Annotated in this window: 47 protein-coding genes and 1 CRISPR repeat array; of the genes, 19 read left to right on the top strand and 28 right to left on the bottom strand. The window is 69.4% G+C overall.

The features are described from left to right. Positions 1-45: 45 nt before the first annotated feature. Complete coding sequence (locus C556_RS0117700) at positions 46-960, bottom strand: LysR family transcriptional regulator (RefSeq protein ID WP_018749586.1); 915 nt, start codon at positions 958-960, stop codon at positions 46-48. 107 nt (positions 961-1067) lie between these two features. Here C556_RS0117700 and C556_RS0117695 point away from each other — a divergent pair, with 107 nt between their 5' ends. Further along, complete coding sequence (locus tag C556_RS0117695; protein WP_018749585.1) at positions 1068-1757, top strand: carbonic anhydrase family protein; 690 nt, start codon at positions 1068-1070, stop codon at positions 1755-1757. Between the two features lie 233 nt (positions 1758-1990). Here C556_RS0117695 and C556_RS24215 read toward each other — a convergent pair whose 3' ends face one another. Beyond that, on the bottom strand, positions 1991-3322 hold the full coding sequence (locus tag C556_RS24215; RefSeq protein ID WP_018749584.1) for a carbohydrate-binding protein: 1332 nt from the start codon (positions 3320-3322) through the stop codon (positions 1991-1993). A 490-nt stretch (positions 3323-3812) separates the two neighbouring features. Here C556_RS24215 and C556_RS0117685 point away from each other — a divergent pair, with 490 nt between their 5' ends. Beyond that, a complete protein-coding gene (locus C556_RS0117685) occupies positions 3813-4628 on the top strand; it encodes a hypothetical protein (RefSeq protein ID WP_018749583.1) in 816 nt (271 codons plus the stop codon). Positions 4629-4668: 40 nt separating this feature from the next. On the opposite strand, the gene C556_RS0117680 is transcribed toward C556_RS0117685, so the two are convergent. Next, complete coding sequence (locus tag C556_RS0117680; protein WP_018749582.1) at positions 4669-5007, bottom strand: hypothetical protein; 339 nt, start codon at positions 5005-5007, stop codon at positions 4669-4671. A 402-nt stretch (positions 5008-5409) separates the two neighbouring features. On the opposite strand from C556_RS0117680, the gene C556_RS0117675 reads away from it, so the two are divergent. From C556_RS0117675 to C556_RS0117660, 4 genes are all read left to right on the top strand, one after another. Continuing rightward, a complete protein-coding gene (locus C556_RS0117675) occupies positions 5410-5985 on the top strand; it encodes a hypothetical protein (RefSeq protein ID WP_026263189.1) in 576 nt (191 codons plus the stop codon). Positions 5986-6053: 68 nt separating this feature from the next. Beyond that, entirely contained in the window at positions 6054-8681 is a 2628-nt protein-coding gene (locus tag C556_RS0117670) for a PD-(D/E)XK nuclease family protein (RefSeq protein ID WP_018749580.1), read from the top strand. Continuing rightward, on the top strand, positions 8678-11977 hold the full coding sequence (locus C556_RS0117665; protein ID WP_018749579.1) for a UvrD-helicase domain-containing protein: 3300 nt from the start codon (positions 8678-8680) through the stop codon (positions 11975-11977). The genes C556_RS0117670 and C556_RS0117665 overlap by 4 nt, the downstream gene beginning before the upstream one ends. Positions 11978-12015: 38 nt before the next feature. Then, positions 12016-12264, top strand: coding sequence for a hypothetical protein (locus C556_RS0117660; protein ID WP_018749578.1), 249 nt, complete (start codon positions 12016-12018; stop codon positions 12262-12264). Positions 12265-12381: 117 nt separating this feature from the next. On the opposite strand, the gene C556_RS0117655 is transcribed toward C556_RS0117660, so the two are convergent. The 3 genes from C556_RS0117655 to C556_RS0117645 form a co-directional block, all read right to left on the bottom strand. Then, positions 12382-12966: a DUF1415 domain-containing protein gene (locus tag C556_RS0117655; RefSeq protein WP_018749577.1), complete on the bottom strand. Its 585-nt coding sequence runs from the start codon at positions 12964-12966 to the stop codon at positions 12382-12384. Between the two features lie 63 nt (positions 12967-13029). After that, positions 13030-13992, bottom strand: coding sequence for a hypothetical protein (locus C556_RS0117650; protein ID WP_018749576.1), 963 nt, complete (start codon positions 13990-13992; stop codon positions 13030-13032). Between the two features lie 16 nt (positions 13993-14008). Then, complete coding sequence (locus C556_RS0117645; RefSeq protein WP_018749575.1) at positions 14009-14605, bottom strand: IMPACT family protein; 597 nt, start codon at positions 14603-14605, stop codon at positions 14009-14011. Between the two features lie 131 nt (positions 14606-14736). On the opposite strand from C556_RS0117645, the gene C556_RS0117640 reads away from it, so the two are divergent. Further along, on the top strand, positions 14737-15225 hold the full coding sequence (locus C556_RS0117640) for a GyrI-like domain-containing protein (protein WP_018749574.1): 489 nt from the start codon (positions 14737-14739) through the stop codon (positions 15223-15225). Between the two features lie 131 nt (positions 15226-15356). Continuing rightward, entirely contained in the window at positions 15357-15569 is a 213-nt protein-coding gene (locus tag C556_RS0117635) for a YMGG-like glycine zipper-containing protein (protein ID WP_018749573.1), read from the top strand. A 107-nt stretch (positions 15570-15676) separates the two neighbouring features. On the opposite strand, the gene dbpA is transcribed toward C556_RS0117635, so the two are convergent. From dbpA to ettA, 4 genes are all read right to left on the bottom strand, one after another. Then, on the bottom strand, positions 15677-17053 hold the full coding sequence (dbpA, locus tag C556_RS0117630; protein ID WP_018749572.1) for an ATP-dependent RNA helicase DbpA: 1377 nt from the start codon (positions 17051-17053) through the stop codon (positions 15677-15679). A 248-nt stretch (positions 17054-17301) separates the two neighbouring features. After that, on the bottom strand, positions 17302-18267 hold the full coding sequence (locus C556_RS21930) for a Gfo/Idh/MocA family protein (RefSeq protein ID WP_018749571.1): 966 nt from the start codon (positions 18265-18267) through the stop codon (positions 17302-17304). A 2-nt stretch (positions 18268-18269) separates the two neighbouring features. Then, entirely contained in the window at positions 18270-19196 is a 927-nt protein-coding gene (locus tag C556_RS21040; protein WP_018749570.1) for a Gfo/Idh/MocA family oxidoreductase, read from the bottom strand. Positions 19197-19566: 370 nt separating this feature from the next. Then, positions 19567-21234, bottom strand: coding sequence for an energy-dependent translational throttle protein EttA (gene ettA, locus C556_RS0117615; RefSeq protein WP_018749569.1), 1668 nt, complete (start codon positions 21232-21234; stop codon positions 19567-19569). Positions 21235-21509: 275 nt separating this feature from the next. Between ettA and C556_RS0117610 the strand changes: the two genes are divergently transcribed. Continuing rightward, positions 21510-22223, top strand: a complete 714-nt coding sequence (locus C556_RS0117610; protein ID WP_018749568.1) for an autoinducer binding domain-containing protein — start codon at positions 21510-21512, stop codon at positions 22221-22223. 141 nt (positions 22224-22364) lie between these two features. Here the strand turns inward: C556_RS0117610 and thrS are convergent, their stop codons facing one another. The 14 genes from thrS to C556_RS0117550 all read right to left on the bottom strand — a co-directional run bounded on the left by thrS (position 22365) and on the right by C556_RS0117550 (position 41923). Continuing rightward, complete coding sequence (gene thrS, locus C556_RS0117605; RefSeq protein WP_026263187.1) at positions 22365-24275, bottom strand: threonine--tRNA ligase; 1911 nt, start codon at positions 24273-24275, stop codon at positions 22365-22367. Positions 24276-24371: 96 nt separating this feature from the next. After that, entirely contained in the window at positions 24372-24497 is a 126-nt protein-coding gene (locus tag C556_RS24135) for a hypothetical protein (protein WP_281166418.1), read from the bottom strand. Continuing rightward, a complete protein-coding gene (locus tag C556_RS21925) occupies positions 24488-25930 on the bottom strand; it encodes a chorismate-binding protein (RefSeq protein WP_051083264.1) in 1443 nt (480 codons plus the stop codon). Before C556_RS21925 ends, C556_RS24135 begins: the two co-directional genes overlap by 10 nt. After that, positions 25927-27036, bottom strand: coding sequence for a 3-deoxy-7-phosphoheptulonate synthase (locus C556_RS21920; RefSeq protein ID WP_018749566.1), 1110 nt, complete (start codon positions 27034-27036; stop codon positions 25927-25929). The genes C556_RS21925 and C556_RS21920 overlap by 4 nt, the downstream gene beginning before the upstream one ends. Before the next feature lie 19 nt (positions 27037-27055). After that, a complete protein-coding gene (locus C556_RS0117590) occupies positions 27056-27835 on the bottom strand; it encodes a 2,3-dihydro-2,3-dihydroxybenzoate dehydrogenase (protein WP_018749565.1) in 780 nt (259 codons plus the stop codon). Between the two features lie 11 nt (positions 27836-27846). Beyond that, positions 27847-28086 (bottom strand): phosphopantetheine-binding protein, encoded by a 240-nt coding sequence (locus C556_RS23645; protein WP_018749564.1) that lies wholly within the window; start codon positions 28084-28086, stop codon positions 27847-27849. Next, positions 28083-28727, bottom strand: a complete 645-nt coding sequence (locus tag C556_RS0117580) for an isochorismatase family protein (RefSeq protein ID WP_018749563.1) — start codon at positions 28725-28727, stop codon at positions 28083-28085. Before C556_RS0117580 ends, C556_RS23645 begins: the two co-directional genes overlap by 4 nt. 160 nt (positions 28728-28887) lie before the next feature. Further along, positions 28888-34623 carry a non-ribosomal peptide synthetase gene (locus C556_RS21915; protein WP_020608490.1) on the bottom strand — a complete coding sequence of 1912 codons (5736 nt, stop codon included), beginning with the start codon at positions 34621-34623 and terminating at the stop codon, positions 28888-28890. A gap of 22 nt (positions 34624-34645) precedes the next feature. Next, positions 34646-36337, bottom strand: coding sequence for a thiamine pyrophosphate-dependent enzyme (locus C556_RS0117570; protein WP_018749562.1), 1692 nt, complete (start codon positions 36335-36337; stop codon positions 34646-34648). After that, a complete protein-coding gene (locus tag C556_RS0117565; protein WP_018749561.1) occupies positions 36334-37656 on the bottom strand; it encodes a PLP-dependent aminotransferase family protein in 1323 nt (440 codons plus the stop codon). The genes C556_RS0117570 and C556_RS0117565 overlap by 4 nt, the downstream gene beginning before the upstream one ends. Further along, positions 37653-38879, bottom strand: a complete 1227-nt coding sequence (locus C556_RS21910; protein WP_018749560.1) for a chorismate mutase — start codon at positions 38877-38879, stop codon at positions 37653-37655. Before C556_RS21910 ends, C556_RS0117565 begins: the two co-directional genes overlap by 4 nt. Beyond that, the gene (pabB, locus tag C556_RS21015) at positions 38876-40336 is read right to left on the bottom strand and encodes an aminodeoxychorismate synthase component I (RefSeq protein ID WP_051083263.1); all 1461 of its coding nucleotides are present in this window, start codon (positions 40334-40336) and stop codon (positions 38876-38878) included. The genes C556_RS21910 and pabB overlap by 4 nt, the downstream gene beginning before the upstream one ends. A 35-nt stretch (positions 40337-40371) precedes the next feature. Then, the gene (locus C556_RS23640) at positions 40372-40968 is read right to left on the bottom strand and encodes an anthranilate synthase component II (protein ID WP_051083262.1); all 597 of its coding nucleotides are present in this window, start codon (positions 40966-40968) and stop codon (positions 40372-40374) included. Positions 40969-40981: 13 nt separating this feature from the next. Beyond that, positions 40982-41923, bottom strand: a complete 942-nt coding sequence (locus tag C556_RS0117550) for a diiron oxygenase (protein ID WP_026263186.1) — start codon at positions 41921-41923, stop codon at positions 40982-40984. Positions 41924-42775: 852 nt separating this feature from the next. On the opposite strand from C556_RS0117550, the gene C556_RS0117545 reads away from it, so the two are divergent. Then, positions 42776-43651 carry a hypothetical protein gene (locus C556_RS0117545; RefSeq protein WP_018749558.1) on the top strand — a complete coding sequence of 292 codons (876 nt, stop codon included), beginning with the start codon at positions 42776-42778 and terminating at the stop codon, positions 43649-43651. A gap of 2 nt (positions 43652-43653) precedes the next feature. Next, positions 43654-43953, top strand: coding sequence for a hypothetical protein (locus C556_RS0117540; RefSeq protein WP_040431531.1), 300 nt, complete (start codon positions 43654-43656; stop codon positions 43951-43953). Positions 43954-44058: 105 nt separating this feature from the next. Here C556_RS0117540 and C556_RS0117535 read toward each other — a convergent pair whose 3' ends face one another. Next, complete coding sequence (locus C556_RS0117535) at positions 44059-44331, bottom strand: metal/formaldehyde-sensitive transcriptional repressor (protein ID WP_018749556.1); 273 nt, start codon at positions 44329-44331, stop codon at positions 44059-44061. Between the two features lie 101 nt (positions 44332-44432). Between C556_RS0117535 and C556_RS0117530 the strand changes: the two genes are divergently transcribed. After that, positions 44433-45506, top strand: a complete 1074-nt coding sequence (locus tag C556_RS0117530; RefSeq protein WP_018749555.1) for a nickel/cobalt efflux transporter — start codon at positions 44433-44435, stop codon at positions 45504-45506. Positions 45507-45662: 156 nt separating this feature from the next. Here C556_RS0117530 and C556_RS0117525 read toward each other — a convergent pair whose 3' ends face one another. Further along, positions 45663-46040, bottom strand: a complete 378-nt coding sequence (locus tag C556_RS0117525) for a T6SS amidase immunity protein Tai4 family protein (RefSeq protein WP_157236255.1) — start codon at positions 46038-46040, stop codon at positions 45663-45665. A 237-nt stretch (positions 46041-46277) separates the two neighbouring features. Here C556_RS0117525 and C556_RS0117520 point away from each other — a divergent pair, with 237 nt between their 5' ends. The 7 genes from C556_RS0117520 (at position 46278) to C556_RS0117490 (ending at position 56400) form a co-directional block, all read left to right on the top strand. Next, entirely contained in the window at positions 46278-47303 is a 1026-nt protein-coding gene (locus C556_RS0117520; protein WP_083930663.1) for a LacI family DNA-binding transcriptional regulator, read from the top strand. Between the two features lies 1 nt (position 47304). After that, positions 47305-48780, top strand: a complete 1476-nt coding sequence (locus C556_RS0117515; protein WP_026263185.1) for a sugar ABC transporter ATP-binding protein — start codon at positions 47305-47307, stop codon at positions 48778-48780. Beyond that, the gene (locus tag C556_RS0117510) at positions 48761-49756 is read left to right on the top strand and encodes an ABC transporter permease (RefSeq protein ID WP_018749551.1); all 996 of its coding nucleotides are present in this window, start codon (positions 48761-48763) and stop codon (positions 49754-49756) included. Before C556_RS0117515 ends, C556_RS0117510 begins: the two co-directional genes overlap by 20 nt. Positions 49757-49935: 179 nt before the next feature. After that, positions 49936-50889 carry a substrate-binding domain-containing protein gene (locus C556_RS0117505; protein WP_018749550.1) on the top strand — a complete coding sequence of 318 codons (954 nt, stop codon included), beginning with the start codon at positions 49936-49938 and terminating at the stop codon, positions 50887-50889. A 171-nt stretch (positions 50890-51060) separates the two neighbouring features. Further along, entirely contained in the window at positions 51061-52125 is a 1065-nt protein-coding gene (locus C556_RS0117500) for a sugar phosphate isomerase/epimerase family protein (protein WP_018749549.1), read from the top strand. A gap of 97 nt (positions 52126-52222) precedes the next feature. Next, on the top strand, positions 52223-53365 hold the full coding sequence (locus tag C556_RS0117495; RefSeq protein WP_018749548.1) for a Gfo/Idh/MocA family protein: 1143 nt from the start codon (positions 52223-52225) through the stop codon (positions 53363-53365). A gap of 102 nt (positions 53366-53467) precedes the next feature. After that, a CRISPR array of direct repeats spans positions 53468-55695; the repeat unit is 29 nt; unit sequence CTGTTCCCCGCGTGAGCGGGGATGAACCG. A gap of 285 nt (positions 55696-55980) precedes the next feature. Further along, the gene (locus C556_RS0117490) at positions 55981-56400 is read left to right on the top strand and encodes a VOC family protein (protein ID WP_018749547.1); all 420 of its coding nucleotides are present in this window, start codon (positions 55981-55983) and stop codon (positions 56398-56400) included. A 7-nt stretch (positions 56401-56407) separates the two neighbouring features. Here C556_RS0117490 and C556_RS0117485 read toward each other — a convergent pair whose 3' ends face one another. Both C556_RS0117485 and C556_RS21010 read right to left on the bottom strand, forming a co-directional pair. Next, entirely contained in the window at positions 56408-57034 is a 627-nt protein-coding gene (locus tag C556_RS0117485) for an NUDIX hydrolase (RefSeq protein ID WP_018749546.1), read from the bottom strand. A 4-nt stretch (positions 57035-57038) separates the two neighbouring features. Next, on the bottom strand, positions 57039-57671 hold a 633-nt coding region (locus C556_RS21010), incomplete at its 5' end, for a DNA translocase FtsK (protein ID WP_018749545.1).

Here is a 57671-nt window from a genome sequence, read left to right as displayed (position 1 = left end):
TGGTCCGCAATTCGGCCAAAGCGGCTTTCCGGCTGGCCTCGCCGCCTATAACGCCGACTCGCGCCGCTCGCTCCATTCCAACGCGGTCCGTTCGAGATGTTCGAGAAAAACCGCCGCCACCGGAGAAAGCCTTTTGCCGCGCGGATAAAGCGTGAACCACCGCGATTGGAGTGGAAAGCCGTCCACATCGAGAATGGTCAGTTGATCGTCCGCCGGGCGCGCGGGCAGCGCATGACGCGATACCACGGCAAGACCGAGGCCCCCGGCGACAGCCTGCTTGATCGCCTCGTTGCTGCCCAATTCCAGCCTGACCTGCGGAACGAAGCCAGCGCCCGAGAAAAACGCGTCGCATGCCAGGCGTGTGCCGGAACCGCGCTCCCGCAGGATGAAGCGTTCGGCCGAGAGGTCGGCGATTTGCAGGCGGCGCCCCTTCAGCGGGTGTCCGTCGGAGGCGATCAGGACCAGTGGATTGGGCAGGAACGCGTGCTGTTCCAGGTCCAGGTTCGGCGGCGGCATCGACATGATGTACAGGTCGTCACGGTTTTCGCGCAGGCGCGCGACCACCCCGTCGCGATTCAGGATTTCGAGTGAAATCTCGATGTTGGGGTGTTCCGTACAAAAACTGCCCAGCAGGCGCGGGACGAAGTACTTCGCCGTGCTCACCAGCGCGACGCGCAAACGCCCCTGTTCCAGCCCCTTCATGGCATTCAGGGTCTGCTCGAATGCGAGCCACTCGTCGAGCATCGCCCGTGCCGTTCCGGCCAGCGCCTCGCCGGCCGCGGTCAGGAAAAGCCGTTTGCCGATCTGCTCGTAAAGCGGCAGACCGGCGGCCTCGGTCAGCTCGCGCAGCTGCATCGAGACGGTCGGCTGCGTCACATGACAGGCCTCCGCGGCGGCAGTGACGCTACCGCGCTCGGCCAGCGCCAGAAAGAGGCGCAACTGGCGAAAGGTGGCATTCATAGATATTCATCGATCAATATCATCGTGAATATCGATTATTGCTTATTTTTCAACGTCAGTAGTATTCCGACCCAGCGCCATCGCTGGAAAGCTGGATAAGACTCCCCATGAAAACGCACACCTCCGAAACCCAGGCCACCGTCACGCCGGCACTCGCCCTGCAGTTCCTCAAGGAGGGCAACGCGCGCTTCGTCAACAACCTGCGCGCGAGCCGCGACCTGTTGCAGCAGGCCAATGAAACGCGCGATGGCCAATGGCCGTTCGCCACCATCGTCAGCTGCATCGACAGCCGTACCTCGGCCGAGCTCATCTTCGATCAGGGCCTGGGGGATATCTTCTCCGTGCGCATCGCCGGCAGCGTGATCAACACCGACATCCTGGGCAGCCTCGAATTCGCCTGCAACGTGGCCGGGTCGCGGCTCATCGTGGTGCTCGGGCACTCCTCGTGCGGCGCCATCAAAGGCGCCTGCGACCACGTGGAACTCGGGAACCTGACCGAACTGCTGTCGAAGATCCAGCCGGCCGTGTACCAGGAAAGCCAGACGCTGGAACCGGCAAAGCGCAATTCGAAGAACCCTGTGTTCGTCGAGAACGTCGCCGACCTGAACGTCCGCCATTCGGTGCGCTCGATCATCAACCGCAGCTACATCCTCGAGCACATGGTCGCCGCCGGCACGATCGGCATCATCGGCGCCAAACACGACCTGGCCACCGGCGAAGTCACCTTCTTCGACGACACCTGGTTGAACGACAAGGCATCCGTTCAGGCAATGGCCGGGGTCGGAGACAATCTTTAAGCTTGATCGGCATGAATCGCCCCAGGTTTTCCAGACCGTGTCGTGCTTCATGAAGGACTGCCGTTCATAGGCCATCGGCGACAGCCGCCCGGCATGACCATGTCGCCGCATCGAGGCCAATCCGCGCCATCTCCCAGCGGTGCCGTGTCCCCGGTGCCGCAGCAAAAAAACGGCGCCGAGGAAGCGCCGTGAAGAGGTGGAGAATCAACCCGGAGTCGCGCCCCGGAGCGCGGCTAGATCGGTTGCCACAGCACCGGCACGATCACCGGCGTCCAGCCGCCGCCCACGGGCGGGGTGTGCGCGATCAGCGCGCGGTACTGGCGGCCCTGGTAGCTGACGCATGCGCCCACCGCATAGGCCGTGCCTTCGGTCCAGGCCGGGCAGTTGCCGACCGGCGTGGGCGTCGGCCCCGGGGTGGGGGTGATCACCGGAGTCGGCGTGGGCGTGACCACCGGCGTCGGGGTGGGCGTCGGCTGCGGGGTCGGCGTGGCGCCGGCGCAGGTGCCCAGGTTCTTCCACACGCCGTACTGGTCGGACAACGTGGGGTTCTCGCCCTGCGTCCACCACTTGGCCTCGTAGTTCACGCCGTTGTAGGTGACGCGCTGGCCGCCGGTGTAGATGGCGCTGGCCGACCATGCTTGGTAGCAACTGCCGGGCGTGGGGGTCGGCGTCGGCTGCTGCGTCGGCGTGGGCGTCGGCACGGTGGTGGGGGTCGGCGTGGGTTGCGGCGTCGGTGTCGGTCCAGGCGTCGGGGTGGGCGAGACGGCGCCGGGCACGTGGGTGAACTCGGTCAGCACCAGCTCGATTTCCTGGTTGTTGGACGGCGCGCGCCCGCCCACCTGCCACAGGTTGATCAGGAAGTACTGCGGCTTCTGCGCGATGCACTGCAACGGATCGCCCGAGCGGCAATAGAACTGAAGGTCGCGGGTATCGGTGTTGGCCGGCGGATTGCGCGGGTCGAACGTCCAGTTCATGAATTCGTCGCGGGTCTGGTTCACATCGACGAAGCCCTGCATCGACTGCCACACCACCTTGTCCGACTGCCAGTTGAAGCGGTGGGTGGAACGATCGCTGGTCAGCGTGAAATCGATGCCGCGCCAGCTGCGGTTGGCGCCGTTCACCGCCGGCCACACCGTGTAGTTGCCCAGCAGCGCGAAATCGTTGCCCCAGCGCGAGAACTCGATGTCGATCTCGTTGGTGGAGTCGCCGCCCACATCGGCCGGCGGATAGGTGTAGAAGCCGAACACCGCGTTCTTGTCCAGCAGATCGGGCCGGCCCAGCATCTTGAACTGGTAGGTGCCGAAGCCCAGCCGCTCCAGGTTGGCCAGCTGGATCTCCGCCGACGACCACACGCCGTCGCGGTTGGCGATCTTCAGGTGCAGATAGCCCTGTTCGTCCACCCAGGCATTGCGGTCGTCCCAGTTGTTGGGGCCGGGCCCGCCGCCGCCGGAGCGCACTTCCCACTGGTGGCCGGACCAGCTGATGGTCTTGCCGGCCACTGGCGCGCCGATCAACAACAGCGCCAGCGGCAGCGCCGCCAGCATCCCGATACGTTGCTTGTTCATGCCATTCCTCCAATCGAGCCGGTCCCCGTGCCTGGCGGCCGGCGTTGCTATGGACGGCTTCACCGCGAAACCGTCGCGCCACGCAGGCAATCGCATGCCTGGCGCAGCCTGGGCAAAACGCTAATCCAACGCTCCACGCGGTTGAATGTCGCGAACCGATGAGAAGGTTTGTCCGAATCGCGCATCGACGGCCAAGGTCGGCATGTCAGCTTTTCGAGCGGGATGTCAGGAACGGCGCAGGCCGCAATGCAGCTGGCGTGAAGACGGGTCGAAGTACGCTGCGCGGTTTGTTTGGACCGCGCGCAACACCGCATTCGAGCAGCCGACCGTTGGGCGAAAGGCGGAAATCGGGTGATAAGCGGGAGGAAATACTGATCGTGGCATTGGCTGGAGGGCTGGTCAGCTGAAAGTCATCGAATCGCCAACTTTGTCTATGACTTTGGCATAGACTGCCTGCTCGGAACCGACCGAGCCCACCCAGGAGCCACCCATGCCGACCACCTTGTCCGGCGCGCAGCTTGCTGCGCTTGCCAATGTCCACCGCACCCGCATCGTCGCCAACGCCGGGGTTTACGACGCCGCCTGCTGGAACTGGGCGCTGTACGGCATCCGTGCCGACGGCCCCAATCCGCGCGATCTCTACGGTTTCGTCAGCGATTGGCGCAGCAGCGGTTTCAACGCCCAGCAGTTGGCGGAAGCCCGCGACGGATGTTGGGAGCGGTGCCGCGCGTGGCCGTATTTCGCCGGTGGCTCGGTGGAACAACAGGCCCAGCGCCGTGGCGAACTGGTGGCGATCCGCGATTTCCTGGATGGCGACCGCAACACCCGACGCCCGCAAGCCCGCAAGCGCGTGTTCGACCTGGCATTGCGGGTGGCGGGGCTGACGGTTTCGGCGGCCCAGACGCCTTACCGCATCATTGCCCGCGCCGACCATGACAACGACGTAATCGACGACCACTGGTGGATCGAGCTGAACGCCACGCATACCGTCGAGACCATCCCCGGCGTGCCGCTGTTGCTGGAGGAAGAAGCCCACGTGGCCTTGCAGGAAGCCTCGTTGCGGCTGGACAACGACCAGCGGCCCATCGACGTGGCCATTCCCCGCTTCCAGACGGCGTATTTGCAGGAACTGACCAACGAGCACATCGCGCTGATCGCGCAACTGCTCGCCGCCGCTGATTTTCCCAACGTACCGGGCAGCGGCACGCCCGGCCTGGGCGTGTTCCAGGCCAGGGACCGTGCCACGCCGACCGAAGGCAAGGCCGCGCTGCATACCGCGTGGGAAGAGAACCGGATGCCGGCCTGAGTCGTGCGGGGTGGTGGCCGACCCGCCGCCCGAAGCGGCGTCAGCGCCCCGGCGTCAACAGCGAATCCGCCTCCGACACATAGGCCTTGCGCGTCTCCTTGTCGTACACGCACAGCTCGCGTCCCGGCCGGTTCTTCATGTGCCGCTGCGGATAGCGCCCCGCGATCACCACCGCCGTCACCCCCGCGCGGTCGTCGAACTCGATCACATTGCCGCCGGCCTGCGCGTTCTTCAGGTTGCTGGCGCGCACGCACGCCTGCACCACCGCGCGCTGCGAATCGCTCCACGCATCCGGCGTCGAGGCCGTGGCCGGCGGCACCCATGGCAGCGCCACGCAGTTCAGGGCCAGGAGGAAAGCGGCAGGACGGGGGCGCGACATGATGGGGGTTCCGAGGAAAAAGCAGGGCATCCCGGTTTCTAGCAAACCCGTCGGCGAAGGTGGATGTGCTTTTTACTGAGCGCCGCGGGACGGCTGACTTAGGGCATGTCATCAATGGTTTCGCGGCAGCGCTGGGCCGAAAAAGCGCCAGCCACAAGGCGCGCGACGCGGCCAACTCCCGGCGCGGCATCCCGAACTGCACCGAACGCTGCCGCGACACCATTGATGACACGCCCCACGGCGAATCGGCCTTCGAACGTGGGTACGAAGGAAGTCCTTTTCTTCGGGTCGGTCCGTGGGCCGGTGTCTGCTGTGTCGCACGGCTTGCAGAGAGGAGGGCTATCTGCCGCGCCGCACTTCGCGCGGTCATCCGGCCCACGGACCAACGCATCCCACGTTCGAATGTCGATTCGCCCCGGGGTCGGCTATGCTCCGCGCTTTGGTTTCGATCCTGCCGTCGTGAATGCCACTCTGCTGATCATCGCGTTGACGCCGTCTTTGAATGCCTTGCTCGCCAAGGTGCTGCAACGCTGGTTTCCCGCGAGGGGATATACCGGCTGCGGCTACTTCTGGGATGACCGGGCCCTGCGTCGCAACCGGGTGATCGACCAGTGCTGCTCCGTGATCCTGATCTATTGCCTGTTGGCCGCCAGCGCCGTGGTGCTGGTGGCCCTGAAGCGGCACGGGCCATTGCACTGGATGGTTGCAACCGTTCCATTGGCAACGGCTTGGCTGGCGGCGGCATGCTTTGCCCGCGTGGCAGCCAGGCTGGCGAATGGCTGGCACGGCCACGCGCAGTTCGTGGCGTATTGCGAGATGGAGAGCGGCTATCGCACCAAGGCCCTGGCGCCGCTGGGCTGGCTGTTCTGGGGGCTGGGCGTGCTGGGGGCCTATCTCGACCACACCGCGCTGTATCTGGCCATGCTCGACATCGTCGATTACCTCGGCGTGGTGCTCGCCAGCCTGCGGTCGCTGTAACCCAGGGGCGCCGGCATCCGGCCGATGCCAACTGTTATCATCCCGCCATCCCCCGCCCGCTGTTTCCGATGCCCCTGTCCCACCTGCCTTCGCTCACCCTGACCGCCCTTGCCGCGCAACCGGCCGAGGGCCTGGTGGTGGCCAGCGTCAACAACCGGATGGCGCGGCGACTGGCCGGCGAACTGGCGCGACGGCTGGCGCCGGCTGGCGCGGTGGCGGTGCTGCCGGAGGTGCTGCCGCTGTCGGCGTGGCTCGACGCGTTGCTGGAAAGCGCGGCCTTCCTGCCGGACGCCACCTTGCCGGCGCAGCGGCTGGACGATTTCGCATCGCGGCTGGTGTGGGCCGAGGTGATCGGCGCCGCCGAGCGCGAGCGGCCCTTGCTCGACGAGCGCCGGCTGGCCGCGCTGGCGCAGCAGGCCGACGCGCTGGCCGGCGAATGGCGATTGCGACTGGAGCAGCCCGACGCCACCGAGGAGACCGGGCGCTTCCTGGCGTGGCGCCGCGCCTACCGCAAGCAATTGCGCAAGCTGGACGCCGACGACGCGCCGCAGCGCGCCGAACAGGTGCTGGCGCTGGTGGAGGCGGGTCGGCTGACATTGCCGCGCCAGCTGGTGCTGGCCGGATTCCGCGATCTGTCGCCGCGCCAGGCGGCGCTGCTGGCCGCGTTGCAGGCGCAGGGCGTGGCGGTGGCGCTGCTCGACGACGCGGTGCCGGACGATTTCCTGCCGACGCCGCGGCGCTTCGTCGCCGCCGACCTCCAGGCCGAGTGGCGCGCCGCCGCCGCCTGGGCCGCACAGCGGCTGGCCGAAGCGCCGGACGGCCGCTTCGCCATCCTGGCGCCGCAACTGGAAGGCAGCGCGCCGTTCGCGCGCCGGGTACTGCACCATCAACTGGGCGACGCCGGGCGTTTCAACGTATCGGTGGCGCGGCCGCTGGCGGAATGGCCGGCGGCGCGCGCCGCGCTGGCGTGGCTGTCGGTGTTGGCCGCGCGCGCGCCGTATCGTCCGGCCGACCTGGGCAAGGCGCTGCTGGCCGGCCACTGCGTTGGCGACGTGGCCGAGGCCGGCGAGCGCGCCCGGCTCGACGCGCGCTGGCGCTGGCGTGGCGTGATGGCGCTGTCGCAGGGCGACTGGCTGCGCGAGCTGTTCGCCTGCCCGCGCCTGTCCAACGCCTGGGGGCCGGCGCAGGCGGCGCTCGCCGGGCGCGGCGCGCGCTGCGACGTGTGGGCGCAGCGCTTCGCCAATGCGCTCACCGAGCTGGGTTTCCCCGGCGAAGGCGGTTTGGACAGCGCCGCGTTCCAGGTGGTCGAGGCATTCAGCGCGCTGCTGGCGCGCTTCGCCGGATTGGCCGCCGCGGCCGGGCCGCTGGACGCCGCTGGCGCGGTGCAGGGACTGGCGCGGCTGGCGCAGGACACCCCGTTCCAGCCCGAACGCGCCCACGGCGCGCGGCTGGACGTGCTGGGCCTGCTGGAGGCCGAGGGCGGGCGTTGGGACGGCGTGTGGCTGCTGGGGCTGAGCGACGACGTGCTGCCGGCGCCGGCGCGGCCCAACCCGCTGTTGCCGCTGTCCGCGCTGAAGCAGGCGGGCGCGCCGCGCGCCACCCCCGAGCGCGAGCTGGACTACGCCCGCGACCTGTTCGCCGCATTGCTGCATTGCGCGCCGCAGGTGATGGTCAGCCATGCCGAACGCGACGGCGAGCGCGAACTGCGCGCCTCGCCGCTGATCGCCGCCCTGCCCGAAACCGACTGGCGCCCGCCGCAGCCCGCCACGGCCATGCCGTTGCGGCTGGCGCAACTGGACGATCACGCCGGGCCGCCGCTGGACGAGCGCCAGCACGTGGCCGGCGGCACCCAGATCCTGGAAGCGCAGGCCAAGAACCCGCTGTGGGCGTTCGCCCGTTTCCGCCTGGGCGCCCAGCAGTTGCCGGCGCACGCCGAGCAGGTGGCGGCGCCGGTGCGCGGCCGCTTCCTGCACTGCGCGATGGAGATCCTGTGGCGCGCGCTGGGCGATCAGGCCACGCTGCTGGCCGAGCGCGACGCCGGCCGCCTGCCGGCGCGCATCGCCGAGGCAGTGGCGCAGGCGGCGGCGCAGACCCTGGACGAACTGCCGCGCGCGGTATGCGCGCTGGAGGCCGCACGCGCCGAGGGCGTGCTCGGCGAATGGCTGGTGCTGGAGGCGGCGCGCCTGCCGTTCGCCGTCACCGAGCTGGAGTCGCCGCACACCTGGCGCCACGGCCCGCTCAGCCTCAAGCTGCGGCTGGACCGGCTGGACACCCTGGCCGACGGCGGCCGCGTCATCGTCGACTACAAGACCGGCAACGCGCTCGACACCGCCGGCTGGGCGCGCGAGCGGCCGATCAACCTGCAACTGCCGCTGTACGCCGCCGTGCTCGGGCAGGACGTGGACGGCCTGATGCTGGCGCGGCTGAACGCCCGCGAAGTGGCGGCCAAGGGCATCGCCGCCGCCGACCTCGGCGTGCCCGGCGTGCAGACGCCGGACCAGCTCAAGGACAACGACCCGCTGGCCGGCATGGCGTGGCCCGACCTGCTGGCGCGCTGGCGCGGCGCCATCGAGGCGCTGGCCGACGAATTCGCCGGCGGCCAGGCGGCCAACGTCACCCTGGTGCCGGCCGACCTCGACTACTGCGACGTGCTGCCGTTCCTGCGGGTGATGCTGGACCGCGAGGAGGACGCATGAGCGAGCGCGCGCCGTCCGACTTCGCCGCGCGCCAGGCCGCGCTCGACCCGACCCGCTCCTTCCTGGTGCAGGCGCCGGCCGGCTCGGGCAAGACCGAGCTGCTGACCGACCGCATCCTCGCGCTGCTGCCCACGGTGCAGCGCCCCGAGGAGATCGTCGCCATCACCTTCACCCGCAAGGCCGCCGCCGAAATGCACGCCCGGGTGATGCAGAAGCTGGCCGCCGCCCTCGGCCCCGAACCCGAACAGGGCAACCGCCGCCAGAGCTGGCGACTGGCGCGCGCCGCGCTGGCCCGCGACGCCGAGCTGGGCTGGCACCTGCTGGAGCACCCCGGCCGGCTGGCGATCCAGACCATCGATTCGTTCTGCGCCGGGCTGGTGCGGCGCATGCCGTACCTGTCGCAACTGGGCGGCATGCCCGCCACCGTGGACGACGCCCGGCCGCATTACGCCCTGGCGGCGCGCGACACCCTGGCGCTGGCCGACCACGCGGTGTTCGGCCCCGCGGTGACCGCGCTGCTGGCGCACCTGGACGTCAACCTCGCCCGCACCGAGGAACTGCTGGCCGGCATGCTCGCCAGTCGCGACCAGTGGCTGGCACTGCTGCACGGCGCCGACCGCGCCGAGCTGGAAGCCAATCTGGACGCCGTGGTGCGCGACGAACTGCGCGCGCTGGCCGACGCCATGCCCATCGGCTGGCAGCACGAACTGCCGCCGCTGGCGCGCGCCGCCGCCGAATGCCTGGCGGCCGAGGGCAACGCACTGCTGGAGCCGCTGCGCGCGTGGCACGACCCGCTGCCCGCCAGCCCCGACGCCCTGCCGCAGTGGCGCGCGCTGGCCGAACTGCTGCTGACCGCCAGCGGCGGCCTGCGCAAGCAACTGACCAAGAACATCGGCTTTCCCGCCCAGTGTGCGCACAAGGCGCCGATGGCCGAATGGCTGGCGCGCCACCTGCCGGACGCCGAATGGATCGCCCGCCTGGCCGGCGTGGCCGACCTGCCGCCGGTGCGCTACAGCGACGCGCAATGGCGCATCCTGGACGCGCTGCTGCAAACGCTGCGGCTGGCCGCCGCCCAGCTGACCCTGGTGTTCGGCACCGCCGGCGAAGTCGATTTCATCGAGATCGCCCTGCGCGCCATCGACGCCCTGGGCCAGGCCGACGATCCCAGCGAACTGCTGCTGCGGCTGGACGCGCGCATCCGCCACCTGCTGATCGACGAATTCCAGGACACCAGCCAGCCGCAGATCGAACTGCTGGCGCGGCTGACCGCTGGCTGGGGGCAGCAGTCCGCCAGCGGCGGCGACGGCCGCACCCTGTTCCTGGTGGGCGACCCGATGCAGTCGATCTACCGCTTCCGCAAGGCCGAGGTCGGCCTGTTCCTGGCCGCGCGCGACCGCGGCATCGGCGAGATCGCCCCGGATTTCCTGGCCCTGCGCGACAACTTCCGCTCGCAGGCCGGCGTGGTGGATTGGGTCAACCGCACCTTCGTCCGCCTGTTCCCCGAGCGCGACGACGGCGAGCGCAGCGCCATCGCCTACGCGGTATCCACCGCCTTCAACGCCGCGCTGGACGGCCCGGCGGTGGCGTTCCACCCGGCGTGGCGCAGCGAAGGCGCGCTGCCGGCCGAGCGCGAAGAGGACATCGTGCTGCGGCTGGTGCGCCAGGCACAGGCCGACGGCGAGCGCAGCATCGCCGTGCTGGTGCGGGCGCGTGGCCATGCCCACGCCATCGCCCGGCGGCTGGCCGCCTCCGGCATCGCCCACCGCGCCATCGACCTCACCCCGCTGGCGCAGCGCCCGGTGGTGGCCGATCTGGTGCAACTGGCGCGTGCGCTGGCGCATCCGGGCGACCGGCTGGCGTGGCTGTGCGTGCTGCGCGCGCCGTGGTGCGGCCTGACGCTGAACAGCCTGGCCGCGCTGTTCGGCCACGACCACGACACCCCGATCCCGGCCTTGCTGGCGCACGCACCGCGCTGGCCCGCGCTGGACGACGACGAACGCGCGCGCGCCGAACGCGCCGCCGCCATCCTGCTCGATCCGGCCAACGACGCCGGCACGCTGCCGTTCGCCGCCTGGGTGGAACAAGTGTGGCGGCGCCTGGGTGGCGACGGCATCTACGCCGACCCGCGCGACGCCGCCGACGCCGAGGCGCTGTTCCGGCTGCTGGAAACGCTGTCGCCCTACGGTGCGCCGGACCCGGCCGAGCTGGATCAGGCGCTGGCCCGGCTGTACGCCGCGCCCGACCCGGCCGCCGACGGGGTCGAGATCATGACCATGCACAAGAGCAAGGGCCTGCAATTCGACACCGTCATCCTGCCCGGCCTGCATCGCAAGGGCGCCGCCGACAGCACGCCGCTGGTGCGCTTCGAGCCGCTGCGCGCGCCGCACGGCGTGCGCCTGCTGATGGGCCCGATCAAGCGGCTGGCCGAAAAGGACGCCGACCCGGTGTCGCGCTACCTGGGCCTGCGCGAAGCGCGGCGCGGTGGCTACGAAACCGACCGCCTGCTGTACGTGGCCGCCACCCGCGCCCGGCACCGGCTGCACCTGGTGGGCGAGGTGTCGGTGACCGACGACGGCAAAGTGAAGAAACCGCAATCGAGCAGCCTGCTCGGCCGGCTGTGGCCGCTGCTGGACGAGCCGGTGCCGCCGGCCGACCCGGCGCGCGGGGTGGGCGAGGGCGGCGGCGCGCTGCTCGGCCCGCCGCTGGCGCGCGCCGCGCTGGCCGACCTGCCGCCGGCCGGCCTCCCGGCAGCGGCGCCCGCCGTGTTCGGCCGCATCGACTGGGTGCAGCGCCGCCAGGAAGCACAGGCTGGCACCGTGGCCCACGCCTGGCTGGAACGCATCGGCCGCGACGGCCTGACCGGCTGGGATGCCGAGCGGCTGCGCGCCGCGTTGCCGGCCATCGAACGCCAGTTGAGCCGCGCCGGCATGGCGCAGGCCGACCTGCCCGCGGGGGCGCGCACCGTGCTCGACACCCTGATCGCCACCCTGGCGGACGAGCGCGGGCGCTGGCTGCTGACCCAGTCGGCGCAACGCGAATGGCGGCTGGGCGACGGCGACGGCCTGCTGCGCGTGGTCGATCTGGCGCTGCGCACCGCCGACGGCTGGCTGGTGGTCGACTACAAGACCACCGCGCCGTACCCCGACGAGCCGCGCGACGCCTTCGCCGAACGCATGCTGGCGCGCTACCGTGAACAATTGCAGGACTACATGGCGTCGGTCGCCGCGCTGAGCGGCCTGCCGGCGCGCGGCGCGCTCTACATCCCGCGCGCCGGGCTGTGGCTGGAGCTGGACTGACGCGCGGCGCGCACCGCCGCCACATCGCGGAGAAGACCATGGAAGACAAGGAATTCGACGAACTGGCCGGGCGCATCGAAGGCGTGGCCAAGATGGTGCTCCACCTCGTTGTCGCACTGGAGGACGCGGGCCACATCAACGGCCCGCAATACGCCGACGGCCTGCGCAGAGCGATCCAGCCCGATGACAAAAGCCCGTCGCACCTGGCCATCGCCCAGCGCACGGTGATCGAACTGGCCGACGCGCTGGACGAGGCGCGGGCGCGGCGGCGGGGGACGGCGCACTAGAGCGGCTGACAAAACCCTCCTGGCGGCGTCGCGCGGGGGCGCCGAGCTGAAACTTGCCGTACTACACGTACTGTCTGCGTTTCGCGCTTCTTGCCAGGACCGCTGCGCTGGGTTTTGTCAGCCGCTCTCAGGTGCCTCGCCGGGCTGTTCCGGCGCCTCCCACTGGCGCGCCAGCGCCGCCCAGCCGTCGTGGCCCATCCGGTGCAGCAGATCGATGTTGCGCTGGTAGATCGCGGCAGGGTCGGGGAAGGCGGCGGCCGCGCGGGCGATGCTGGCTTCGCGCAGCAGGTGCAGCGTGGGGTAGGGCGCGCGGTTGGTGCAGTTGCCGAGGTCGTCGGCGTCGCTGCCCTCGAACACGTAGCGCGGGTGGAAGTGCGCCAGTTGCAGCGTGCCTTCCAGGCCGGCGTCGGCCAGCACGCCTTCGGCGGCGGCGATCAGGTCGACGAAGGTGTCGAAGTCGTCGAACAGCGCGGGGTGGATCAGCAGCGTGGTATCGAGCTCGGCGGGATCGGCGTCGGCCAGCCGGCGCAGCTCGGCCTCCAGCTCGTCGAGGAAGGCGTCCAGGTGGCGGGCGTGGCTGACCGCGTAGCGCACCTGCTGCTTGACGTATACCGCCTTGGCGAACGGGCACAGGTTCAGTCCGATCACTGCGTGTTCCAGCCATTGCCGGGTGCGTTCGATCACCGTCGGGTCGTCGTGCATGGTCGGGCCTGTGCGGGTGGAAGGGCGGCTGTGTGGTCGTTCGGGAAGGCGCGGGCGATCCGCCTAGAACGACGGCACCGGGTTGCTGCCGGAAAACGGCAGGTAACTGTCGCCCCGGTAGCGGTAGATCATGCGCTGGGTGGCGCGACGGGTGCTGGACACGGCCCACACCAGCGGCGCCGAGGCGTCTTCGGGCTGGGCGGTGTAGTCCTCCTTCAGGCTGACGAAGTCCAGCACCAGGTCGCCGGGGGTGTCGTGGCCCGGCACGATCTGCCAACTGCCGGTGACTTCGTAGCAGGCGTGCCGTTCTTCTTCCTCGGGCAGCCGCTCGGTGGTGCCCGGTTCGCGCGCCAGGATGGCGTCGCAATCGGCCGGCGGCGGCACCGAACCGGAATTGAGCGCGGAAAGGGCGATCGGCTCGCCCAGCAACGGGCGCACCCGGTGCTCGCCCAGCTCGTACAGCGCCAGCCAGCCGCCGCATTCGCCTTGCCAGCAACTGCTGTATTCCACCGACAGCGCATAGCGTCCGGCGGCCAGCTTGACCACGTCGGTGCTGCCGACCTCGCCGAAGAAGCCGGCCCGTCCGGCGTCGTCCTGGCGACCGTCGGCCAGCCAGCGCTCGCCGTCGCGGCGCAGCCAGTAGGCGCCCAGCACCCCCGGCGTGTCGTGGCCGGCGGCCGCCTCGCCGTGCTCGTCCACCTCGGTGGCGGCGGTGACCAGCACCGCGCGCTGGTCCGACAGCCGCACCACCTGCACCGGCGACACGTCGAACCGCCCCTCGGCACCTTCCAGGTGCAGGGTCTGCACCCGTTGGCCATCGCGCGAGCCCCAGCCGGGGAAGAACAGCGGCATCACGGTATTGCGCTCCAGACTGGGAGCGGACGGCGTGCGCGGACCGCAGGCGGTCAGGACGAGCAACAGGGGGACGAGCAACAGCTGGCGGAACGGCATGCGGACAACGGGGAAGGGATCGAGCCCGCCATGATAGGGCGAGTCGGCGCGCTTGCCCATGTGCGGTCGCAGCATCCGGCAAGGCGGGCGCTCAGGCATCCGGCGGGGCCAGCCAGCGCAGCGCGCCATGGCAGGCATCGCCGGCCGTGGCCCGGAAGGCGGCCGCCTCGTCGGCGGGCAGGGTGACGACCAGTGTCACCGCCCTGGCGTGGCCGACCTCGTCCAGCCGGGCGCCGGCCTGCTGGATCAGCCGCCGCAGCGTGCCTTCCAGCGCGTAGGGCACTTCGGCCACCAGGGTGACACTGGCACGGATGGCGATCTTCTCCGCCTTCAGCAGCGCCTGGGCCACCGCGTCGGTATAGGCGCGCACCAGCCCGCCCGCTCCCAGCTTCACCCCGCCGTAGTAACGCACCACGATGGCCACCACGCCGTCCAGATCCTGATGGCGCAGCACGTCCAGCATCGGCCGCCCCGCGGTGCCGCCCGGCTCGCCGTCGTCCACCGCCGCCGAATGGCCGCCGGCCAGCAGGGCCCAGCACACGTGGGCGGCATCCGGATGGCGGGCGCGCAGCGCCTCGACCAGCGCCTGCGCGGCGGGCCGGTCGGCCACCGGCGCGACCAGGCCGAGGAAGACGCTTTTCTTGAGATCCAGCCGGCTTTCCACCGGCGCGGCAAGGGTATGGGGCATGGGGTGGGGATTGTCCTGACGCCGGCCCGACGGGGCAAGCGGGCACCGTGACGGCTCGGCGCGGTCGAAGCCGGGATGGCGGCGATCGTGCCGCCACACTACGCTGTAGCACCTTTGCCACTGGAACCGCCATGAACGTCGAAATCCGCACCCGCCCGGCCACCCCACTGGTCGGCATCGCCCTGAAGACCTCCCTGCGCGAGGAGCGCAACCTGCGGGAGATCCCGGCGTTCTGGCGCCGACTGAGCCAGGACGGTGCGCTGTTCCGGCTGGCGGCGGGCGCACCGATCTACGGCGCAGTGATCGAGTTCGATGCGCGCAGCCGCGATTTCACCTATCTGGCCGGCTTCGAGCAGCCGGCGGCGCAGCCGCTGCCGCAGGGCATGCAGCAGAGCGAGCTGCCCGCAGGCCGCTACGCGGTGCTGACCACCACCCCCACCCCGCCCGAGAACTGCGGCGTCGAGATCGCCGCCGGCTGGCTCCACCTGCACCGCACCTGGCTGCCGGCCTCCGGCTACCTGCGCGGCACCGGCCCGGAATTCGAGCGCTACGACGAGCGCTTCCACCCGCAACGGGCGCTGGTGGAGCTGGAGTTGTGGTTGCCGTTGGGGGAGGAGTGACCGGGGCGCGGTGTCGGCGAAGTCCCACGTGATTTCAGGACTGACTGCCGCAACCCCGGCGCGGCGTGTGTCTCCAACCCGATGATGCGTCCCAGGCTGCGGGCGCCATCCCATCGACAAGGAGGCACATCATGCATCAGACATTGACCAAGGCACTGGCCGCCACGCTGTTGTTGGCGGCGCTGGGCGGCTGTTCCAGCATGGACAAGCAGACCCGCAACACGGCGGCCGGCGCGGCCATCGGCGGCGCGGCGGGCGCCATCCTCACCAACGGCTCGGCCGTCGGCACCGTCGGTGGCGCCGCCGTGGGCGGCGTGATCGGGCACGAGACGACGAAGGATTGACGGCGGGTGAGGGTGCGGTGTGAGGTGTGAGGGGTGAGGCGTGAGGGGTAACGGCAAAAGCAACTGCCACGACCGTGGTTTGCCTTTGCACTTCACCCCTCACCTTCCTATTCCACCCAGCGCATCTTCACCTGCCGCCCCTTGATGTTGGTGCGGGACAGGCGCTGGAAGGCGGCGTCGGCGACGGTGCGGTCGATGGCGACGTAGCTTTGGAAGTCGAACACGCTGATCTTGCCGACCTGGGCGCCGGCCAGGCCGCCGTCGCCGGTCAGCGCGCCGAGGATGTCGCCGGGGCGCAGTTTGTCCTTTTTGCCGGACGCCAGGTTCAGGGTGCGCATCGGCGGCAGCAACGGCGCGGGATCGTCGTCGGTGAGCGTGTCGCGCTCGAACCAGCGCACCGGCCCGCCCTGGTATTCCTCGATCAGCTTCACCCAGCGCTTGTCGCCGGGGCTGGCCAGGCTGATCGCCATCCCCTTGTCGCTGCCGCGCCCGGTGCGGCCGATGCGGTGCACGTGCACTTCGGTATCGCGCGACACGTCCACGTTGATCACCATGTCCAGCGTCTGGATGTCCAGCCCGCGCGCGGCCACGTCGGTGGCCACCAGCACGGTGACGCTGCGGTTGGCGAAGCGCACCAGCGTTTCGTCGCGGTCGCGCTGATCCAGTTCGCCGTAGAGCGCCAGCGCGGAAAAGCCCGCTTCCTGCAATTGGGCCACCAGTTCGCGGCAATGGATCTTGGTGTTGCAGAACGCCAGCGCCGAGGTGGGGCGATAGTGGCGCAGCACTTCGGCCACGGCGGCGTTGCGGTCCTCGTTGGTCACTTCGTAGAAGCGCTGCTCGATGCGGCTGGCCGCGTGCTGGCTTTCCACCTTGATCTCCAGCGGATCGCGCAGGAACGGCGCGGCGATGCGGCGGATGCTGTCCGGGTAGGTGGCGGAGAACAGCAGCGTCTGGCGGCGCGCCGGACAGGCCTCGACGATGCGGCCGATGTCGTCGACGAAGCCCATGTCCACCATGCGGTCGGCCTCGTCCAGCACCAGGGTGTTGATGCCGGAAAGGTCGAGCGTGCGGCGGTACAGGTGATCCTGGATGCGGCCGGGCGTGCCGACCACGATGTGCGCACCGTGCTCCAGCGAGCCGATCTGCGGCCCCATCGGCACCCCGCCGCACAGCGTCAGCACCTTGACGTTGTCCAGATGCCGCGCCAGCCGGCGCAACTCGTTGGCCACCTGGTCCGCCAGTTCGCGGGTGGGGCACAGCACCAGCGCCTGCACGCCGAAATAGCGCGGATTCAGCTTGTGCAACAGCCCGATGCCGAAGGCGGCGGTCTTGCCGCTGCCGGTCTTGGCCTGGGCGATGAGGTCGCGCCCGGCCAACACGGCGGGCAGCCCGGCCGCCTGGATCGCGGTCATCTCCTGGTAGCCCAGGCTGGCAAGGTTGGCGAGGAAAGGCGCGGGCAGGGCCAGCGAGGAAAAAGCGTGCATGGTGGCCGCCGAAAACTGGAAAGGCGCTCAGTCTAGCAGCGATGGGGCATAGCGAGGCCAAACCCCAAATCTCGAAACACAGAGAACACAGAGAACACAGAGTTTCACAGAGAAAGGCGAAAGGAATCGTGGGCCAGAATCGCTGGCCACAAAAGGGGACGCTCCCGATTTCAGGTTTTCTCCGTGTGACTCTGTGCTCTCTGTGTCCTCTGTGTTTCAAGATTTAGGGTTTCAACCCCGACAACCACCTACCACCCCGCCGCGCGATACGCCGCTTCGATCAGGGCGACGGTGCGGGCGGCGTCTTCGCCGGTGATGGGGGGCGGGGTGCCGGCCTGCAGGCTGTCCAGCCAGGCGTTCAGCTCCAGCGCGTAGGGGTCGGCGTCGCCGAAGCCCAGGTCGGCGACGGTCAGGCCGGCGCTGGAGGCCACTTGCACCCGCGCCGGGTCGAACGCCTGGTCGCTGGTGAGCGTGGCGTATTCGAAGCGCAGCTGGAAGCCGTGCTCGTTGCGCGGGAAGCCGGTGCCGCCCAGGTAATGCACGCCGGTGCCGCCGGGGAACACCAGCTGCAACGCCACGCTGTCCTCCAGCTGGTGCGCCGACGATGGCTGGCGGGTGATCTGCGCCTGGATGGCGGTCGGCTCGCCCAGCATGGCGCGCAGCCAGTCCAGCTCGTGCGCGGCCACTTCGTAGAGATAGCCGCCGCTGACGGCGCGCTGGCCTTTCCACGGCGAGATGTCGAGGAAGTCGTGCTCCAGCCGCCACAGCGACAGGTGCAGCGCGCGCCCCAGCCTGCCGGCGCGGTAGGCGGCGGCGATGGCGCGGTACGGCTCGAAGTAGCGCAGCACGTGGCCGACCATCAGGTTGACGCCGGCCTCGCGCACCGCGGCGTTGATCGTCTGGCAGGCGCGCTCGCCCAGCGCCATCGGCTTTTCCAGGAACACCGGCTTGCCGGCGCGCGCGGCGGCGATGGCGTGCTGCATGTGCAGCGCGGGCGGGGTGGCGATCAGCACCGCGTCCACCTCGGGATGGGCCAGCAGCGCGGCGGTGTCGGGGCAGGCGGTGGCGCCATGCCCGGCGGCCAGCGCGTCGGCGCGGGCGGCATCGCTGTCGGTGGCGGCCACCAGTCGCAGCCGCCCGGTGGCGATGGCGGCCTTGGCCAGGAAGGCGCCGAACTGGCCGCAGCCGATCAGGCCGAAACGAAGCGGGTTCATGGTCAGGCTCCTTGGGAATCGATCTCGACGGGGCCGCCCTGGCGCGCGGCGCGCAAGGCGGCGTAGTGGGCGGCGGTCTGCTCCAGCAGCAAGGCGCGCGGCAGCGGTTCGGCGCCGCTGGCGAAGAAGTCGCGCATCGCGGCGAACATCAAGCCATAGCCCACGTCGAATTCCAGATCCTGCGAGATGCCCAGGCTGCCGTAGAGCTTGAGGGTGAAGCCGTACCAGTCGCTGCCCGGCCCGACCAGCGCCAGCACGCCGCGCGCGGGGCCGACGGCGGCGTCGGCGCGGTATGCCACGCTGACGATGGCCGGGCCGCTGAGGCGGTGCGGATCGCCGTCGATGCACGGCAGGTCGGCATGCAGCACGCGGGCGAGGCCGCTGCCCAGCGTGCCGGCCAGACAGGCGAACAGGTGCGGCAGATACCAGTCGGCGGTGTCGGTGGGGCCGGTGACGCTGAAGAAGCGCAGTTCGCCCAGCTCGGCCAGCACGGTGCGGATGCGTTCGGCGGCGTGGGTATGCAACAGCGCCGACGCCGAATACACCCGCGCGTCGTGGGCGTCGGCCAGCGCCAGGATCTCCCGCGCGTCGGGCAGGCTGCCGGCCAGCGGGCGGTTGAGGAACACCCGGCGCCCGGCCAATAGGTGGGGGCGGGCCAGTTCCAGGTAGCGGCCGGCGTCCAGCGCCGTGATCAGCACCCCGTCGCAGCCGTCGGCCACGGCCTCGGGCGTGGCGGCCACCTCGGCGCCGACCTGGGCCGCCAGTTGCGCGGCCACGGCGGGGTCGTCGTCCCACAACCGCGCGGCCACCAGGCCGTGCTCCGGCTCGCGTTGCCATTGCTCGGCCCACATCCGGCCATGGGTGAACGGCGCGCAGCCGACGATGCCCAGCCGCAGCGCAGCGTGGGTGGAAACGGTCTGGGAAGTCATGACACGGCCCCTGCGAAGCGATACCCGAAGATACGCTTGCCGGCTCGGCGGCGTCGATGGGAGGGGCGGGCAGGCTGTAAGGAAGGCAGCGCAGGCAAAGATGGGAAGGGAGAAGAGGGAAGAGCAACCCCTGAACCCCAAATCTTGAACCACAGAGAACACGGAGAACACAGAGAAAAACGGGAGAAAGACAAAACCTTAAGGTTTGCTCTGTCTTGAGGTTTTCTCTGTGAAACTCTGTGTTCTCTGTGCTCTCTGTGGTTCAAGATTTAGGGTTCAGGTTTTACCCTTCTCCCTTCTCCCTTCTCCCTTCTCCCTTCTCCCTTCCTCCTTCCCCCTTCCCGGCGCAAAGCGCTGAACGCGCCCGCGCTCAGCGCGTAATCGGCTTGTAGCGGATGCGCTTGGGCTTGGCGCCTTCCTCGCCCAGGCGTTTCTTCTTGTCGGCTTCGTATTCCTGGTAGTTGCCGTCGAAGAAGGTCCACTGGCTGTCGCCTTCGGCGGCGAGGATGTGGGTGGCGATCCGGTCGAGGAACCAGCGATCGTGCGAGATCACGAACACGGTGCCGGCGAATTCCAGCAGGGCGTCTTCCAGCGCGCGCAGGGTTTCCACGTCCAGGTCGTTGGACGGCTCGTCCAGCAGCAGCACGTTGCCGCCCTTGAGCAGGGTCTTGGCCAGGTGCAGGCGGCCGCGTTCGCCGCCGGACAGCATGCCCACCTTCTTCTGCTGGTCGCCGCCCTTGAAGTTGAAGCGGCCCAGGTAGGCGCGGCTGCTCATCTCGAACTTGCCGACGGTGATGTTCTCCAGCCCGCCCGATACGTCCTCGAACACGGTCTTGTCGCCTTCCAGCCCTTCGCGGCTCTGTTCGACGAAGGCCATCTGCACCGTGCTGCCGATCTCCACCTCGCCCGAATCGGGCTGCTCCTTGCCGGCGATCATCTTGAACAGCGTCGATTTACCGGCGCCGTTGGGGCCGATGATGCCGACGATGGCGCCGGCCGGCGCGGCGAAGCTCAGGTTGTCGATCAAGAGGCGGTCGCCGAAGCCCTTGGAGACGCCCTTGAACTCGATCACCTTGTCGCCCAGGCGCTCGGCCACGGGGATGAAGATCTCCTGGGTTTCGTTGCGCTTCTGGTGCTCGAAGCTGGACAACTCCTCGAAGCGGGCGATCCGCGCCTTGCTCTTGGCCTGGCGGCCCTTGGGGTTCTGGCGCACCCATTCCAGTTCCTTGTTCAGCGCCTTCTGCCGCGCCGATTCGGTGGCTTCTTCCTGCTTCAGCCGCGCTTCCTTCTGCTCCAGCCAGCTGCTGTAGTTGCCCTTCCAGGGGATGCCATGGCCGCGGTCCAGTTCCAGGATCCATTCGGCGGCGTTGTCGAGGAAGTAGCGATCGTGGGTCACGGCGACCACGGTGCCGGGGAAGCGCACCAGGAACTGCTCCAGCCATTCCACCGATTCGGCGTCCAGGTGGTTGGTCGGCTCGTCCAGCAGCAGCATGTCGGGCTTGGACAGCAGCAGCTTGCACAGCGCCACGCGGCGCTTCTCGCCGCCGGAGAGGTTGCCGATCACCGCATCCCACGGCGGCAGGCGCAGCGCGTCGGCGGCCAGTTCCAGTTGCAGCGCGGTGTTGTCGCCGGCGCCGGCGGAGATGATGGCTTCCAGTTGCGCCTGTTCCTCGGCCAGCTTGTCGAAGTCGGCGTCCGGCTCGGCGTAGGCGGCGTAGACCTCCTCCAGGCGTTTCTGCGCGGCCATCACGTCGCCCATGCCGCCTTCCACTTCCTCGCGCACGGTGGCTTCGTTGTTCAGCTTGGGCTCCTGCTCCAGGTAGCCGATCTTCACCCCGGCCAGGTGCTGCACCTCGCCGTCGTATTCCTTGTCCACGCCGGCCATGATGCGCAGCACGGTGGATTTGCCGGCGCCGTTCAGGCCGAGCAGGCCGATCTTGGCGCCGGGGAAGAAGCTGAGGGAAATGTCCTTGATGATCTGGCGCTTGGGGGGAACGATCTTGCTCACGCGGAGCATCGACATCACGTATTGGGCCATGGGAAATCCAGTGGGGGTTGCACGATGGCCGCCAGTTTAATCGAGAGCGCGCGGCTTGGGGCCGCTGCCGGGCGCGACCGGCGGGCGCGGTGTGGCGGGGCATGCGGCCGCCGCGCGGGTGCTCTCCCGCGACGCGGTCCGGCTTCGGTCATCTTTGTTGTCTTTTATTGTCAGTATGAAATTAATTTAACTTATGTTTATGTAATTTTGTAGAAATATATGGGGCCGAAAGTGGTATCATCCGATACCGACATCGCGCGGATGGAAGAGGGCCCATGCACACCTGGCAAGCGGATTTGCTGGATATCGCCGAGCAGGCGACCTCCGAGCAAGTGGTATTCGCCAATGTGAGCGATGCGGCCCGCCAGCTCGGTTTCGAGTTCTGCGCCTATGGCCTGCAACTGCCGTATCCGCTGTCCAGCCCGCGCATCGTGTGGCTCAACAACTATCCGCCAGCCTGGCGCGAGCACTACCTGGCGCAGGGCTACCTGGGGCTGGACCCGACCATCGCCCACGGCCGTCGCTCGCAGCGGCCGCTGCTGTGGGACGACGCGGTGTTCGCCGCCACGCCGCGCCTGTGGCACGAGGCCCGCGCCGCCGGGCTGCGGGTGGGCTGGGCGCAATCCAGCCTGGATGCGCGCGGCGTCGGCGGCATGCTCACCGTGGCGCGCTCGGCCGAACCGCTGGGAGCGCTGGAGCTGGCGGCGCGCGAGCACCGGCTGAAGTGGCTGGCCAGCCTGGCGCACCTGACGCTGTCGCGGGTGGTGGGCGACCGTCTGCGGCTGGAGACCACCGAGGCGCTGACCCCGCGCGAATGCGAGATATTGAAATGGACCGCCGACGGCAAGTCGGCGCTGGAGATCTCGCACATCCTGTCGCTGTCCAAGACCACCATCGATTTCCACATCCGCAACGCCATCGTCAAATTGCAGACCGCCAACAAGACGGCGGCGGTGGTGCGCGCGGCCATGCTGGGGATGCTGATCTAGGGCGAATCGGCCTTCGCCCTTCGCGGCGGGTTGGTCCGTAGGCCGGATGGCTGCCAGGCGCGGACAAAAAAAACGCCGCCGCCCGCGCCACGGGTGTGGCGGCAAGGCAGCGGCGCGGTCGATGGCGGCGTCGGGCGGCGCTCAGCCGATGGCGGTTTCCTCGCGCAGCCGGGCGGCGAACTCGGCCGGGGTCATGGTGCCCAGGTCGTCGCCGGCGCGGCTGCGCACCGTCACCGTGCCGTGTTCCTTCTCGCGGTCGCCGATCACCAGCAGGTAGGGGATGCGCTGCAAGGTGTTCTCGCGGATCTTGTAGCCGATCTTCTCGTTGCGCAGGTCGGATTCGACGCGGAAGCCCTCGCGGGTCAGCGCGGTGCGCACCGCTTCCACGTAGTCGGCCTGGGCGTCGGTCACGTTCATCAGCATCGCCTGCACCGGCGCCAGCCAGGTGGGGAAGTAGCCGGCGTGGTGCTCGATCAGGATGCCGATGAAGCGCTCCAGCGAGCCGACGATGGCCCGGTGCAGCATCACCGGGCTGCGGCGCTGCGAGTGCTCGTCGATGTATTCGGCGCCCAGCCGCTCGGGCATCAGGTAGTCCACCTGCATGGTGCCCACCTGCCACTCGCGGCCGATGGCGTCCTTCAGGTGGTATTCGATCTTGGGGCTGTAGAAGGCGCCTTCGCCCGGCAGTTCCTCCCAGGTCACGCCGCAGGCCGACAGCGCCGAGCGCAGCAGCGCCTCGGCCTTGTCCCAGACCTCGTCGCTGCCCAGCCGCTTGCCGGCCTCGGGCCGCAGCGCGATCTTCACCGCGATGTTGTCGAAGCCGAAATCGGCGTACACCTTCAGCGCCTGGCGGTGGAACGCCTGCACCTCGTCGGCGATCTGTTCCTCGGTGCAGAACACGTGGCCGTCGTCCTGGGTGAAGGCGCGCACCCGCATGATGCCGTGCAGCGCGCCCGACGGCTCGTTGCGGTGGCAGCCGCCGAATTCGCCGTAGCGGATCGGCAGTTCGCGGTAGCTGCGCAGCCCCTGCTTGAAGATCTGGATATGGCCGGGACAGTTCATCGGCTTGAGCGCGTACTGGCGCTTTTCCGATTCGGTGAGGAACATGTTCTCCTGGTAGTTCTGCCAGTGGCCCGAGCGCTGCCACAGCGACACGTCCAGCACCTGCGGCGCTTTCACCTCGCGATAGCCCGAATCGCGATAGACGCGGCGCATGTATTGCTCCACCGCCTGCCACAGCGCCCAGCCCTTGTAGTGCCAGAACACCATGCCCGGCGCTTCCTCCTGCTGGTGGAACAGGTCGAGCAGCTTGGCGATCTTGCGATGGTCGCGTTTTTCGGCTTCTTCCAGTTGCAGCAGGTAGGCCTTCAAATCCTTGTCGTTGAGCCAGGCGGTGCCGTAGATCCGGCTCAGCATGGCGTTGTCCGAATTGCCGCGCCAATAGGCGCCGGCCACCTTCATCAATTTGAAGGCGCGCAATTTGCCGGTATTGGGCACGTGCGGCCCGCGGCACAGATCGGTGAATTCACCCTGGGTGTACAGCGACAACGGCTGGTCGTCGGCGATATCGCGCAGGATTTCCACCTTGTAGTGCTCGCCCAGCCCCTCGAAGAATTGCGCCGCCTGTTCGCGGGTCTTTTCCGAGCGGGTCACCGGCAGCGCTTCCTTGGCGATGCGCGCCATTTCGGCCTCGATCGCCGGCAGGTCCTCGACGGTAAACGGGCGTTCGCCGGCGAAGTCGTAATAGAAGCCGTTGTCGATCACCGGGCCGATGGTCACCTGGGTGCCCGGATACAGCCGCTGCACCGCCTGCGCCAGCAGGTGGGCGGTGGAATGGCGCACCACTTCCAGCGCATCGGGGTGGCGGTCGGTCACGATCTCCACGGTGGCGTCGTGGCGCAGCAGGTGGGCGGTATCCACCAGCTTGCCGTCCACCTTGCCGGCCAGCGCCGCGGCGCCCAATCCCGGCCCGATGGCACAGGCCAGTTCATGCACCGAAATCGGTTCGGCGAATTCGCGTTTGCTGCCATCCGGCAAAGAAATCGTAATCATATTGGTGAGGTATATTAAGCAAATAGTTATATTGATGATTATATCATCGATTATTTGTGTAAGTATTTATCGGGATATATTCAGAATATGCACCAGTCATCGCAGAAAACCCGCCGCGCGATTCGACGGCGAATCGCGCTGCATGACCAGCGCAACCTGGACGACCGGCGCCGCCGCCCGACGGACGCCCCGGCCCGGTGGGCGCGCGGCGGTCAGGGCCATGCCGGCTCCGGCGCCTCGGGCAGGGCGACGAACTGGTTCAGCAGGAACGGCGCCATCTTGTTGCTGGTTTCCAGCCATTCCCGGTACGGATCGGCGCCCTGGACGATGCCGCTGCCGGCGTACACCTGCACCTCGTGCCCGGCGACGCGCGCGGTGCGGATCGCCAGCGCGAAGTTGGCGTCGTCGCCCAGCGTCAGGTAGCCCAGGCCGCCGCTGAAGAAGCCGCGGTCGATCAGCTCGAACTGGCGGATGCGTTCGCCGCCCAGGTCCAGCGGCTTGCCCCAGATGGTGGCGGGCGGATACACCGCCGCCAGCACGTCGAAGATGTTCATCCCCGGCTTGAGCTGACCGCCGATCACGCTTTTCAGGTGCTGCACGTAGCCCAGGTCGATCACGTTGCGCGAGGCGCGCACCGTCAGCGAGCCGGGCAGGCAGACCGACGCCAGGTTGTCGTAGAACATGCCGGCGGCGGTTTCGTGTTCCTCGCGCTCCTTGCCGTCGTTCAGCAGCTCCTGGCGGTAGCGCTCGCTCTTGCTGGAACTGGCCGAGCCCTTGCGCGTGCCGGCCAGCGGCTCCACCACCACTTCGCCGGCCTCCTTGCGCACCAGCGTTTCCGGCGAGATGCCGACCCAGGCGTCGCCGCCGTCCCAGCGGAACACGAACTCGTAGTTGGCCCCGGCGCGCGGCGGCGCCACGATGCGCAGCAGCGCGTTGGGCGCCACCGGCGTCTTCAGTTTCAATTTGACCGCGCGCGCCAGCACCACCTTTTCCTCGCTGTCCGGCGCGATGGCGCGCAGCAGGTCGACCAATCCATCGACATAGTCGACGCACTCGGGCAGTTCCTGGCGGCGCGTCACCTGCAACGGCGGCAGCGGCGGCAGCTCCCGCGCCTGCTCGAACAGATCGGGATCGACGGCGGGGCAGTGCTCGCTTTCCACGTAGCGCAGCCGGCAGGTGGCGGCGTCGATGCGGCACAGCACCCGGGGCAGGGTGAATACCAGCGGCTCGTCCACCAGCTCGGGGCGGGTGCCGCAGCGCCAGCCGCCCAGCAGGGGGGTATCCGGCGCCAGGCCGTGGCGCTCCAGCAGCATCGGCCGGATCTCGTCCAGGAACACCGCCGCCAGGCGGAACACCTGCGCGTGGTACGACTGGTGGCGGTCGAGCCGGAACAGCGCGCGGCGCTCGACGGCGTCGCCGTGGCGCAGGCACAGCGACACCTGGTCGCCGTCCTTGGCCGATTCGATCCGCATCTCGCTGCCCAGCGCCACCAGCGACACCATGCCGTCGTCGGTGGGATAGCTGAACAGCGCGGTGAATTCGGCCGCCAGCGCCGGGTGGCGCTGCTCCAGCGCCTGGAGCACGGCCGAGCCGTGGTGGTTCACCGCCTGGGCCGGGCGCGGGTTGGCGCAGGCGAAGTGTCTGACGGTCTTCATCCGGCATTCCTCAGGGCGGGGGCGAGATTGCTGCACAGTTGCAGCGCTTCGGGGAACGGCAGCGCCGGGGCGCGGGCGTCGCCGCCGGGGTCGGTGTGCAGGTACAGGCCCGCCAGCCGGCCGCCGCGCGCCGCGTGCAGCGCCGCGGTCCGCGTCAGCTCCGCGATGGCCTCGTCCACCAGCGCGCCGGTGGCGCCGTCGTTGGCGCGCAGCGGGTCGCACAGCCACACCGCCGGCATGCGCGCCTCGTCCAGCGTGTCCAGCAGCGGCCCGAGCAGCGCCGTCTGCCGCCCCAGCGCGCTGATCAGCACCAGCCGGCCCGGCTGCCGCTCGGGGTTGAGCAGCCGGCAGATCGCGGCCAGCCGCGCCGGCGCCAGTTGCGGCGGCACGCACACGGCGATCGGGTTGCACACGCCGCGGCAGAATTCCAGGTGGCTGCTGTCGGGGAACAGGTTGATCTGCTCCAGCACCAGCAGGTGCGCGCTGGCGGCGAAGAAGGCGCCGTCGTGGTGGCGCACCAGCGCCGCCTCGTAGTGCAGGTTGGCCGCCTCGTGCGCGATGTACGGCGCGGCGCCGCCGCGTTGCAGCAGCGACAGCGCCAGCTGCGCCGCCTCGTAGGCCCACAGCATGCGCTTGGCGTCCGGGCGGCGGCTCCACGGCGTGGGCGCGCGGTCGTTGACCATGTCGCCGTAGTAGCTGGTGACGGTCAGGCCGTTCACCACCTCGGTCGGCTGCTGGCGCGAGCGGGCGTAGTTGCCCGCCAGCAGCCCTACCGCGGTCACCGGCGCCGCGGTCACCAGCCCGAGGTAGCGTTGCAGCGTGGCCGTCGCGCGCAGCCGGGCCTGCAACAGTGTCGGGCTGGCGTCGTGGAGGCGTTCCTCGGCGTTGCCGGTCAGCAGCACGCAGCCGCGTCCTTCGGCGGCGGCGCGCAGGTCGGCGTGCAGGCGCGCGATGTCGGCATGGCGCACCAGCCCCGGCAGGTCGGCCAGCCGCTCGGTCACGCCGGCCAGGTCCGGGTCGGGGTACGGCGGCATGTGGCGGTGTTCCTTGTCGCGCCAGCAGTGCGGGTGCCAGCGCTCGCGCTGGGTCGGCTCGGAGAGGTCCATGGCGATTCCTCGGGATGGCTCAGAAGGTGGCGCCGCCGTCGATCACCAGGTTCTGCATGGTGATGTGGCCGGCGTCGGGCGACAGCAGGAACGCCACCGCGCGGGCGATGTCGTCGGGTTCGGCCACCTTGCGCAGCGGGATGCCGGTGCGGTAGCGCTGCGGGTCGCCGTCGACCAGACGGCGGTCGGCGTCGGCGCTCCATTCGCCCAGCAGGGTGGTCAGCATCGGGGTGCGGGTGGAACCGGGCGACACCACGTTGCAGCGGATGCCGTGGCGGCCCAGCTCCAGCCCCAGGCAGCGGGTGAGCATGGCGGCGGCGGCCTTGGACGCGCAGTACGCGCCCATCTCGACGCGCGGCGTCAGGCCGGCGTTGGACGCCACGGTGACGATGGCGCCGTCGCCGTGGCCGGCCATGTGCCGCGCCACCGCCTGCGACACGTGGAAGGTGCCGTGCACGTTCACCTCGAAGGTCTGGCGCCAGGTGTCGGCGTCGGTGTCGAGCAGGCTGCCCGGCGTCAGCACCCCGGCGCAGTTCACCAGCCCGTGCAGCGGCGCGGCGTCGGTGATGGCGGCGACGGTGGCGCGCACCGCGTCGGGCCGGGCGATGTCCAGCACGTGGGTGTACAGGCGGCCGGCGGGCGCCAGCCCTTCGGCCAGGTGCGCCAGTTCGCCGGCGTTGCGGTCCGCCGCGTGCACCGTGGCGCCGTCGGCCAGCAGCCGGCGCACGATGGCGGCGCCGATGCCCTGGGCGGCGCCGGTCACCAGCACGGCGCGGCCGGCGAAGCGTTGTGGGTCCATGCGGGCCTCCGTCAAAGGCGTGCGGCGATCAGCGACCACCACGCGGCGAAGCTGCGGCGCTCGACCAGTTCGACGAAGCCGACCTCGATGCCGCGGCGGCGCCAGTTTTCCACCAGCATCATCAGCCGCACCGAATCCAGGCCGGCGTCGAGCGGATCGTCCTGGCCCGCCAGTTCGGCCGGCGCCAGGTGCAGCAGCGCGGCGATGTCGGCGTCGAAGGCGGCGCGGGTGAAGGGCGCGGGCGCGTTCATGCGGCCAGCGCCAGTCGTTGCAGCAGTTCGGCGCTGGACACCACCTTGCCCGAGCAGTGCGCCACGTGGCGCAGCGCCATCTCGTGGTGCGCCAGCGAGAAGTCGCCCAGCGCGTCGGCCACCAGGAAGGGCTCGATGTCGGCCATGAAGGCGTCGGTGGCGGTGACCAGGCAGCCGATGTGCGCGTAGACGCCGCAGATCACCAACTGGTCGCGCCCGGCGCGTTGCAGCCGCGCTTGCAGATCGCTGCGGGCGAAGGCGCTGTAGCGGTGCTTCACCAGCACCTCGTCGTGACCGTCGCGCGGTTCCAGCCCGGCGACGATGGCGCGGCCGTCGCCGGCCTGCGGCATGCCGGGGCCCCAGAAATCCATCAGCAGGCCGCGCGCGGCGCGCGGCTGGTCGCCCGGCTGCGCGGTGTAGAACACCGGCACGCCCAGCGCGTGGCAGCGCTGGCGCAGGGCGTCGATGCGCCGCACCAGGGTGGCGACGAATCCGGCCGAGGCATAGCGGCCGACGAAGTAGTTCTGCATGTCGTGAATCAGCAGCGCCGCGCGCTCGGGCGCCACCTGCCACGGCAGCGGCGGGCGGTCCAACGACACCCCGGTCGGCACCGGGTAATCCTGGATCAGGGGGATGGCCATGCGGTCGATCTCCGGAAAGGGATGGGGGGCTTGGAGCGGCCGACAAAACCCGGCAAAGCGGTCCTGGCGGGACGCACGAAACGCGGGCGGCACCCGGCGTGCGGCGCGTGAGGCTCGGCGCCCGCGCGCGACGCCGCCGGGAGGGTTTTGTCAACCGCTTTCATTCGGTCAGGCGCGCGCGCAGCGCCTTCTTGTCGGTCTTGCCCAGCGTGGTCCTGGGCAGTGCCGGCACCAGGCGGATCAGGTCCGGCACCTTGAAGTGGGCGATGCCGCGCCCGCGCAGGAACGACTTGAGCGCGGCCGGGGCCAGCGGCTCGCCGGCGGCCGCCACCACGAAGGCGCAGGCGATCTCGCCCAGCACCGGATCGGGCATGCCGACGATGGCGGCCTCGCGGATCCGCGGATGGGCCAGCAGGTGGCTTTCCACTTCCTCGGCGGCGATCTTCTCGCCGCCCCGGTTCACCTGATCCTTGATCCGGCCCTCGACCACCAGATAGCCGTCGGCGCGGCGGCGCACCACGTCGCCCGTGCGGTAGAAGCCGTCGGGGGTGAACGCCGCGGCGTTGTGGGCCGGCGCGTTGAGGTAGCCACGGATGGTGTACGGGCCGCGCACCAGCAACTGGCCGGGCGTGCCGTCGGGCACCGGGCGGTCCTGTTCGTCCACCAGGCGCAGTTCGTCGTCGTCGCTGATCGGCAGCCCCTGGCTGACGAGCACGCGCTCGGGACCGTCGCCGGGGCGGGTGTAGCAGACCAGCCCTTCGGACATCCCGTACACCTGCTGCAAGGCGCCGGGGAACGCCTCGGCCAGCGCCGCGGCCTGCGCTTCGCCCAGGCTGGCGCCGCCCAGTTGCAGGCACCGCAGGCTGGACAGGTCGTGGCCGCCGCGATCGGCGTGCAGCCAGGCCAGCGCCAGGCTGGGCACCGCCGCCGCGATGGTGACGCGCTCGCGCTCGATGGCGGCGAACACCGCCGCCGGGCTGGGGTCGGCGCTCATCACCACGGTGCCGCCCGCGTGCAGCGCGCCGAGGAAGCCGGGCGAGCTGAGGGCGAAGTTGTGGCCGGCGGGCAGCGCGCACAGGTAGACGCTGTCGCGGTCCAGGCCGCACAACGCGGCGCTGGCGCGGAGGCTGTACAGGTAGTCGTCGTGGCGGCGCAGGATCAGCTTGGGCAGCGCGGTGCTGCCGCCCGACAGCGTGATCAGCGCGGCTTCGCGGCTGTCGCGCTCGGGCCATTGCGCGGGGGCGCCGTACAGCGTGTCGAGGGCGACCAGCTCCTGGGCGTCGCCGGCGACGATCACCTGGCGCAGCGCCGGGGCCTGCCCCCGCACGGCGCGGGCGATCTCGCGGTAGTCGCAGCCGGCGGCCTGGTCGGCGATGACGTAGGCCACCGCGCCGGACGCCGCCACGATGTGGCCGATCTCGCTGAGGCGGTCGGACGGCAGCGCGAACACCGGGATTGCGCCCAGGCGGAACAGCGCGAACACCGTTTCGACGAAGGCCACCGAGTTGGGCAGCTGCACCACCACGCGCTCGCCGGGGGCGATGCCCAGCCCGGCCAGGCCGCTGGCCAGCCGGTCGGCGTTCAGGTCCAGCGCGGCGTAGCTCAGCCGTCGCTGCGCATCGACCACCGCCAGCCGGTCCGGGGTCTGCGCGGCGTGGCGGCGCAGCTGGCGGTCCAGCGGGTCGCCGCTCCAGTAGCCCTTGGCGCGGTAGGCGGCGGCGAAGTCGGCCGGCCAGTAGGGGGCGTCGAGGCCGGGCGGCGTCGGGATGGTATCGAGCGCGTCGCCCAGCCGCGCCACGCAGTCGCCGTGCGGGGCAGGGCCGAAGCGCACCGCCCAGCCCGTCGGCACCGCCAGGAAGGCGGGCCACAGCGAGCGCTGGCCGGCGGTGTTGACCAGCAGCAGGAAGCGGCCGTCGCCGTCGTCGAACGGATTGTGGAAGTCGCGCAGCGCGCGCGGGGCGCGGATCGGCGCCGGGGCCAGCGCGCCGTAGCGTTGTTCCAGCACCCGGGCCAGCGCCTGTGGCTGGTCGGTGACGAAGTAGTGGCCGCCGCCGGCGATCACCGACAGCGTCACGTCGTCGGCCTGCACCCGCCAGTCGAGGTAGCGGGTGGCGTAGTCGGGGGTCAGCGGGTCCTCGTCGCCGATCACCACGTGGATCGGCGCTTTCAGCCGCACCCGCTCCGCGGCGTCGCGGGCGAAGAAGGCGGCGGTCTCGCCGGCGTCGTGCTTGGTGACGCGGGCGATGGCGGCCAGGCTGGCGGCGTCGAGCGTTTCCTTGAAGCCGCCGATGCTGCGCAGGAAGGCGATGATGTCCTCGCCGCGCTGGGTGTCCACCTCGGCCGCCACCGCCTGCGGGTCGGCGTCGGGCAGCATGCCGCCGATCACCAGCGCCGCCAGCGGGGCGCCGGCCTGTTCCAGCTTGCGGGCGATGGCCAGGGCGATGGCGTTGCCGGCGCAGTGGCCGTACACCACGATGGGGCCGCCGGCCAGTTCGACGATCTCCGCCACCGCGCGCGTCGCCACGGTGTCGATCGATTCGAGCGCTTCGTCGGGGCGCAGCACGTCGTGGCCGGGCAGGTTGACCGCCACGCAGGCGAAGCGCGGGGACAGGCCGTCCACCAGGCCGCGGAAGGCGAAGGCGTTGCCGCCGGCGAACGGCACGCACACCAGCGTGACCTTGCCGGCGCTGTCGCCCTGGCCGAAGCGGTGCAGCATGCGTTGCGCGGCGGGCGCGGCCCCGGCGCCGCGCTGGCGCAGGAAGTCGGCGCAGGCGCGCGGGGTGGGCGCGTCGAACAGCGTCATCACCGGGATGTCCAGTTCGCGGCACACCCGGATCGCCTTGATCGAATCGCCGCCGGCGTCGAAGAAGTTGTGGTCGATGCCCAGTTGCGTCACCGGCAGGTGCTCGCGCCAGCAGGCCAGCACCTGTTCGTCCAGCGCGTCGCGCGCCGGCTCCACCTGGGCGTCGCCGCCGAGCTGGATGTCGGGCAGCGCGCGGCGGTCCACCTTGCCGTTGGCGGTGAACGGCAGGCTGGGCAGCACGCCGATGGCGTTGGGCACCATATAGGGCGGCACCCGCTCGCGCAGGTGATCGCGCAGCGCGGTCAGGTCCACCTCGCCGCCGCTCGCGGCGCCGGGCACCACGTGGGCCAGCAGCTTGGGGTCGCCCGCGGCGTCGCGGCGCACCGACGCCACCGCGTCCGACACCTGCGGATGGGCGCGCAGGTGGGTCTCGATCTCGCCCAGCTCGATGCGGTAGCCGCGCACCTTCACCTGCTGGTCGGCGCGGCCGATGTATTCGAGCACGCCGTCGTCGCCGAGCACGGCCACGTCGCCGCTGCGGTACATGCGGCTGCCGGGCGGGCCGTAGGGGTTGGCGACGAAGCGCACGGCGTCCAGCTCGGGGCGGTTGAGGTAGCCGCGCGCCAGGCCGGCGCCGCTGACGTACATCTCGCCGTAGCCGCCGGCGGGCACCGGGCGCAGCGCGTCGTCCAGCACCAGCAGGCCCAGGTCGGCGTAGGCGCGGCCGATCAGGCTGCCGCGCCCGGCGCGGGCGTGGGCGGCGGTGATGAACTGGTAGGTGGTGTTCACCGTGGTTTCGGTGATGCCGTACATGTTGAGCAGCCGGGGCTGGTGGTCGGGGTGGCGCTCGAACCACGGTTGCAGGCGCGCCGGGTCCAGCGCTTCGCCGCCGAAGCACTGGTAGCGCAGGCTCAGCCGCGCGCCCAGCTCGGGGCGGTCGGCCTCGGCTTCCATGAAGCGGTAGAAGGCGGACGGGATCTGGCCGAACACTGTCACGCGCTCATCGACGATCAGTTCCAGCAGTTGGTCCGGCGCGCGGGTGGTCGCCACCGGCACGATCAGCAGCCGGCCGCCATGCAGCAGGGCGCCCCACATCTCCCACACCGAGGCGTCGAAGATGTAGGCGTGGCACATGCTCCACACGTCGTCGCGGTGGTAGCCGAACCAGGCGTCGGTGCTGTCGAACAGCCGCACCACGTTGCGGTGGCTGATGCACACGCCCTTGGGCTTGCCGGTGGAGCCGGAGGTGTAGATCACGTAGGCCAGGTCGTCCGGCGCGGGGCGGGCGGACAGGTTGGCGGCGGGGCGGCGCGCCAGGTCGGCGCGCAGCGTGTCGTCGTCCACCAGCCAGCGCGGGCACGCGGCGCCGTCCGCGGCGGCGGCGCTGGCGCGGTCGGCCAGCAGCAGGCCGGGCCGGGTGTCGTCGAGGATGGCCGCGATGCGCCCGGCCGGGGCGTCCGGGTCCATCGGCACGTAGGCGGCGCCGGCCTTGAGCACCGCCAGGATGCAGACCACGGTGTCGATGGAGCGCGCCAGCAGCAGCGCGACCAGCGGCTGGCCGGCGCCGCGCGGCTGCGCGGCCAGCGCGTGCGCCAGGCGGTTGGCGCGGGCGTTCAGCTCGGCGTAGCTCAGGTGCTCGCCGTCCAGGGTCAGCGCGATGGCGTCGGGGGTGTCGGCCGCCCAGCGCTCGAAGCGATCGACCAGGGTGTCGGGCGACGTCGGCAGCGACGCGTCGTGCTTGGCGGTCTCGGCGAAAAACAGGCCCAGGTCGTCGGTGTCCCAGGCGTCGAGCCGGCCGACGGGAAGATCGGGCCGGGCGCAGAAGCGTGGCAGGAAGGCGACGAAGCGTTCGACATGCCGTTGCAGCGCGGCCTGGTCGTACAGCGCCGGGTTGGCCATGCCGACCACCAGCAGGCCGTCGCTGTCGAGGTCGGGCTGGATCAGCAGCGACAGGTCGTCGGCCGGGCCGGCGCTGAGCACTTCGGCGCGGCCGCGTGCGGTGCCGAAGCGCAGCACGTCGGTGAACAGGTCGATGTTGATCTGCGGGCCGGTCAGGCGGCGGCCTTCGCCGACCAGGTTGCAATCGCGGCGCACGTCCTCGGCGCGATAGCGCTGGTGCGGGCGCATCCGCGCCAGTTCGGCGTCGGCGGCGGCGACCAGTTCGCCGACGCTGCCGGCCAGCGGCACGTCCAGGTGCAGCGGCAGCACGTTGGCCACGCTGCACGGCACCCGGCTCGCCACGCCGCCGAGGCGGTTGAGGAAGGGCACGCCCAGCACCACCCGGCGCTGGCCGGTGGCGCGGGCCAGCCAGGCGCCGAAGGCGGCGATGGCCGCCGGCACCCAGTGGGTGGACAAGCCGCCGGCCAGCGCGCGCAGCGCCGCGAAATCCGCCGACGGCAGCGCCACCGCGTGGCGCAGCGCGTAGTGGCCGGGCATGGCGCTGTCGGCGGCCAGGCTGGGCACGTCGCCGCCGCCACGGCACTTGTCGCGCCAGTAATCGCGGTCGGCGCCGCTGGCGGGCGAGGCCAGCCAGGCGTCGTCGTCCGCCAGCAGCGCCGGCAGTCCGGCGAACGGGCTGGCGCCGGGCGCGGCGTCGCGCGCCAGCGCGTCGTAGCACTGCGCCACGCGCTGGAAGAACATCGACAGCGCGAAGCCGTCCAGCGCGATGTGGTGGGTCTTGAAGTACCAGTAGTGGCGCTGCGGCGCCAGTTGCAGCAGCGCGCTGCCGAACAGCGGGCCGTGTTCCAGGTCGATGCGGCGGGCGCAGTCCTCGGCCATCCAGCGCCGGGCGCGGGTGTCGGCGTCGGTGTCGCCGCGCAGGTCGAGTCGCGCCAGCGTCACCGGCACTTCGGGTTCGATGCGCTGCGCGACGGCGGCCTGACCGTCGGCGTCGTGCTGTTCGGTGTAGCGGGTGCGCAGCAGGTCGCACTCGTGCACGGCCTGGTGCAGCGCGCGCGCCAGCAGGTCGGCGTCCAGTTCGCCGCGCAGGTCGAGGCAGCTGGCGACGTTGTACGCGGGGCTGAGCGGGTCGAGCTGGTGGCCGAGCCAGATGGCCTGCTGCGCGGCGGTCAGCGGGTAGACGGGGTGGGGCATTGCGGGCGCTCCGGGTGCAGGGTCAAACCCTGGGCAAATGCTGCTGGTTCTTGATGGCGTCGAAGAAGCGTTCGCACAGGTAGGAGCGCTGCGATGGGTCGATGCGGGCGTCGATCAGCACCGGCTCGTCCAGCGCGTGGGCGCGCGCCAGGCCGTCGCGCAGCCCGGCGGCGCTTTCGGCCACCATGCCGGTCACGCCGTAGCACTGCGCCAGCGCGGCGAAGTCGATGGCGGGCAGCCGGGTGAGCGCCACGTCGGCGCTGTCGGACGACAGCGAGGTCCAGCGCTGGTTGTTGAGCACGATCACGATGGGCGAGATGCCGGCGCCGCGCGCATGCATCAGTTCCTGTCCGGTCATGTGGAAGGCGCCGTCGCCCACCAGCGCCAGTGGGCGCTTGCCGCTGCCCAGCTGCCAGCCCAGCGCGCCGGGCACGCCGATGCCCATGCTCATGTAGAGCGACGAGGTCAGCACGTCGGCCGGGTGCATGCCCAGCGACATGAAGAAGGCGTCGCCGCAGTCGGCCACCAGCAGGGTGTCGGGGTGGGCGGCGAAGTGGCGGTTCAGCTCGTCGATCACCAGGTAGGGGGTGAGCGCGCCGTCGGCCGGCGCGTCGCCGGTGGGCGTGGCGGACGGCAGCAGGTAGGCGCGCTGTTCGCGTTGCAGTTCGGGCAGCAGGCCGTGGCGCGGCCGCGAGAGTTCGGCCAGCGCGGTGACGAAATCGGCGGTGGCGGCGGGATAGCGCTGGCGGCCCACCTGCACCGTGCCGTCGTAGGCCTGCACCAGTTGTCCGGCCGGGATCGCGCTGGCGATGCCCATGTTGACGTCGGCGTTGGGCTCGCCCAGCAGCAGCAGCGCGTCGCACGACGCCAGCAGGTCGCGGGTGCAGTCGGCCGGCGAGGCCGGGCCGGCGTAGACGCCGCGGTAGTTGGGGTGGTCGATCGGCAGCACCTGGCGCGACATCGGGCTGGCCACCCAGGGCAGCGCCAGGGTCTCGGCGATGCGGCGCGCGGCGTCGGCCAGCGCGTAGCGCTTGATTTCCAGGCCGGGCACCAGCACCGGGCGGCGGGCGTCGCGCAGCAGCGCCAGCGTGGCGTGCGCGGCATCCCACGCGGCCTGGTCGTAGCACGGCATCGGCGGCTGCACCGCGGCGGCCGGGGTGTAGCGCACCTTGCTCAGGTAGAGGTCGCGCGGGATTTCGACGTACACCGGGCGCGACTGCGCCAGCGCCACGGCGACGGCCTCGCGCAGCTGCTCCTGCGCGCGGTGCGGGTCGCTGATGCGGATCTGGTGCGCGGTGATCTCGCGCATCACCCGGTACTGGGTGTCGTCGTCGACCACGGTGTGGTGCAGGAACACCGGCGCCTCGCGCTCGCGCTTGCCCGGCGCGCCGGACAGCACGATCAGCGGCACGCGCTCGACGTAGGCCTGGGCGATGCCGTTGGCGGCGTTGAGCACGCCGACGCCGTAGGTGAAGCACACCGCGGCGGGGGTGCGGCGGCCCAGGGCGTAGCCGAGCGCGGCCAGCGTGGTGCCGTATTCGTGCGACATGGTGCGCAGCGTCAGCCCGTGCACCTGCGTCAGCTCGCGCGACAGCTGCATGGTGAAGTCGCCGGGGATGCAGAACAGGTCGGCGATGCCTTGCTCGACCAGCACCGCGCCCACCAGGCGGCCCAGCGTGGTCTCGCGGGAGATCGCGGCTTCGGCGCGGCTCATCGCAGGGCCTCCCCGATCAGCGATTGCAGCAGTTCGTGATCCAGCTCCTGGTCGAACGAGTAGTGCAGCGGCGCCAGCGGGAAGGCGCGCAGGAACTCGGCCACCTGGGCGGCGACGCCGGCGGGATCGGCCTTGCGGAAGTGCAGGTCGGCGATGAAGCGCGCCACCTGTTCGAAGTCGTCCTCGCGCAGGCCGCGCCGGGTCATGGCCTGCACCCCCAGGCGGATGCCCTGGATGCCCGGCTTGCCGGGGATCTCGATGTTGGTGCTGCGGATGCCACCGCGGTGCAGGGTGTTCATGCACAGGTCGAGCGCCTGTTGCAGGTCGCCCACGGCGAAGTGCACCTGGTGGGTTTCGGTGAAGCCGAACGCTTCGCCCGAGACCTCGAAGCCCAGCCGGTGCAGGTGGCCGGCCAGCGCCTTGGCGTTGCGCGCCACCTGCGGCGCGTAGTCGTGGCCGAAGGCTTCCATTTCCTTGAACGCCACCCACATCGGCGGCAGCAGTTCGGCGTGGCAGTTGCTTTGCAGGTGCGGGCACAGCCACAGCGAGGTATCGACCAGCAGCGGGTGCTCGGCCGACTTGAAGGCGATGTAGCCTTTCTGCGGGCCGGGCACGGTCTTGTGGGTGTTGCCGTGGATCACGTCGGCGCCGCAGTGCAGCGGCGAATCGAACACGCCGCCCATGATCAGGCCGCCGTCGTGGCTGGTGTCGTAGGTCAGGGTGCACGACGGCGGCAGCACCTTGCGGATCGCCGCCAGCGGCTGCCAGCGCAGCTTGAACGACTGGTCGAGGATGACGATGCGGATCTGCGGGTTGCGCCGCACCAGCTCGTCCAGGCGGGCCACGTCGATCAGCAGCGTCTGCGGGTCCACCGGCAGATGGAAGATGTCGATGCCGGCCTTCTGCGCCAGGTTTTCCAGCGCGAAGTGGCCGCCATCGCGGTGGGCGAAGTGCACCATGCCTTCGCCGTGCTTGCACGCGGCCAGCATCAGCGCCTGCTCGGCCGGCGAGCCGCCGTTGGGGCGCCAGTCGAAGGTGCCGGCGCCCAGCAAGGAACGCCCGAGTTCGTTGAGTTGCTGCGCCAGCTCGCCCATCCGGCCCGATTCGGGGAAGTACCACTCGCCCGGCGGCACCTCGAACGGGAACGAGCAGTGGTAGAACGCGCCGGCGGTGGCGCTGCCGGCCAGCCGCACCAGCGCGCTGGGGTAGTTCTCGTTGGCGGTCAGGCTCAGGCAGTCCTCGCGGTAGCGGTAATCCTGGCCCAGCACGCTGTTCAGGCGCTCGACCACGTGGCGGGCCTGCGGGGTGGTTCGGGTCATGCTTGCACTCCTGTCGCCTGGAACGCCGGCGCGCTGCTGGTGAGAAGGGATTCGCGGGGGCCGCCGACGTGCTCGTACTCGATGTGGCAGGCTTCTTCGATGATCAGGCGGTAGAGCTGCTCGATCAGCTCGCCGCGCAGGTGCCAGCCCTGGCCGCGCGCCTTGCAGCGCTGCACCACTTCCAGCACGCGGTTCGGCTGCATCACCGGCGTGCCGCTGGTCTTCTTGAAGCGCGCCACGTCGGCGATCAGCGCCTGGCGCTGGCCCAGCAGGTCGATCAGCTGGTCGTCCACGCGGTCGATGGCGGCGCGGAACGCGGGCAGGCTGTCGGGCGCCGGCGGCGGGTTGATCGATTCGAAGATCCGCCGGCTGAGGCCGACGTAGTCGCGGTGGTCGGCGATCAGGGTGTGTTCCAGCATGCCGAGCGCGGCGGCGAAGCCGCCCTGGTCGGCGCGCGCCACGCCGTCGTCCAGCGCGGCCAGGGCGGCCAGCAGTTGCTGCCGCGCCACCGCCGAGCACGGGTTGTCGGCCTGGATCTCCCAGTACACGTCGGGATGGTTCTGCGTCATGCGCGCCACCAGCGACAGCAGCACGCGGAACGGCGGCGGCGCCAGGCGCAGCAGCGCGTCGAGCGGCACCGCCGACGCGGCCAGCACCCGGCCGAACGACAGCACCGCGGCGTGGCCGACCGTCTGCAACAGCGCCATCGCCTGGTCGTGCGCGGCCGGGGTCAGCGGCACCACCTCCAGCCGCCACTGGCGCAGCAGGGCGACGAAGGCGTCGGCCGACGCGGCGTCGCGGTACGGCACGGCGGCCAGCGGCCGGCCGGCCGGCTCCAGGTCGCCGGAGAACATCGGGTTGATGCCCAGCACCGGCTGGGCGACGGGATGCCGCGCCAGCCATTGGGCGAACGGGGTCTTGATCGACAGCGTTTCCACGATCAGCGCCTGCGCGGGCAGGGCGGGCAGCAGCGCGGGCAGGGCGCGCTCCAGCACGTGCTGCGCCAGCGCCAGCACCAGCACATCGGTCTGGGCCAGCCGGCGTTGCAGCGCGGCGTCGGGGCGGGTGGCGTCGCCTTGCAGCGTGACGATGCCCGGCTGCGGCGCGGTCGCCGCTAGGTCGAGCCCGACCACCTCGAAGCCGCTGGCGGCCAGTTGCCGCGCCAGCAGGCCGCCGATGGAGCCGTTGGCGCCGATTACTAGGGCGAAGGCGGGCGCGGTCATGCGCGCACCTCGCGCAGTCGTTCCACCGCTTCCACCACGCCGCGCGCCTTGACCATGGTCTCGGCGAATTCGTTCTCGGGGTCGGACAGCGCGGTGATGGCGCCGCCGACGCCGAAGCGGGCGTGGCCGTCGTGCACCGTCACCGAGCGGATGACGATGTTGAAATCGCAGGCGCCGCACAGGCCGAACCAGCCCAGCGCGCCGGAGTACGCGCCGCGCGGGCCCTGTTCCAGCCGGTCGATGATCTGCATGGTGCGTTTCTTCGGCGCGCCGGTCATCGAGCCGCCGGGGAACACCGCGCGCACGCAGTCCACCGCGGACACCTCGGGCCGCAGTTGGCCGCGGATGGTGGACACCAGCTGGTGCACGTGCGAGTAGCTCTCGACGTCGAACAGCTTGGGCACGTGCACCGAGCGCAGATTGCACACCTGGCCCAGGTCGTTGCGCAGCAGGTCGACGATCATCAGGTTCTCGGCGCGGTCCTTCTCGTCGCCGATCAGGTTTTCGATCTGCGCGCGATCCTCCTCGGGCGTGCCGCCGCGCGGGCGGGTGCCCTTGATCGGCTTGGCCTCGGCCTGACGCTCGGCGTTGACGCTGAGGAAGCGCTCGGGCGAGGCGCTGACGTGGTGGAAGCCGCCGACGTTGAAGTAGCCGGCGTGCGGCGCCGGGGTGAGCTGGCGCATCACGCGGTAGAGGTCGAACGCCGATTCGGCGAACGGGAATTCGATGATGTTGGTCAGGCAGACCTCGTAGCTTTCGCCGTTGACGATCTCGTCCAGCGCCTGGTGGATCTTGTCGATGTACGCCTGCTTGGGATGGCGCATGGCGGCGTGGTCTGCGATCCAGCGCTCGACTTCGGGCAGGCTCATGCGGTCGCGCCGCGCCGGTTGCGGCGACGGCTCGGCGGGCTGCGCCAGCCGGCCGGCCACGGCGTCGAACCAGGCGTGCGCCGCGGCGCGGTCGGCCTCGTCGGCCACCAGGTGCAGCAGGTGGCAGCGGCCCTGGTCGTGGTCGAAGGCGATCAGACGGGTGGCCAGCATGAACACCGCGTCGGGCGTGTCGGAGCGGTACGCGGCGTCGCCGATGGTCTCGGCCTTCAGCTCGTAGCCCAGCAGGCCCACGTAGCCGAGGTTGAAGGCGAACGGCAGGTCGCCGGGCAGCTCGGCGCGGAACTGGCGCAGCCGCTGGTTCAGCAGCTCGAACAGCCCGCCGGTATCCAGCGTGCTGCGCGCGCCGTCGCGCTCGATCACCGCGTGGCCCTGCTGGGTGGCGTAGACGATGGTTTCGCCGTAGCGTCCGGCGGCGTCGCCCATGAAGGAGAAGCGCGAAAAGCCCGGCCGCACCACGCTGCTTTCCAGGAAGAAGTTGGCGGGGGCGTGCAGGAATTCGCGTTGGAACACCGGCAACGGATCGGGACAGCATTCGAGGGTGCGGACTTCAATCTGGAAGAGGCTCACCGCCGACTCCTATGTGATGGGCGCGAAACGGGATTTCAGGCGTGGCGTGCGTGATGCACGGCGATGTCGCGGAAATTGCGCAGCAGGTCGAGGCCGGCTTCGGTGCAGATCGATTCGGGATGGAACTGGATGCCGTAGAGCGGGCGCTCGGTATGGCGGATGCCGTGGATCATGCCGTCGTCGCCCCAGGCGGTGAGTTCGAACGGCGGCTTGAGCGCCTGCACCACCAGCGAGTGGTAGCGCACCACCGGCAGATCCGGCGGCAGGCCCTTGAACACGCCGTCGTTGTTGTGGCGGATCACGCTGACGCGGCCGTGCACCGGCGTCGGCGCGTGCACCACGTCCATGCCGTGCAGGTGCGCCATGCACTGGTGGCCCAGGCATACTCCGAGCACCGGCACCCGGCTGCGCCGGATCACCTCGGCACTGACACCGACATCCTCGGTGCGCGCCGGCGTGCCCGGCCCGGGCGAGACGATCACGCAGTCGTAGTCGTCCAGGTTTAGGGTGTCCCAATCGGCGGTATTGAGCACCACCCGCGGCTCTTCGCCGCAGACCTCGCCCATGTATTGGTACAGGTTGTAGGTAAACGAATCGAAATTATCGACGATCAGCGTTTTGCACATGGCCATTCCCGGTTCTTGATCAGACGGCGGCATCGAGGGCGGCGGCGGAATCGGCATTCGCCGGATCGGGCACGCCAATCTGCCTGAGCAGCCGATCCAGGCGGATTTTGGTCTTGGCGGTCAATTGATCGTGCAATGCCTGGAATTCGCCCTGGGTCTCGTCGATGATCCGTTCCGTTTCCGCCGGGGAGAATTCGCAGGCGCGCAGGATCTTGCGCTCGAAACTCCGCGATGGATCGGTGCCGAGGAAATCGTCCAGGTAATCGGGCAGCATGGCGGTGAATCGGTCGCGCGTGGCCTGCGGCATATGCGCCCAGCGCGCTTTCATCAAATCGGCGAAATAATTGGAATGGCGTCCTTCGTCGCGCACGTGGTCCATCATCAGCGTGGTGAAGGTCTGCGCCAGGCCCTTGTCGCGGCCCAGGTTGGCGATCTCGTCGGTGAGCACGTTCTCGGCCAGCGTCACCGCCAGCAGCTGGAAGTCGGCGCGCATCGCCTCGGGCAGCGTGGCGCTGGCGCGGGCGGCGGCGTCCAGCTTGTGATTGGACTGGGGCACCTGCAACGGCACGATGCCGCTCCTGGCCTGCATCTGGATGATGTAGTCGAGCGCCACGTGGGCGTGGTAGCCCTCGTCGATGACCACGGTCAGCGCTTGGAGCCGGGCGAATTCGTCGATGCCGGGGATTTCGTGGTGCAGCAGCGCCAGGCTGCACTGGATGACGAACTTGGTCTCCAGCAGGCCCACGCCATAGAGGAACTGGTAGGCGGCCTGCGCCAGGATGAACGCCCGGGTGGCCTGGCCGCGCGCCAGGATCATCGGGTGGTCGCACACCGCGCAGCGCGCCAGCGGGTAGATCAGCTCCTCGTCGGAGTAATCGGGCACGATGATGCGCGGGGTATGGCGCACCGTGGCGCGCTGGTACCAGTGGTTGGTGAGGTCGTTCTGCTCGGCGATCAGCATCGGTTTCTCCTGGCCGGGGGCGTCGCAGCCCATCGGGCAATTCATCGTTGAGGGCACCGCCCGCAATGGTCTTTCCAAAAAAAGGGCCAATTGGGCCGTGGCAATGCCTGAATTGCGTGGCGTATGCGGTGCAAGCTTTTGTTGCAATTGGATGAACGATCGATCAATCAGTGAAATTTGTCGCCGATCAAAAAACGCATTCCGCATCGCTTATAGGCTGTTGCGCCAATCCGCATCGGTCGCCAAAAACTGCGCGAATTAAAAATCGGCCGCCCCGCACGCCGTAACCTGATAAAAATATCAGGTGACAAATGGTGTGCCGGATTCGGTCTGGCGAATTGCCGGCATTCAAGTCAGTATCTTTTTGGATTGGACAATCCGGGGGCTGGCCCATTGGCGGCGATTGGTCAAATGCCGCAATCGGCACGCGATCTGGCGATGGGCGACGAATCAGCCATTTGCCCTGGCGGCAGCGGTGCGCTGCAACGGTCGCTCACGCACGGATGTGGTCGACTGCATGCAAGCGGGGGTCGGCGGCGTGATGCCGAGGCGGTCAATTCTTCCTGTTTGCTGACAAAATAAGCATAAGATTCTGCTTTTTTGCTTATGAAAACTTTCTTGTGAAATTTGGCTTTTGTCATTTTTGCAACAGGATCGATCGGGCGATGCGACCCGGCAGCGCGGAGGACGGCGGATTACGCGCCGCCGGCCACATCGGAGCGCCGCGCCGGCCCGGCGAAACGGTTGTCGGCTGCCCGCCGGGCGCCGCGCGATCCGTCTTGAACATGCAATTGGCATCTTCTACCGTGTGGCGAGGGCCGCGCCGCGGCCCGATCACGACGGGAATCCAGCATGCGCATTGCCACCAGAACCCTCTGCCTGCTGGCGCTGATCCTGCCGCTGACGGCCTGTACGCCCGAAAAGGCCGAGGCGCTGCTGGCGGCGGTGAAGGCGTTCGAGGCCAAATCCAGCGAGGCGCTGGACGCCTACGAGGCGATGTTCCGCGACTACGGCGCGGTGGCCGCCACCTCGCAGGACGAGCTGTTCCAGGGCGCCTACGCGGCGGCGCGGCAGGGACAGGCCGGCAGCTTCGACGACGCCGTGGGCAATGTCGGCGCCCGCGACGGCGTGGGCATCCAGGGCGGCATCGCCCGCGAGTTCGGCGACATCCGCGCCGCCTACGCCGCGCTGGGCAGCGCCTACGACAGCCTGCCGCAGGGCAGCGTGCTGGGCGCGCGCTATGTCTCGTGCGGGCGCAACGCGGTGGCCCGGCTGACCTGGCAACTGGTGAACTTCGCCGACGACGTGAACCAGCAGCCGCTGTACCCGAGCGCGCTGCGCCAGCGCTTCGCCGAGTTCAAGCGCAGCGCCGCCCAGGGCGATCAGGGCCTGGCGCGGCGCGATTTCGACGCGTTCGCCGGCGGCGTCGCCGCCTACGAGGCCCGCCACGCCGCGGCGCAACGCCTGACGCTGGCGGCGGTGGAGCAGGGGCGCCGGCTGGACGCGATGCTGGCGCATTACGACGACGTGTCGCTGTCCAACCTGCTGGGGGCGATCCAGGCCGGCTTCGCCTTCGCCGGCACCCTCAAGGGCGTCGACGCGAGCGCCGCGGCCAGCCGGTTGCAGGCGATGAAGACCGATATGGAAGGCAGCGCCTACTGGCAACGGGTGGGCGCGCTGCCGCTGGCCGACATCGCCGCCTGCGCGGCACCGGGCAAGGAGCAATGAACATGGCCGACGATCAGGATCGCGAATTCGTCCGACTGGCCGAGGCGGCGCTGGACGCGCTCTTCGACCAGTACGCCGCCGCCGGCCCCGCCGAGCGCTGGCAGCTGAAGCCGGCCATCACCAAGGCCACCGAAGAGATGACCCAGGCGCGGCTGGCGCTGTTCAAGGAAGGCGTGCTGACCACGCCCGAGGATCTGGACGCGCTGCGCCAGCTCAAGCGCGATATCGACCACGCGGCCGACGTGCAGGCCGGGGTGCTGGCGGCGGTGAAGCTGGCGGCGATGCTGGGGGTGTTTGCCTGAAGGCATCCGGGGCGGCAGGCGCGGTGCAATGCCGTGCCCGCCACCCCGGTTTTAAGCCCGCGCCAGGCGCGGTTGCGACGGTGCCGCGTGGCGATCCCGTCGCGGTTACTTCAGATACGACTTGATCACCCCCAACGCCACGTCGAGGTCCTGCTGGCGTTGCGCCGGGTCGGCCTCCTTCACCACGTGGTCGGTCAGGTGGCCTTCGATCACCGCCACCATCAGCCCGTTCACCGCGCCGCGGATCGCGGCGATCTGCTGCAACACCGCGCCGCAATCGGTCTCGTCGCACAACTGCTTTTCCAGCGCGGCGGCCTGGCCCTGGATGCGCCGCACCCGCGCCAGCAGTTTGGCCTTGTCCCTGATCGTGTGCGCCATCGGTGATCCATATCAAAGTCCGAATACGGCGGCAGCGTAGCACGCGGATACTGGGGGGTAGTATCATCGGCGGCTTCGTCCCTCCGCTCGGTCACCTCGACATGTACCCGTTCTCCACGTTGTTGCAGCAGGGCAACGCCTGGCTGTTCATCCCCAGCGCCGTGCTGCTGGGCGCGCTGCACGGCCTGGAGCCGGGCCATTCCAAGACCATGATGGCGGCGTTCATCGTGGCGGTGCGCGGCACGGTGGGGCAGGCGGTGCTGCTGGGGCTGGCGGCCACGCTGTCGCACACGGCGGTGGTATGGGCGGTGGCGATGGTGGGCCTGCACCTGGGCCGCAACTGGGACGCGGCCACGGCCGAGCCGTATTTCCAGCTGGCGTCGGGCGTGCTGATCGTCGCCATCGCCTTGTGGATGCTGTGGCGCACCTGGCGCGCGCAACAGGCGGCCGAGGCGGCGCAGGGCGCGGTCGAGCCGGGCCGCATCGATACCGGCCACGGCGTGGTGTGGCTGGAACTGACCGACGACGACGCGCCGCGCTTCCGCCTGCGCCAGCAGGGCAAGCTGGGGCACCACTGGCTGTCGCGCGATGTGACGGTGCGCATCGCGCACCCCGATGGCGAGCACTGGACCTTCGGCTTCGCCTCGCGCATGGGCAGCCTGGAGTCGGCCGAGCCGGTGCCGGCGCCACACGCGTTCGAGGCGACGCTGTCGCTGCGCCATGGCGACCATGCCCACGACTACGCGGTGCGCTTCGTTGCCGGCCGGCGCGGCGCCGAGCCGTTGCGGCAGGCCGAATACCAGGACGCCCACGAGCGCGCACACGCCGAGCAGATCCAGCGCCGCTTCGCGCAGCGCGACGTGACCACCGGCCAGATCGTGCTGTTCGGCCTGACCGGCGGACTGATCCCGTGCCCGGCATCGATCACCGTGCTGCTGCTGTGCCTGCAGCTGAAGCAGCTCACCCTGGGCGCGGCGCTGGTGCTGTGCTTCAGCGTCGGCCTGGCGCTGACCCTGGTGCTGTCGGGCAGCCTGGCCGCGCTCGGCGTGCGGCATGCGTCGCGACGCTGGCAGGGCTTCGGCGACTTGGCGCGCCAGGCGCCGTACCTGTCGGGCGCGCTGATCGTGCTGGTGGGGCTGTGGGTGAGCTACCACGGCGTGGCGGCGCTGGTTTGAGGGGGGATTGCGGAACCCCAGGTCTTGAACCACTGAGGGCGGTGAGGACACGGAGGTTCACGGAGAAAATCCGAAGGCAAGGAAATGAGCAGGTCTGTTGCGGGCCATTTCGTCGCAACCCAGCCGTCGCCGAATGGCAGCTTGTCCAGCGGCGTGCTACTCCATCTCGGCCCCGATGAACTTGTCCTGCTGGATGATCAGCTTGCTGTATGCGGGGGCTTCGTAGGCGTCGAGGCAGCGCATCAGGTTGCTGGTTTTCCCTGTTGCCTGCATGACCTTTTTATCTTCCGGAATGACCTTGTTGAAATAGCTGCGGATATTGCGGTATGCCGGCTCCGCGTGCTCGCCCAACTGGAAATAGCCCCCCCGCGCATACCCGGCCTCGTCTTCGGTTTCTGATTTTTGGAACGTGCCCAGGCAATACGCCATCCCCCATTTCTTGAGAGTGAGGCGCGCGTTGTCGATGTTGATGTCTTCGGCAGCATGGCCAATAAGGGGCAGCGCCAACAGCAGCCCAACGATGTACTTGTTCACTTCAACTGCCAATACAGGATTTCGGTGGTCGTGATACCCGTTTGATCTTGAACGAAATAGCAGTGATCACCGCAATCTCCGCCGTTCTCGGCATCCTCCGTGGTTCAGGGTTGGGGGCTCTCCCCCGCAGCATCCCGTTAGCACCGATTTCGTAGTGCGTCGCAGCAAACTACATTTTTCTTGATTAATCGCAAAAACGTATCCACGATGTAATCGATTACATTTTTGGTGCGAGCGATGCCTCGATCCGGTACGGCCCCTGGGGAGGCCGGGAATGTCTCGATTTCCGCGGTGGCGCGGCAGGCCGGGGTGTCGGTGGCCACGGTGTCGCGGGTGCTCAACGGCCAGGCGGTGGTCAAGGCCGAGACGCGCGACAAGGTGATGGCGGCGGTGGATGCGCTGGGCTACCGGATGAACCACCTGGCGCGCAACCTGCGCACGGCGGCCAGCCGGCTGCTGCTGACCATGGTGCCGGACGTGGGCAACCCGTTCTATGCCGAGATCGTGCGCGGCATCGACAGCGTGGCGCGGCAGCAGGGTTACTTCGTGCTGTTGTGCGACACCGGCGCCGACCCGGGGCGCGAGCGCAGCTATTTCGACCTGTTGCGCACCCGGCGCGCCGACGGCGCCATCTGCCTGGACCCGGACACGGTGCAGCAGGCGCTGGCCGAGGAAGCGGCGCCGTTGCCGTGGGTGGCGTGCTGCGAATTCGACCCCGAGGCGGCAGTGCCCTACGTGGGCATCGACAACCGCGCCGCCGCGCGCGAGGCGGTGCAGCACCTGCTGGCGCGGGGCCATCACCGCATTGCGCTGATCAATTCGGACGAGCGTTTTCTCTACGCCCGCCAGCGGCGCCAGGGCTATCGCGATGCGCTGACCGACGCCGGGCTGCGGCTGCACCCGGAATGGCAGGTCAATGTGCGGAGCCTGGATTTCGCCGCCGGGGCCGAGGCGGCGGCGTGGCTGATGGCGCTGCCGGAGCCGCCCAGCGCCATCTTCGCGGTATCGGACACGCTGGCCATCGGCGTGCTGCGCGGCCTGCGCGACGCCGGGCGCCGCGTGCCGGACGACGTGGCGGTGATCGGCTTCGACGACATCGCCCTGGCGGCGCAGGTCGATCCGCCGCTGACCACGGTGGCCCAGCCGATGCGCGAGCTGGGCGAGACGGCGGCCCGCCTGCTGTTGCAGCGGCTGGCCGAGCCGGGGGTCGCGGTGCCGGGCATGTTGCTGCCGCACCGGCTGATCTGTAGAGCGAGCGCTTGAAATGAGCTTATCAATTCAGTTCGACCAGGTGACCAAGGACTTCGGCGCGGTGCGCGTGTTGCACGGGGTGAGCTTCGAGCTGGCGCCGGGCCGGGTGTATGGGCTGCTGGGCGAGAACGGCGCCGGCAAATCCACGCTGATGAAGATCCTGGCCGGCTACGAGCGCGCCAGCGGCGGCGAGGTGCGCATCGACGGCACGGCGCGGCGCTTCGACGATTCGCGCCAGGCCGAGGCGGCCGGCGTCGTGCTGATCCACCAGGAATTCAATCTGGCCGAGCACCTGACCATCGCCCAGAACATCTTCCTCGGCCACGAGTGCAGGAAGGGCTGGCTGCTGGACGACGCGGCGATGCGCGCCGAGGCCGCGCGCGTGTTGCAGCTGGTGGGGCTGGCGGCCGACCCCGATACGCCGGTGCGCCGGCTGATCGTCGCCGAGAAGCAGCTGGTGGAGATCGCCAAGGCGCTGTCGCGCCGCGCGCGGCTGCTGATCATGGACGAGCCCACCGCCACGCTGACGCCGGGCGAGACGCAGCGGCTGTTCGCGCTGATCGCGCGGCTGAAGGAAGAGGGCGCCACCATCGTCTACATCTCGCACAAGCTGGACGAGGTGGAGCGGGTGACCGACGAGGTGGTGGTGATGCGCGACGGCCGCTTCGTCGCCCGTGCCGCCACCGCCGAGGTGGATCGGCGGCGGATGGCCAATCTGATGGTCGGGCGCGAGCTGTCCGACATGTTTCCCGACAAGGAACCGCCGCCGGCGGACGCGCCGTGCGCGCTCAAGGTCAGCGGCCTGAGCGTGCCGGGCTGGGCCGAGCAGCTGGATTTCGAGGTGCGCGAAGGCGAGATCCTGGGCTTTGCCGGGCTGGTGGGCGCCGGCCGCACCGAGGCGTTCGAGGCGCTGATCGGCCTGCGCCCACGCAGCGCCGGGCAGGTCGAGCTGGGCGGGCGCCCGGTCGCCTTGCGCAACCCGCGCCAGGCGATGAAGCACGGCATCACCTACCTGAGCGAGGACCGCAAGGGCAAGGGGCTGCACGTCGACCTCAGCCTGCGCGACAACCTGACGCTGATGGTGCTGCGACCGTGGCTGCGGCTGGACCAGGAGCGCGACGCGCTGGTGCACGCGGTGCGCGAGTTCGGCATCCGCACCGGCGACCTGGCGGCGCGGGCGCGCATGTTGTCCGGCGGCAACCAGCAGAAGCTGGCGCTGGCCAAGTTCCTGCATCCCGATCCGCGGGTGGTGGTGCTGGACGAGCCCACGCGCGGCGTCGACGTGGGCGCCAAGCGCGACATCTATTTTCTGATCCGCCGGCTGGCGGCCGAGGGCCGCGCCGTGATCGTGATCTCCAGCGAACTGATCGAACTGATCGGCCTGTGCCACCGCGTGGCGGTGATGCGCGCCGGCCGGCTACAGGCCACGCTCGGCCTGGACCACCTGACCGAAGAGGAACTGATCGCCCATGCAACCGGAACCCGTTGAATCGCCCACCGTGTCGCGCAAGTGGCGCAGCGTGCTCGGCGGCCTGGGCCCCATCCTGGGCCTGGTGGCGCTGTGCATCGTGGGCACTGCGCTCAACCCGGACTTCGCCACCGTGGACAACCTGATGAACGTGCTCACCCGCACCGCCTTCATCGGCATCATCGCGGTGGGTATGACCTTCGTCATCATGTCCGGCGGCATCGATCTATCGGTGGGGTCGATGGCCGCGCTGATCGCCGGCAGCATGATCCTGTTCATGAACGGCCTGGCCGGTGGCGGCCACGCGCCGCTGCTGGTGGTGGCGCTGGGCATGGGGCTGGCGCTGGTGCTGGGCCTGGCGTTCGGCTGTGCCCACGGCCTGCTGATCACCAAGGGCCGGGTCGAGCCCTTCATCGTCACCCTGGGCACGCTGGGGATCTTCCGCGCCTTCCTCACCTGGTTCGCCGACGGCGGCGCACTGACCCTGGACGGCGCGCTGTCCGACCTTTACAGCCCCGTCTACTACGCCAGCCTGCTGGGCGTGCCGATCCCCGTATGGATCTTCGCCGCCGTGGCCGTCATCGGCAGCGTGCTGCTCAACCGCACCGCCTTCGGCCGCCACGTGCAGGCCATCGGCTCCAACGAGCAGGTGGCGCGCTACGCCGCGATCCGCGTCGACCTGGTGAAGATCCTGACCTACATGCTGCTGGGCCTGTGCGTCGGCATCGCCACCCTGCTGTACGTACCGCGCCTGGGCTCGGCCTCGCCGACCACCGGCCTGCTGTGGGAACTGGAAGCCATCGCCGCCGTGGTGGTCGGCGGCACCGCGCTCAAGGGCGGCGAGGGACGGCTGGTCGGCACCGTGGTCGGCGCCATCCTGCTGTCGGTGATCAGCAACATCCTCAACCTCACCAGCATCATCAGCGTGTACCTGAACGCCGCGGTGCAAGGCGGCGTGATCATCGTCGTGGCCTTCATGCAGCGGGGCAGGCGGTGAACTGGAGGTGAGGGGTGAGGAGTGAGGAGTGAGGAGTGAGGGGTGAGGTGTAAACCCCGCAGCGCCAGCGTGGTTGCAGTTGCCTTTGACGTTACCCCTCACTCCTCACCCCTCACTCCTCACACAAGAAACACACCCACGGGCGGGGGTTGGGCTGCCCAATCAATGGAGACGACACCATGAAAAGCTTGATTCGCGCAGTGGGGGCCGGCGTGCTGGCTCTGTCGGCCTGCACCGCGTTCGCCGCGGAAAAGGTCACCCTGGGCGTGGCGATTCCCACCGCCACCCACGGCTTCACCGGCGGCATCGTCTGGTGGGCCAACCAGGCCAGGCAGGAGCTGGAAAAAGCGCATCCGGACCTGAAGATCATCGTCAAGACCGCCGGCTCCGCGCCGGAGCAGGCCAACCAGTTGCAAGACCTGCTGACCGTCAATAAGATCAACGCGCTGGTGATCTTTCCGTTCGAATCGGCATCGCTGACCAAGCCGGTGGCGCAGGTGAAGGGCAAGGGCGTCTACGTCACCGTGGTCGATCGCGGCCTGACCGACACCAGCGCGCAGGATGCCTACGTGGCCGGCGACAACACCGCCTTCGGCAAGCTGCCCGCCGAATACCTGGCCAAGCGCCTGGGCGGCAAGGGCAATATCGTGATGCTGCGCGGCATTCCCACCACCTTGGACAACGAGCGCTACAACGCCTTCATGGGCGTGATGAAGCAATACCCGGACATCAAGGTGCTCGATGCCAAGTACGGCAACTGGAACCGCGACGACGCCTTCAAGGTGACGCAGGACTACCTCACCCGCTTCAAGCACATCGACGCCGTGTGGGCGGCCGACGACGACATGGCGGTGGGCGTGCTCAAGGCCATCGACCAGGCCAAGCGCACCGACATCAAGGAAGTGTTCGGCGGCGCCGGCGCCAAGGGCATGGTCAAGACCATCCTCGACGGCAAGGACAAGCGCATCCAGGCCGACGTGTCGTACTCGCCCAAGTTCATCTACGACGCGATCAAGCTCACCGCCGAAGCCCGGCTGAAGGGCGCCAAACTGCCGGCGACCACCATCATCCCGTCGGTGCTGATCACCAAGGAAAACGCCAGGCAGTTCTACTTCCCGGATTCGCCGTTCTGAGCGCGCTTCGCGCTTTGCGCTTCGCGAGTGAGGAGTGAGGGGTGAGGTGTGAGGGGTAACGTCAAAAGCAACGGCAACCGCGCTGGTGCTGGGGGGTTTACACCTCACCCCTCACACCTCACTCCTCACATGTTTTACCCCTCACCCCTCACTCCTCACAGGAGTTAAGACATGCAAACCATCAAGGGACCGGCGATCTTCCTGGCGCAGTTCGTGGGCGAGGCGGCGCCGTTCGATACGCTGGACGGCTTGGCGGGATGGGCGGCGGGGCTGGGCTTCCGGGGCATCCAGATTCCCACCAACGACCCGCGGCTGTTCGACGTGGCGCTGGCCGCGCAAAGCCAGGACTACTGCGACGAGATCGCCGGCCGCGTCGCCGCGCACGGCCTGGCGATCACCGAGTTGTCCACCCACCTGCAAGGGCAGCTGGTGGCGGTGCATCCGGCCTACGACGCGCTGTTCGACGGCTTTGCCGCCCCCGAGGTGCGCGGCAACCCCGCCGCGCGCACCGAGTGGGCGATCGGCCAGGTGACCGCCGCCGCGCAAGCCTCGCGCCGGCTGGGGCTGACCGCGCACGTCACTTTCTCCGGCGCGCTGGCGTGGCCGTACCTGTACCCGTGGCCGCAGCGCCCGGCCGGGCTGGTCGAGGCCGCCTTCGCCGAACTGGCCCGCCGCTGGCGACCGATCCTGGAGGCCTTCGACGCCGCCGGCGTCGATCTCTGCTACGAACTGCATCCCGGCGAGGACCTGCACGACGGCGTCACCTTCGAGCGCTTCCTTGCCGCGGTGGACGATCACCCGCGCGCCTGCATCCTCTACGACCCCAGCCACTTCGTGCTGCAACAGCTGGATTACCTGGCGTTCATCGACCGCTACCACGCCCGCATCAAAGCCTTCCACGTGAAGGACGCCGAATTCCGCCCCGACGGTCGCCAGGGCGTCTACGGCGGTTACAGCGGCTGGGCCGAGCGCGCCGGGCGTTTCCGCTCGCTGGGCGACGGCCAGATCGACTTCGGCGCCATCTTCTCCAGGATGGCGCAGTACGACTTCCCCGGCTGGGCGGTGCTGGAATGGGAGTGCGCGCTCAAGCACCCGCAGGATGGCGCCGCGGAAGGCGCGGACTTCATCCGCCGCCACATCATCCGCGTGGCCGGGCGCGCCTTCGACGACTTCGCCGGCAGCGGCGTCGATACCGGACAACTGAACGCCTTGCTCGGGCTGGCGGCCAAGGGCTGACGCGACGGGCTGGGCGCGACCGCATCGGGCCGCCGTGATCGGCACGCGTCGCCGCCGGCCCCGGCCGGGGCCATTTCATCTTTACCGGAGAACCGACATGAACCGACGTTTGCGCATGGGCATGGTCGGCGGCGGGCAGGGCGCCTTCATCGGCGCGGTGCACCGGCTGGCCGCGCGGTTGGACGACTGCTACGAACTGGTCGCGGGCGCCTTGTCGTCCGACCCCACGCGCGCCGCCGCCAGCGCCGCCGAACTGCGGCTGGACCCGACCCGCAGCTATGGCGACTACCGCGACATGGCCCGCGCCGAGGCCGCGCGCGCCGACGGCATCGACGTGGTCGCCATCGTCACCCCCAACCACCTGCACGCCCCCGTGGCCACCGCCTTCCTCGAAGCGGGCATCCATGTCATCTGCGACAAGCCGCTGGCCGTCTCGCTGGCCGAAGGCCAGGCCCTGGCCGCGCTGGCGCGGCGCAAGCAGCGCCTCTTCGCACTGACCCACACCTATTCCGGCTACCCCATGGTGCGCCACGCCCGCGAACTGATCGCGCGTGGCGAACTGGGCGACATCCGTTACGTGCACGTCGAATACCTGCAAGACTGGCTCGCCTCCCCGGTGGAGCAATCGGGCAACAAGCAGGCCGGCTGGCGCACCGACCCCGCCCTGGCCGGCCCCGCCGGCTGCCTGGGCGACATCGGCACCCACGCTTGGCAGCTCGCCGCGTTCGTCACCGGCCTGACCCCCAGCGAACTCGCCGCCGACGTCCACACCTTCGTCCCCGGCCGCCGGGTGGACGACCACGTCCAGGCCATGCTGCGCTACGCCAACGGCGCGCGCGGCCTGCTGGTCGCCAGCCAGATCGCCAGCGGCGAGGAGAACGCCCTCAACCTGCGCGTGCACGGCACCCGCGCCGGCCTGCGCTTCAGCCAGGAATCGCCCAACGAACTGTGGTTCACCCCGCAAGGCGGCGAAACCACCCGCCTGACCCGAGGCCGCATCGACAGCCCCGCCGCCGCCCACGCCACCCGCATCCCCCCCGGCCACCCCGAGGGCTACCTCGAAGCCTTCGCCCAGTTGTATCGGGATGCGGCATTGCAGATCGTCGCCCAACAGACCAACACCCCGGCGCCCCCCGAATCGCTGATGCTGACGACGGTGGACGACGGGGTGGCGGGGTTGCGGTTCATCGAGGCGATGCTGGAGAGCCAGGCAAGGCAGGGGGCTTGGGTCGGGGTGTAGCGGTGGTGCAGCGGCCCGGCGCGTGGTTGGGAAAGTACTTGTAAGGTTGGTGGCTTTTGCCTGCGCGGATTTCGATTGAGGAATCAGTGTGTTGTAATTGGAGTGTTCCCCGCGTGAGCGGGGATGAACCGCCAAAAATGGACTCCAGTCGCAGACTGATCGCGTGTTCCCCGCGTGAGCGGGGATGAACCGCAGCTCGGCAACGCGCCGTGCGGTGCTCTCTCGTGTTCCCCGCGTGAGCGGGGATGAACCGCGATATAGCCGGGGGGCATCCACTCACTCCGACTGTTCCCCGCGTGAGCGGGGATGAACCGACCGATCCGGCGGCGGCCCTGACATGGCCGCTCTGTTCCCCGCGTGAGCGGGGATGAACCGGCCCCGAGATCGGTGGTGAGCACGTCGAGCAGCTGTTCCCCGCGTGAGCGGGGATGAACCGAAAGGGGCCGCGAGGCCCCTTTCTTCTTTGGTCTGTTCCCCGCGTGAGCGGGGATGAACCGGTTGGCACGGGCAGGAACCAGTCCAAACAGGTCCTGTTCCCCGCGTGAGCGGGGATGAACCGATCTATATTGGCCTGATGGCCGTGATGCCAATCTGTTCCCCGCGTGAGCGGGGATGAACCGCTTGTTTGAAATCAGAAGTTAAATATTCATATCTGTTCCCCGCGTGAGCGGGGATGAACCGCGCCTTTCTTTGTCTTTCTTTATCGCCAGTTTCTGTTCCCCGCGTGAGCGGGGATGAACCGTCGTTGATGGCAGCGTTGAACCGACTAAGAACCTGTTCCCCGCGTGAGCGGGGATGAACCGCGCCTTTCTTTGTCTTTCTTTATCGCCAGTTTCTGTTCCCCGCGTGAGCGGGGATGAACCGTCGTTGATGGCAGCGTTGAACCGACTAAGAACCTGTTCCCCGCGTGAGCGGGGATGAACCGAGCTAATCCCACCGTCAATAACTCCTTTTACCCTGTTCCCCGCGTGAGCGGGGATGAACCGATTGACACTCCAGTCATAGCGCTTAATAGAGCCTGTTCCCCGCGTGAGCGGGGATGAACCGGTATTGTGGAACCTATCGGTGTCGCCGTTGAACTGTTCCCCGCGTGAGCGGGGATGAACCGGCAGAGTTACGCGCCGTCGAGCAGACCGGCCTCTGTTCCCCGCGTGAGCGGGGATGAACCGAAATCCGGCGGTCTATTGTCTCTCTTAGCGCACTGTTCCCCGCGTGAGCGGGGATGAACCTGCCGATGCTGGCCGAGGACGTGGTGATCCAGACTGTTCCCCGCGTGAGCGGGGATGAACCGCACTTTCCTGTTCGGGCGCCAGGGAACAAGGTCTGTTCCCCGCGTGAGCGGGGATGAACCGTTATTTGATAAATACAAGTCGGCCACGCTGCACTGTTCCCCGCGTGAGCGGGGATGAACCGGCCAGCCAAGGGCCGGCCGTGGCATCTCTGGGCTGTTCCCCGCGTGAGCGGGGATGAACCGGAGGCATAAGCATGGCGATTACGTGTTCAGCCCTGTTCCCCGCGTGAGCGGGGATGAACCGATGAGGGGCGGCCTGTTTACTACTTTGGCATCCTGTTCCCCGCGTGAGCGGGGATGAACCGGCCACCGGCCAGCTCCAGGGCGGCCTGGCCGACTGTTCCCCGCGTGAGCGGGGATGAACCGACCTCTTGCACCTTGAGCGTGCTGGCTTCGCCCTGTTCCCCGCGTGAGCGGGGATGAACCGCAGCAGTTCCACCATCAGTTCCCGCGCGCGAAGCTGTTCCCCGCGTGAGCGGGGATGAACCGGCGCCACCCAGCAGGCGCGCCTTCAACTGGAACTGTTCCCCGCGTGAGCGGGGATGAACCGCACTGCGGGCGTTAAACCTGATGACATCTTCGCTGTTCCCCGCGTGAGCGGGGATGAACCGGCATGGGGGTGGGCGGGATGTTGAACACACGTCTGTTCCCCGCGTGAGCGGGGATGAACCGGTCTCCAGAGGGGATCATTCCACCGGCTCGATCTGTTCCCCGCGTGAGCGGGGATGAACCGATCGACCGCATCGCCCGATCCCTATCCGACCTCTGTTCCCCGCGTGAGCGGGGATGAACCGACTTCGCTGTTCATAGTCTTTCGTGCGCCGGTCTGTTCCCCGCGTGAGCGGGGATGAACCGCAGCGTGGCTACAACTTCGCGGTGGAAACGGCCTGTTCCCCGCGTGAGCGGGGATGAACCGCAACGGTGAGACGTTACCGCTGTCGAGACTGCGCTGTTCCCCGCGTGAGCGGGGATGAACCGGGGCATCCTGCGGTCGCGGTGACCTGCGCCGACTGTTCCCCGCGTGAGCGGGGATGAACTGCGGTCCTTGTCGAATCCCTGAACTGCCCCGCCCTGTTCCCCCGCGAAAGCTGGCATGAACCGATCTGTGCGATGTATCGCCCACGTTTCCTGCGAAAGATCGATCCTGGTATGACGTCCAGCAGCCATCGTGGCAATATCGAACGTTCGTTCTGAATGCGGTCAACAAACCCTCTTGTCACGCCACGCAGGTGGATCGGCTCCGCTGATCACCTGGTCCTGCCTGCGTTCCGCGTTTCTTGTGGGTGACTTTGTTGGCATTCTTGATTTCCGTTTTGGAGAAGCCATGCAGCCACGCCTGAATCTGATTTTGCTCGGGGTCGACGATATCGCGCGCAGCGCGGCTTTTTATGCGGCGTTGGGCTGGCGGGCGGCGCCGAGTTCGCACGCGGGGTTTATCAAGATCGACCTCGGGGGCGTGGTGCTGGGGCTGATTTCGCGGCGCGATCTGGCTGCTGATGCCGGCGAGGTGGCGTCGCTGCCGTCCCAGGCCGCGCACAGCGCGCTGGTGTATCTGGCCCGCCGGCCGGAGGAGGTGGCCGAGGCGCTGGCGCTGGTGGTGAAGCACGGCGGTACGCTGGTCAAGCCGGCGACGCAGACGGCGTGGGGTGTCGCGGGTTATTTCCGCGATCTGGACGGGCATCTGTTCGAGGTGTGCTACGAGGACGGCTGGGTGTTCGACGAAGCGGGGCGCTTGCTGGTCTGAGCCGCTCTCAGTCGAACCGCGCCGCCAGTGCGCCGGATGCCACCTGTTCGCACAGCATCCGGATCTGCGTCGGCAGGATGCGGTGGGTGGAAAGCGGCGGCAGGTCGTCGGCGGGGTGGTAGGCGGCGTCGGTGGTTTCGCTGGTCTGGCGCAGCAGCGCGCCGCCGCGGACATCGCACAGGAAAAACGCCTTGAGCGCGTGCGGCAGTTGCGGCGGATGCGGGTGCTTGTGTTTGTCGAGCAGCGCCAGCAGCCGCGTCGCGACGACTTCCAGCCCGGTTTCCTCGCGCACTTCGCGCACCACGGCGTCGGCGGGGGATTCGCCGATGTCGCACCAGCCGCCGGGCAGGGTCCACAGGCCGTCGCTGGCTTCGCGCACCAGCAGCACGTTTTGCTCCCGATCCAGGATCAGCGCGCGCACGTCCAGCTTGGGCGTGGGGTAGTGGCGGTCCAGGTCGATCCAGTCGCGGATGCGCGCCGGCGGCTCGCCGCTGCCGTCGGCCAGCAGGGCGGCGGTGGCGTCGCGCAGGGCGGTGAAGCGCTCGATGTCGAAGCGATCCCGCGAATAGGTCAGGCCGGCCTGGGCGGTGGCGAGCACCGTTTCCAGGTAGCGGGTCAGCGCGGCGGCGTCCATTGCGCTATTTGCCGGCCGGTACCAGCACGGTGCGGTTGCCGTTGCTTTCCATCGCGCTGACCAGGCCGGCGGCTTCCATCTGCTCGATCAGCCGCGCGGCGCGGTTGTAGCCGATGCGCAGCTGGCGCTGCACCGACGAGATCGAAGCGCGGCGGCTTTTCACCACGAAGGCGACGGCTTCGTCGTACAGCGGATCGGCCTCGGCGTCCTGCTCGGCGCCGCCGGTGAGGTTGGCCGCGGCGGCCTCGGCCTCGAAGCCGCCGCTCAGCACGCCGTCCACGTAGTCGGGCTCGCCGAACTGCTTGAGGTATTCCACCACGCGGTGCACTTCGTCGTCGGTACAGAACGCGCCGTGCACCCGCTGCGGATAGCCGGTGCCCGGCGGCAGGAACAGCATGTCGCCCTGGCCCAGCAGCGCCTCGGCGCCCATCTGGTCCAGGATGGTGCGGCTGTCCACCTTGCTCGATACCTGGAACGCGATCCGCGTCGGGATGTTGGCCTTGATCAGGCCGGTGATCACGTCCACCGACGGCCGCTGGGTGGCCAGGATCAGGTGGATGCCGGCGGCGCGCGCCTTCTGCGCCAGCCGCGCGATCAGCTCCTCGATCTTCTTGCCGGCCACCATCATCAGGTCGGC

Source organism: Chitiniphilus shinanonensis DSM 23277 (assembly GCF_000374805.1).
In the GTDB taxonomy this organism is placed as follows: Bacteria; Pseudomonadota; Gammaproteobacteria; order Burkholderiales; family Chitinibacteraceae; genus Chitiniphilus; species Chitiniphilus shinanonensis.
The sequence above is the reverse complement of the archived record's forward strand: the minus strand, read 5'-3'. Positions and strand labels throughout refer to the sequence as shown.

Bases quoted from the DNA above. Each gene is read 5' to 3' on its own strand.
- C556_RS0117700 (WP_018749586.1), bottom strand. From the start codon at position 960: ATGAATGCCACCTTTCGCCAGTTGCGCCTCTTTCTGGCGCTGGCCGAG.
- C556_RS0117695 (WP_018749585.1), top strand. From the start codon at position 1,068: ATGAAAACGCACACCTCCGAAACCCAGGCCACCGTCACGCCGGCACTC.
- C556_RS24215 (WP_018749584.1), bottom strand. From the start codon at position 3,322: ATGAACAAGCAACGTATCGGGATGCTGGCGGCGCTGCCGCTGGCGCTG.
- C556_RS0117685 (WP_018749583.1), top strand. From the start codon at position 3,813: ATGCCGACCACCTTGTCCGGCGCGCAGCTTGCTGCGCTTGCCAATGTC.
- C556_RS0117680 (WP_018749582.1), bottom strand. From the start codon at position 5,007: ATGTCGCGCCCCCGTCCTGCCGCTTTCCTCCTGGCCCTGAACTGCGTG.
- C556_RS0117675 (WP_026263189.1), top strand. From the start codon at position 5,410: ATGTCGATTCGCCCCGGGGTCGGCTATGCTCCGCGCTTTGGTTTCGAT.
- C556_RS0117670 (WP_018749580.1), top strand. From the start codon at position 6,054: ATGCCCCTGTCCCACCTGCCTTCGCTCACCCTGACCGCCCTTGCCGCG.
- C556_RS0117665 (WP_018749579.1), top strand. From the start codon at position 8,678: ATGAGCGAGCGCGCGCCGTCCGACTTCGCCGCGCGCCAGGCCGCGCTC.
- C556_RS0117660 (WP_018749578.1), top strand. From the start codon at position 12,016: ATGGAAGACAAGGAATTCGACGAACTGGCCGGGCGCATCGAAGGCGTG.
- C556_RS0117655 (WP_018749577.1), bottom strand. From the start codon at position 12,966: ATGCACGACGACCCGACGGTGATCGAACGCACCCGGCAATGGCTGGAA.
- C556_RS0117650 (WP_018749576.1), bottom strand. From the start codon at position 13,992: ATGCTGCGACCGCACATGGGCAAGCGCGCCGACTCGCCCTATCATGGC.
- C556_RS0117645 (WP_018749575.1), bottom strand. From the start codon at position 14,605: ATGCCCCATACCCTTGCCGCGCCGGTGGAAAGCCGGCTGGATCTCAAG.
- C556_RS0117640 (WP_018749574.1), top strand. From the start codon at position 14,737: ATGAACGTCGAAATCCGCACCCGCCCGGCCACCCCACTGGTCGGCATC.
- C556_RS0117635 (WP_018749573.1), top strand. From the start codon at position 15,357: ATGCATCAGACATTGACCAAGGCACTGGCCGCCACGCTGTTGTTGGCG.
- dbpA (WP_018749572.1), bottom strand. From the start codon at position 17,053: ATGCACGCTTTTTCCTCGCTGGCCCTGCCCGCGCCTTTCCTCGCCAAC.
- C556_RS21930 (WP_018749571.1), bottom strand. From the start codon at position 18,267: ATGAACCCGCTTCGTTTCGGCCTGATCGGCTGCGGCCAGTTCGGCGCC.
- C556_RS21040 (WP_018749570.1), bottom strand. From the start codon at position 19,196: ATGACTTCCCAGACCGTTTCCACCCACGCTGCGCTGCGGCTGGGCATC.
- ettA (WP_018749569.1), bottom strand. From the start codon at position 21,234: ATGGCCCAATACGTGATGTCGATGCTCCGCGTGAGCAAGATCGTTCCC.
- C556_RS0117610 (WP_018749568.1), top strand. From the start codon at position 21,510: ATGCACACCTGGCAAGCGGATTTGCTGGATATCGCCGAGCAGGCGACC.
- thrS (WP_026263187.1), bottom strand. From the start codon at position 24,275: ATGATTACGATTTCTTTGCCGGATGGCAGCAAACGCGAATTCGCCGAA.
- C556_RS24135 (WP_281166418.1), bottom strand. From the start codon at position 24,497: ATGGCCCTGACCGCCGCGCGCCCACCGGGCCGGGGCGTCCGTCGGGCG.
- C556_RS21925 (WP_051083264.1), bottom strand. From the start codon at position 25,930: ATGAAGACCGTCAGACACTTCGCCTGCGCCAACCCGCGCCCGGCCCAG.
- C556_RS21920 (WP_018749566.1), bottom strand. From the start codon at position 27,036: ATGGACCTCTCCGAGCCGACCCAGCGCGAGCGCTGGCACCCGCACTGC.
- C556_RS0117590 (WP_018749565.1), bottom strand. From the start codon at position 27,835: ATGGACCCACAACGCTTCGCCGGCCGCGCCGTGCTGGTGACCGGCGCC.
- C556_RS23645 (WP_018749564.1), bottom strand. From the start codon at position 28,086: ATGAACGCGCCCGCGCCCTTCACCCGCGCCGCCTTCGACGCCGACATC.
- C556_RS0117580 (WP_018749563.1), bottom strand. From the start codon at position 28,727: ATGGCCATCCCCCTGATCCAGGATTACCCGGTGCCGACCGGGGTGTCG.
- C556_RS21915 (WP_020608490.1), bottom strand. From the start codon at position 34,623: ATGCCCCACCCCGTCTACCCGCTGACCGCCGCGCAGCAGGCCATCTGG.
- C556_RS0117570 (WP_018749562.1), bottom strand. From the start codon at position 36,337: ATGAGCCGCGCCGAAGCCGCGATCTCCCGCGAGACCACGCTGGGCCGC.
- C556_RS0117565 (WP_018749561.1), bottom strand. From the start codon at position 37,656: ATGACCCGAACCACCCCGCAGGCCCGCCACGTGGTCGAGCGCCTGAAC.
- C556_RS21910 (WP_018749560.1), bottom strand. From the start codon at position 38,879: ATGACCGCGCCCGCCTTCGCCCTAGTAATCGGCGCCAACGGCTCCATC.
- C556_RS23640 (WP_051083262.1), bottom strand. From the start codon at position 40,968: ATGGCCATGTGCAAAACGCTGATCGTCGATAATTTCGATTCGTTTACC.
- C556_RS0117550 (WP_026263186.1), bottom strand. From the start codon at position 41,923: ATGCTGATCGCCGAGCAGAACGACCTCACCAACCACTGGTACCAGCGC.
- C556_RS0117545 (WP_018749558.1), top strand. From the start codon at position 42,776: ATGCGCATTGCCACCAGAACCCTCTGCCTGCTGGCGCTGATCCTGCCG.
- C556_RS0117540 (WP_040431531.1), top strand. From the start codon at position 43,654: ATGGCCGACGATCAGGATCGCGAATTCGTCCGACTGGCCGAGGCGGCG.
- C556_RS0117535 (WP_018749556.1), bottom strand. From the start codon at position 44,331: ATGGCGCACACGATCAGGGACAAGGCCAAACTGCTGGCGCGGGTGCGG.
- C556_RS0117530 (WP_018749555.1), top strand. From the start codon at position 44,433: ATGTACCCGTTCTCCACGTTGTTGCAGCAGGGCAACGCCTGGCTGTTC.
- C556_RS0117520 (WP_083930663.1), top strand. From the start codon at position 46,278: ATGCCTCGATCCGGTACGGCCCCTGGGGAGGCCGGGAATGTCTCGATT.
- C556_RS0117515 (WP_026263185.1), top strand. From the start codon at position 47,305: ATGAGCTTATCAATTCAGTTCGACCAGGTGACCAAGGACTTCGGCGCG.
- C556_RS0117510 (WP_018749551.1), top strand. From the start codon at position 48,761: ATGCAACCGGAACCCGTTGAATCGCCCACCGTGTCGCGCAAGTGGCGC.
- C556_RS0117505 (WP_018749550.1), top strand. From the start codon at position 49,936: ATGAAAAGCTTGATTCGCGCAGTGGGGGCCGGCGTGCTGGCTCTGTCG.
- C556_RS0117500 (WP_018749549.1), top strand. From the start codon at position 51,061: ATGCAAACCATCAAGGGACCGGCGATCTTCCTGGCGCAGTTCGTGGGC.
- C556_RS0117495 (WP_018749548.1), top strand. From the start codon at position 52,223: ATGAACCGACGTTTGCGCATGGGCATGGTCGGCGGCGGGCAGGGCGCC.
- C556_RS0117490 (WP_018749547.1), top strand. From the start codon at position 55,981: ATGCAGCCACGCCTGAATCTGATTTTGCTCGGGGTCGACGATATCGCG.
- C556_RS0117485 (WP_018749546.1), bottom strand. From the start codon at position 57,034: ATGGACGCCGCCGCGCTGACCCGCTACCTGGAAACGGTGCTCGCCACC.